Consider the following 52,476-nt stretch of genomic DNA (forward strand, 5'->3'; position numbering starts at 1 on the left):
GCCTTCGCAGTTCGGGACTTTCACCCTATAGATTGCACCCATGCCGAGCACACCAAAAAAAGGATGTCCAACGCCAGACATCCTTTTTTGCTTTAATCGTTTAAGTCATAATGTTTTCCTTTTACTAAGTAAAAGACGTTTTCCGCAATGTTTGTGGCATGGTCTGCAATGCGTTCAATGTAACGTGCCGTAAACGACAGTTGAGTAATTTGCGACATCGCATCTGGATGTGCTTTTGTGCGCTCAAGTAACTCCCGAATCGTTTCCCCGTACAGACGATCCACTTCATCATCCATATCAGCCACTTTTTTAGCTGCAACGACATCTTCTGCGTAATACGCTTTTAACGTTAACGAAAGCATATTCACAGCTATTTCATGCATTTTTTCTAACTTATTTAATGACATAACAAACGGCTGCTCCCCGATTCGAATCGCTGATTTTGCGATATTGACAGCAAAATCTGCCATACGCTCAACATCTGTGGCAATTTTAATGGCAACAATAATGCGGCGCAAATCAATGGCAACCGGCTGTTGTTTCGCAATTAATAAAATGGCAAAATCGTTAATTTCCTCATCAAGCAAATCAATTTTTGTGTCGTTTTCAAGCACTTGTAATGCTAAATCGTTATTTTTTGTTTTTAACGCTTCAAACGACTGAGTTAGTGCAATTTCTGCAAGACTTCCGAGCTGTAATAGTTGATCGCGCAACGTTTGTAAATCGTAATCAAATTTTTCACGTACAGCCATATTCACTCCCCCTTTTATTTTGAAAAAATCGTGCGAGCACGCCCGCACGATTTTTTATCCGATTATCCAAATCGACCTGTAATGTAATCTTCTGTTCGTTTATCGTCTGGATTCGAGAATAGTTTGTCTGTGTCGCTATACTCGATCACTTCACCGTTTAAGAAGAAGGCCGTTTTATCAGAAATACGCGCCGCTTGTTGCATGTTATGTGTAACGATAATAATGCTATAGTTTTTCTTTAACTCTTGCACAAGCTCTTCTACTTTTAATGTTGAAATAGGGTCAAGCGCCGATGTTGGCTCATCCATTAAGATGACATCTGGCTCAATCGCTAAACAGCGGGCGATACATAAACGTTGTTGTTGTCCACCTGATAATCCGTATGCATTCGTATGCAAGCGGTCTTTTACTTCATCCCAAATCGCTGCACCGCGCAAACTTTTTTCGACAATTTCATCTAAAATTTTCTTATCGCGAATACCGTGAATGCGCGGACCGTATGCGACATTATCATAAATCGATTTCGGGAACGGATTCGGCTTTTGGAATACCATACCAACTTGTGTGCGCAATTCTTCTACACGATATGATTTATCAAAAATATTGCGACCGCGATACGTAATTTCCCCAGATGTACGTACACTTGGGACAAGTTCAATCATTCGGTTTAATGTTTTAATATACGTTGATTTTCCACATCCTGACGGACCGATAATCGCTGTGACTTCATTTTCATAAATATCTAAGTCAATATTTTTTAGCGCGTGATGTTCGCCATACCATAAATTTAAGTTTTTCGTCCGATACACAACATTTTTTTCACTTCGTTCTCCAGCTTGTTTATTTTTACGTTCTTTCACAACTGTTAATTCCATTAATAAGTTCCCCTTTCAACGCGCAATTAATAACGTTTTTGAAACTTGTTGCGAATGAAAATGGCAATCGAGTTCATAAAGATTAACACAACGAGCAATACGACGATTCCTGCTGCGGCTACGTGTTGGAAATCCGCCTGTGGACGTGACGTCCAGTTATAAATTTGCATCGGCATAACTGTAAATGTATCAAGAATACCACGTGGTAAATACGCTAAAAACGTTGGAATACCTAAAACGACAAGCGGTGCTGTTTCACCGATCGCACGAGATAATGCTAAAATGCTACCTGTTAAAATACCAGGGATCGCTGCTGGAAGAACGATGCGATAAATCGTTTGCCATTTCGTTGCTCCCATACCATACGATGCTTCGCGCAATTGATTCGGCACGGCACGAAGCGCCTCTTGTGCCGCAACGACGATGACAGGAAGAACAAGCAAACTCATCGTTAAACCAGCCGCCAAAATGCTACGCCCTAAATTCAATTCACGAACGAAAAGTGTTAAACCGAGTAAACCGAATACGATCGACGGAACACCTGCTAAGTTGGAAATATTCGTTTGAATAAAATCTGTAAATCGATTTTTTTTCGCATATTCCTCTAAGTAAATGGCTGTTCCCACCCCAAGAATGAGCGAAACAGGAGCAACGATAACCATTAGCCATAATGAACCGACTAACCCTGCTTTTATCCCTGCATTTTCAGGACGGCGGGAAGGAAAGTTATTTAAAAAGTCAATGTTTAGCCAGCCAATTGCTTGAGTGAATATCCGATATAGAAGGACGACGAGAACAATAAGTCCAAATAACGTCGCTAAGAAAAATAAAAATTTTAACACGTTATTGCGCAATAGACGACCGTTCATATGTTGAACGACACGTTGTTTATCAATTAATTTTCCCATGATTAGTACTCCTCCCTAAATCGACGAGAAATGTATTGTGCGAGTAAGTTCATGGCTAATGTAAATACAAACAGCGTCATACCGACTGCATAAATGCTGTAATACACCGTTGTACCGTATCCGGCATCTCCTGTTGTCACTTGAACAATGTATGCTGTTAACGTTTGAATCGATTTTGTCACATCAAACGTAAAGACTGGAGATGAACCACCCGCTACTGCTACAATCATTGTCTCACCAACAGCACGAGAAATCGCAAGCATAAACGATGCCGCAATACCTGACGTCGCTGCAGGAAGGACGACTTTTAATGCTACTTCTAATTTCGTTGAACCGAGGCCAAGCGCTCCTTCACGAATGGAATTTGGCACGGAACTCATCGCATCTTCAGATAAAGAAGCAACCATCGGAATAATCATAATACCCATGACAATTCCTGGGCTTAACGCATTAAAAATCCCTAAACTTGGAATGAATTTTTGTAAAAGAGGTGTAACAAACGTTAATGCGAAAAATCCGTATACAATCGTCGGAATTCCCGCCAACACTTCTAATATCGGTTTCAACATTTTCCGTGCTTTTTCAGACGCATACTCACTCAAGTAAATCGCTGAAGCTAAACCGATTGGAATCGCAACAAGCATGGCAATCGCTGTCGTTAAAAGCGTCCCCGTCACAAGCGGAGCGACACCGAACGAACCTGTTTTTTCATCCCATGGAAGCCATTCTTTGCTCGTTAAAAATTCAACGATCGATACTCGCTCAAAGAAAATAAATGTTTCAAATAACAACGTGAATAAAATACCGATTGTCGTCAAAATTGAGATGGTCGCTGTCAACAATAACAACTTTGGCATTAGCCATTCCATAATCTGTTGTCCGCTTTGCTTTTTCTTATTTTCTTTAATCATATCACGGACGGAATATGAACGATTCCCATCTGTCATCGCCATAATATGAAAACCCCTTTCCAAATTCATGGCAAGATGAGAAGCGAAACATGGTCGCTTCTCATCTTTACGTTTCATTATTTTAATCCTTCAAGCTTTTTCAATTGCTCTTGATATTGTTCTTCTGGAAGAGCTACGTAACCAACTTCTTCAACAAACTCCGCACCGTTCTCTAATAAAAATTTCGCGAAATCGTATACTTGCGCTTTTTCCTTTAATGATTGTACGTTCACATACGTAAATAGTGGACGAGAAAGTGGCGCGTATTTACCGCTTTGAATCGTTTCGTGCGTTGGCTCAACTGGACCGTTTCCACCATCAATTGGCACAGCTTTCAACTTATCTTTATTTTCAATGTAGTAAGCAAATCCGAAGTAACCGAGCGCGTTTTTATCTCCTGCAATTCCTTGAACAAGCACGTTATCGTCTTCAGATAATTGCGCTGTTTTGTTTAATGGTTGTCCATCTAAAATCACTTCATCGAAGTAGTCGAACGTACCAGAGTCGTGTCCCGGTGAGAACAATTTAATTTCTTCATTTGGCCATTCTGGACGAATGTCTGACCATTTCACCTTGTCATCACCGTTTACTGCACCTGATGTGAAAATTTTCTTTAATTCATCAACTGTTAAATAATCAACCCAGTCGTTATCCTTATTTATTAAAACAGAAAGACCGTCAAATGCGACTTTAAACTCTTCAAATTGAATGCCGTTTTGCTCAGCGGCTTTCTTTTCTTCTTCTTTAATTGGACGAGAAGCGTTTGAAAAGTCTGTTTCACCTTTCGTAAACTTTTCAAATCCGCCACCTGTTCCCGACAAACCAACAGATACTTTTACATCTGGCTGTTCACCCGCATACGCTTCAGCGGCAGCTTCAACAATCGGATAAACAGTAGATGATCCATCTACAACAACGTTTCCACTTAATTGTTCTCCGCCATTTTCGCCACCTTGCTGAGCGCCACCACCACATGCTGTTGTAAATGCTAATACAGCGCTTGTTACACTTGCGAGTGCAAACCATTTGCTTTTCTTCATCGTTTGATTTCCCCCTACTTTTTCATTAGTTTTTGTCCCACGAGTTATAGAATAATGGAAAGGTATTAAATTCGTTTTAAACGAATGTTAAGCTTTTGTAAATTCGCTTTCTTTTATCTTTCCATTGTTTGTTCCTCATTATTCAACGGTTCAGTAGAGGGTTGCTCTCCGAATTGGCGCTTTGTTTTCAATTCAAAATATGCATCTAAAATTTTTCTTCCGATGTAGTTATTGATCGGATAATGGTTTCTCGGATTTTGATATACCCACGGCACAACGACCGCAAACGCCACCTCTGGATTGTTATATGGTGCAAAACCGACTAGCGTCAAATTGTATGTTGATGTCATTCTTCTTGATTTAATCGGTCCATCGTAAAACGCCTGTGCGGTTCCTGTTTTTCCTGCTGGGTCATACGGTGCATTCGCGAAAAAGGCGCGCGCGGTTCCATTTGAACCGTGCATAACACGATAAAACCCTTCACGAACACGTTCAATGTACTCTGTTTTCATATCAATTCGGTTTAACACTTTCGGTTCAAAGGAATAAATGACATTTCCCATTTGATTTTTTTCGCTAATTGGTTCACGAATTTCTTTCACAACGTGTGGTTGAATGCGATATCCACCGTTCGCAATCGTTGAAACGTATTGCGCCATTTGAATTGGCGTGTATACGTCAAACTGCCCGATGGCTAAGTCAAGCAAATGACCCGGAAGCGTACTTTGTCCAGGCCAGCCAATAATTTCTCCGGGCAAATCAATCCCTGTTTTCACTCCTAAACCGAACTGGTTAAAGTATCGCCGCATAATCGAAAACGCTTCTTTTTTAATCGGTAGCGCTTGATGCGGACGATACGTAGAACCTGCAATCGCAATCGCCGTTTTAAACATATAAACGTTCGATGACATTTCAAGCGCCTTTAAATCATTCATCGGTCCTGGACGAATACCGCTATGCGATTTTTTCGTTGGCGTCCCTTTAATATATAACGGTTCGTCCATCAACACTGTGCCCGGTTGGATGACACCTGTTTGAAATCCTGTTAATACGGTCGCTCCCTTTACCGCCGATCCCATGGCATAAGCAGATGTAATCGTTCCAAGGGCATAATCTTTTAACACAACTTTTCCGTTTTCATCACGTGTATATCGCTTCCCAGCTAACGATAAAATTTCTCCTGTATTCGGATCCATCATGACAACGAAAGCGCGATCAAGCAATTCCGTTCCACCGCGCCGTTTCATTGTCATTAATTCTTCTTCAATAATTTGCTCGACACGTTGTTGCAATTCCATGTCGATCGTTAATACAATGTCTTTGCCACGCTGTCCTTGCGACATTTCAATCGTTTCAATAATATTTCCTGCTTTATCCGTCACATTTTTAATTTTTGCCTTTTGCCCGCGTAACACATCTTCATATTGGGCTTCGATGTAACTTTTTCCTACACGGTCATTTCGGCTATAATCACGCGCCAAGTAATAATCAAGTTTCTCGCGCGGCAATCCTTCTTCTGATGATGTAATATTGCCGAGCACTGTACGAAATGTATCACCAAATGCATAATGACGATTCCAATCTGTTGTGACATCTACACCGGGCAGTTCTTCCAAATGCTCGCTAACCACCGCATATTCTTCGTCCGTTACCCCTTCATTTTTTATCATTTGTGGCGTTAAAGCGTATCCGCTATTCATTTCCCGAAAAATAGCAACAACTTCAAGTTCTTTTTCTTTAATCATTTTTACATCTTCTTCTGTAATACGCTCCAGTTGCAACCGATAAATATCTTTATCTTTTAATTTTTTTTCTCGAAACAGCTTCCATTCTTTTTGGGTAATTTTTTGCTTTGCCTTCTCTTCGTTTGTTAAAATCCAATAATCTTTTATATCTCGCTCGGTGACACGTTCGGTCGGCTTTTCAATGTATGTTGCTAACTTTTTCGCTACTTCAATCATTTCAGAAGGTTTTGTTGTTTGTGTACGCGTATACGTGATCGCATGAAGAGGTTCATTGTCGACAACGATTTGATGGTTGCGGTCATAAATTTTGCCACGCGGCGCTGGTGTATTAACCGTTACGTTTTCCGTACGCTCTACTTCTTTCCGATATTGTTCCCCATAAACAATTTGGATGACACCTAATCGTAAAATCAGCGCAGAAAATAGTAAAAAAACAGCAAAAAATAATACATTTAATCGAAACGGCAACTGCGTTCGTTTTTTCTTTTTCCTTGCCTTTTGAGCTTGCTTTATTTGCTTCAAAACGAGCGAGCACCTCCTTTACTTGCTCCTTCCTCATTGTAAAAGAAACGCTCGCAAATTTCTACATGGAAAGTTGAATACGTCGCACAAAAAAATAAATAATGAAGTGACCAGCTCCAACAATTAACATTAATGATGGAATTGCTTCTTTCGCGTCAAATAATGTAATGGCTAATAAAAACAATAACACAGACGTTGCACGTCCACCATTTAAAAACAGTTCCCGCATCACAATATATTCAATTCTCCATTCTTTCGCATGATTACTTTGACCAATGACGTCAAATGTAAGCGACAAATATGGAACAAGTAAAATCGGATAACCAATAGCAATAAGCGCTCCATATACCATTAGCTTTGTGTACGATAAATTAAAAACGAGTAAAAAGACAGAGGCGTATAGTAATAAACCGCCAAATAAAATAGCGCGCAATCGCCAGCGTTGCTTTATATATTTGGACGCAAACGAGTACGTCATAAACGACACGATGGCGTTAATCAAGCCAAATATGCCAAGCGCTTTTTCTGTTCCCGTTGTCATAAATAAAAAAATGGAAACGATAAACACAAACGTTCCTTCCCGAAATCCTTGAAAAAAGTGGGCGTTCGTGATCATTCTCCAGTTTTTATTTTTCTTTCGTTCATTATATACCGAGCGAAGCGCAAAGCGCCCTGACGAGCCTCGTCGATGCAAAAGAAAGCTAAGTATCACAGCAGCAAGAAATAAACATAAGGAAGCTAAAAAAGTCGCCATATACCCCGTAAACTTCTCACTTGAAGCGATAACCCATCCTGCTAGCGGTGGACCAATCATTCCCGCCACAGACGTCATCGCCCCAAGCAATCCATTAAATAAATCACGCGTACTCGGCTCAGTAATTTCAAATGTTAATACGTTAAATGCGAGCCAATAAAATCCGTAACCAACACCTAGCAACCCGCCAAGTAAAAATAAATGATTCATCGCCTTATTTCCGCTAAACAATACAACTAAAAAAAAGAGAGCTAAAAACGTAACGCCCATTCGTAAAACAATGACGCGATCAATCTTTTTCGCAATTTGCCCAGCAACAATAAACGCAAGTGGTTGCCATGTAACAATTGCTAAATTGTACACGCCAAGGGCATGAAAACTGTTCACTTTTTTCCAAACATATACGTTTACAAACGTATTCGACAAAGCGATGCTTAAAGAATACAATCCACCAATCGCCAATAAAAGAAACAATTGTCTATGCGCGCGGATGTGCGCGATGATTCGTTTCCATCTGTTCATAAGCAAACTCCCTTTCTTGACAAGTAGTTTGCCTACTCTTTTATAGCGATATACAAAAAGAGCCCGACAAAATTTGTCGAGCTCTTCATCATTATTTTGCAGCCGCGTAGCGTTTCGCCACTTCATTCCAGTTAACAACATTCCAAAATGCTGAAATATAATCTGGACGGCGGTTTTGATATTTTAAGTAATACGCATGCTCCCATACGTCTAATCCTAAAATTGGTGTTTTTCCTTCCATTAACGGTGTATCTTGGTTTGGCGTGCTTGTTACTTCAAGTTGACCGTTATGAACAACAAGCCAAGCCCATCCAGAACCGAAGCGCGTAGCTGCAGCTTTTGAAAATTCTTCTTTAAACTTTTCAAAGCTACCGAATGTGTTGTTAATCGCTTCAGCTAATTCGCCTGTTGGTTCACCGCCACCATTTGGTGAGAGAATAGTCCAAAAGAGCGAATGATTTGCATGTCCTCCTCCGTTGTTACGAACGGCTGTACGGATGTTTTCCGGTACTACATCTAAATTTGCCATTAATTCTTCAATTGTTTTGTTTTGCAATTCCGGATGACCTTCAAGTGCTGCATTTAAGTTTGTTACATATGCGTTGTGATGTTTTGTGTGATGAATGTTCATCGTTTCCTTGTCAATATGTGGTTCTAACGCGTCGTAAGCATAAGGCAATTGTGGTAATTCAAATGCCATACTTCATTCCTCCTCATGTATTATGTAATTGGTCACAAATGAAACCGATAAATGATATTTAGAAACAGAAAAGTTTCATAAGTGAACCTAATTTAAGAGTACCAAAATAAAACGAATGTTTCAAATTATTTGCAAAAAAACCTCGCTAATTTACTTAGCGAGGCAAATGGACCCTGCAGGACTCGAACCTGCGACCAGACGGTTATGAGCCGTCCGCTCTAACCAGCTGAGCTAAGGGTCCAAAATATCCGATGGTAATTTTATCAAAAAAGGTGCATATCGTCAATACATACTACACTTGAAACAAAATGGTTGTGTAACGAACATAAAAAGAAGTAGAATGAGAAATGATGATGGGTAAAGGATGTGAATGATGATGTGGAAACGATTATTACAAAGTCTTTATTCTCCTGTACATATTGCCCGCTTTCGCTTTCATCCGATCGGAAAAGCGATTAGTTACGTGTTCTTTTTATCGCTCATTGCGACGTTGCCGATTGCCGTTTACTTTACGATAAGTATAAACAAAATGATTGGCTCAACGCATCAACTATTGACCGAAGAACTTCCTCCGTTTGAAGTCGTTGATGGAATATTGATATCGAATGAAAAAGAACCCATTGAGCTTGCACGTCCTGACGTGACGATGTTATTCGATAGCACAGGTACACTAACAACAGATGATGTAGCACGTTACACAAATGCAGTGGCGTTTTTAAAAGAAGAGTTTGCGCTTGTGGCAAATGGACACGTTCAATCATATCCGTATCGTATCATGCAAGTGGATCGCTTTACAAGCAAAGACGTATATGAATTTACGCGCACGCTCCAATCGTTACTCCCTATCGTCATTTCGCTATCGTTTTTTGTTTTATACTTTTTCACATGCACAAGCAAATTTCTTTACGTTACCGTCCTAGCGTTTATCGGTCTCATTTTCCGTGGCACATTAAATAAACGTGGGACGTACCGTCACATGTGGAGCCTTTCCGCTTACTCCATTACGCTAGCGACGATCTTTTTTACCATTATGGAGTCATTACAAATTGTCGTTCCATACGCTGTCGCGTTAGATTGGTTCGTTTCTATCACCATTTTGTTTGTGTCTATTAAAGAACTTCCTTCCGTGAAAGAAGCAGGCTGATCGGCCTGCTTCTTACAATTTAAATGCTGCAGTTATTGTGGATAACGACTGAGACAATTCGTTTAACCGTTCACCGACACGGTACATATCATTCATTTGTTTCGTTTGGTCATACGAGACCGACATCATTTCTTCCGCGCTTGCTAGCGTTTGTTGGGCAACCGAAGCAAACGCTATCGTTACAGTCTCAATCATCGGTAATAATTGTTGAAACTGCTCTAGTTCATTTTCCATTTCCCCTACGTTGCGATTGACGCGCTGAATTTCTTTTAATAAATGATCAAACGAACGCTTCGCTTCATTTGCAGACGTGATCTGATGTTGTAAATGGGTGACCATCCCTTCAAACTGGTTTGTCGCATGAATGGATACTTCTTCCATCGAAAAAATGGATGATGTAATTTCTTCCGTTGCTTTTGAAGCATGTTCGGCCAGTTTCCTCACTTCTGTGGCGACAACCGCAAATCCTTTTCCTGCTTCACCAGCGCGCGCTGCTTCAATTGTTGCATTAAGCGCCAATAACTTCGTTTGCTCGGCAATTTGTCGAATGACATCTACCACCTTTGTAATTGACATAGAATGGTGTTTAACACTTTGAATCGTGTCATTTACTTTTTTAAATTGCTCGGCAAATGAATGAATATCCGCAATTAAATGCGATAGCCTCTCTTCTCCACCTTTCGAAGACTGATTCATATCGCTAGTGCTTGCTGAAATGTTTTGCACGCTCACTAACACATGTTGCATTCGCTTTTTCATCTCATCTACTCGATAAATACTTTCATCTGAAGCATTTGCTGTCTCTTCTGCCCCTCGCTTTACGGTTGCAATAGCTGCCATGAGCTGATCGTTCGACTCAAGGACATGTTCAGACACATGCTCTAAGTCGCCTCCTGTAATGGCTAACTGTCGTGTTGTTTCGTTCATTTCACGTATGACATTTTTCATGCTCATCAACATCCGTTGGAAACTGCGTGCAAGCGAATCGATTTCGGGCGTTGTTGAATAAATATGTTCGTCAACGGTTAAATCTCCCCGCGACAATCGGCTCATCGCATGGCGAAGTTGGGCAATCGGCTTCGTTAGTCCATTAACTAACCGCCTAATCATAAACGTCGCAACGATGACGCTGACCATAATGGCAATGAGGGTTATATTGGCAAGTTGTTGAATAGGTTGCATAAACTGTTCATCAGTTACGGCTACAACGTATGTTCCTTTTAATTCTTGAATCGTTTTATATGCAAATGTATATGTATGTCCGTTCCACTTCAAATGTGACACACCATTTTTTTGTTTTTTAATTGTTTCTTGGATCGATTTTGGTACATTTACATGTTCATTTCGCTCAAATGTTTTTACTTGTCCATCCCCAATTAAAAACATGTCTACGCTTAACCCGTCTTGCATTAGTTCCGCTTTTTGTTGTTTTACTGCCGAACGCAAACTTTTTTCAAACATTTGTTCATTTCCGGCATGAATATACATAAGATTGCGTGCCACTTCAAACATCATCGTCGCTTCTCTTTCAAGACGGTCTTCAATCGCTTTTACCGTCGTTTCTTTCGCTTGATGATAAGCAATCATCCCAACAGTGCTAAGCGAAGTAAATAGAACACTAAAAAATAAAATGAATAGACGGTTTTGTAAACTAATTTTTAATAACCACTGTTTTACTTTCGGCGATGGTTGAATACGAAATATTCTTATATACGGTTTTATATTTTTCAATTGCTGTTTGATTTGTGCACGCACGGCACGTCCCCCCTTCGACAAATACAGACAAAGAATACCAAAAAAATATAAATGCTATATGAAGTGAATGTTAAGGGATGTTAAGGGAGTGTAATTTTTACTCATATCTTATAAGGACAAGCCATATGAATAGAGAAAGAAGAAATATAGGTGGGAAATAGAATGAAAAACATGTTTATGTTTCTTATCTTCATCGCTATATGTGCCATTGCTTACCATGATCTAACAGACGGAACGATTCATACGGTTCGTTCGCAAACAACAGACAAACAAACGAACGAGTTAGCGTATCGCGAAGTAACCGTCCAACGTGGCGATACACTCCTGTCCATTATCGAGCGTGAAATGAATGGCAAATTGCCGGTGTCTATCGATCAACTCATTACCGACTTTCAAGCGCTCAATCCGCATGTGAACGCACATTCACTTCAAGCCGGAAAAACGTATCGCATCCCACACTATAAACAGAAATAGCAAAAACATTGTCAACAAATAAGAAACATTGCTACAATAAAAAATGACTTGATTAATACGTTAAAGGAGCGATTGACGCGTGAGTGAAATCATTCATCGTTCAAAAACCCGTCCTGTTCGTGTAGGAAATATTACAATTGGCGGGAACAATGAAGTCGTCATTCAAAGTATGACGACAACAAAAACACATGATGTGGATGCAACCGTTGCCCAAATCCACCGACTTGAAGAAGCTGGATGCCAAATCGTTCGCGTTGCTTGCCCAGATGAAAGAGCAGCAGATGCGATCGCTGAAATAAAAAAGCGTATTAATATTCCACTCGTTGTCGATATTCATTTCGACTATCGCCTTGCTTTAAAAGCGATTGAAAACGGGGCGGATAAAATTCGCATTAACCCTGGAAATATCGGAAAGCGTGAAAAAGTCGAAGCCGTCGTCAAAGCAGCAAAAGAGCGTGGCGTACCGATTCGCATCGGGGTGAACGCCGGCTCACTTGAAAAACGTATTTTAGAGAAATACGGCTATCCTACTGCAGACGGGATGGTCGAAAGCGCTTTGCATCATATCCGCATTTTAGAAGACCTTGATTTTCAAGACATTATCGTGTCATTGAAAGCTTCTGATGTTCGCTTAGCGATTGAAGCATACGAAAAAGCGGCTCGCGCATTCGATTACCCGCTACACCTCGGCATTACGGAATCAGGTACGTTATTTGCAGGAACAGTAAAAAGTGCGGCGGGACTCGGTGCCATTTTAAGTAAAGGAATTGGCAACACCGTGCGCGTATCCCTTAGCGCAGACCCTGTCGAAGAAGTAAAAGTGGCTCGCGAGTTGTTAAAAGCATTCGGTCTTGCGGCGAACGCTGCAACATTAATTTCTTGTCCAACATGCGGACGAATTGAAATTGATTTAATCAGCATCGCAAATGAAATTGAAGAGTATATCGCCCAAATTAAAGCACCGATTAAAGTAGCCGTTCTTGGTTGCGCAGTAAACGGACCTGGAGAAGCGCGTGAAGCTGACATCGGTATTGCGGGGGCTCGCGGAGAAGGATTATTGTTCCGCCATGGACAAATTGTGCGTAAAGTACCAGAAGAGACGATGGTTGAAGAATTAAAAAAAGAAATCGACAAGTTAGCCGAAGAATATGCATTGAAAGGAAATCAAAAATAAGAGGGGATACTCCCCTCTTATTTTTACAAAAATTGGATGAAAAAGCTTAAAATAATGGAAACAGCACCAATGCCAATCGCCCAAGCACCTAGTGTTTCTGCTCCTCGACGGCGGGCGATAAATCCGAAAATAATGCCAGCTGCCCCCATAATGACTGGCATAAGAAAAAGGGAAACAACCGATAAAGCAAGCGCAAGCCAGCCAACGCCACGACCGTTTTCTTCGCGCTTTACCTCTCGATCAGAAAATCGAATCGGCTCAGCAATTTCACCTGCTGTTTCTTCCATAAAATCTTGCTCAATATTTGGGACCGTATCTATTCGTGTATTGTCATACGCTTGACGTTCATTGTCCATGACAATTCCCTCGCTTTCGTAAAATGAGGAGCACTATTATTATGCAATAAGCGATACGTCATTATAGATGTTACTTTATGTCAATGTTATAATGGGCAAGAAACACCCATCATAGAAAGGATGAACAAACAATGATGAAACGCCGATTCGGCATCGATATTGATGGAACAGTCACATGTCCGAGCACATTTATTCCATACTTAAACGAGTCGTTTCAAAAAAATTTAACGCTCGATGATATTACTGATTACGATTTAGTTCCTTTTTTAGATACGACAGAAGAAAAATTGAATGAATGGATGGAACAATATGAACCGATCATTTACAGTAAAGCCCCTCTTGCGAACGGAGCATTAGAGGTCATTAATAGCTGGAAAGATGAGTATGAGCTATATTATATTAGTGCGCGAGGTCGCCACTTATATGAAATCACAGAAAAATGGTTTCAACAACACAGTGTTCATTATCATCATATTGAGCTTATTGGTTCGCACAATAAAATTGAAGCAGTAAAAAAATATGGAATCGACATTTTTTTTGAAGATAAATACGATAACGCATGCGACATTGCGGAACAATGCCTTATCCCTGTCATTTTATTTGATACTCCGTACAATCGTGGTCCGCTACCGAAAGAAGTCATTCGTGTGTACAATTGGCATGAGGCGAAACAACAAGTAGAAAAATTACTTACAACAACAAGCTGACATTACGCGTCAGCTTGTTGTTGGCACATCGGACACATTCCGTACACTTCAAATTTATGTCCCGAAATGGTGTATCCTTGTAAATCTTCCATCAATTCGTTCATTGGACAAGTCACAAGTTCTTTCGTTTTACCACACGACATACAAATAAAATGGTGATGATGATGGTGCATATTGCATGTAAACCGAAAGTGCTTTTCCCCGGATAGCTCAGTCATTTCTAAAATACCGAGTTCGACAAATAGTGCTAAGTTGCGATAAACCGTATCAAAACTAAGTCCGGGATACCGCTCTTTCATCACATCAAGCACATCTTTTGCTGTTAAATATTTATCTGTTTTTGCAAACAGCTCAAGCATTTCTTCGCGCTTTCCTGTATATTTAAATCCCTTTTCTTTCATTAGCCGTAGCGCTTCAGAAACGTTCACGCTTCGTCATCCTCTCTTCCATTTTTTCCACATAATCGCCCCAATTAATATACAAACAGCTAATAAAACAATTGTCCCACCAGGGGCTAAATTCAAATAATAAGAAAGAAACAACCCGACAATGACCGCAAACTCACCAAATATAACAGACAACCATAGCGCTTGTTTAAATCCTTTCGCCATTCGAATGCTTGCGGCAACAGGAAGCGTCATGAGTGACGAAACAAGCAAAATGCCGACAATTCGCATCGAGGCAGCAATGACGAGAGCGACTAACACAATAAAAACAAAATGGAGCGACTTTACTTTTACTCCCGATGCTTGCGCATATTCTTCGTCGAATGACAAGATAAACCATTCTTTATAAAACAGAAAAATGACAGTAAGCACAATAAAAAAAATGATGCTAATCGCCCATACGTCTGTTCGGCTTACTGCACTTACGCTTCCAAATAAATAGGAAAACAAGTCGGTATTAAAGCCATCCGCAAGTGAAATAAAAATGACGCTTAAACCAATGCCTCCTGATAAAATGATCGGAATCGCTAATTCTTGATAATGCTTATATACCGTACGCAACTTTTCAATAAATAACGAACCAACAACGGAAAATGCCATGCCAATATAAATAGGATTTAATGTCGAAAACGTTAAAAATTTTTTTTGTACAAGTAAGCTGGCTGCAATTCCCGCAAGTGTTACGTGGCTTAATGCATCGGCAATAAGCGATAACCTTCTGACAACAATAAATACACCTAAAAGAGGGGCGATAAATCCGATCAATATCCCGACAATAAACGCGTTTTGTAAAAACTCATATTGAAATAAAGCTTCTAACATACACACCCCCCTTTCTATGCATGATCGTGAGTAAGTAAGTGAAGATGATGCCCGTAAAATGCTGCTACATCTTCTGTTTTTAGCTGCGCAAACTGTTGCACACTTCCATGGAAATGTAAATGTTTGTTTAAACATGCGACATGCGTCACTTTTTCCGTAATCGTTCCGATATCGTGTGTTACGAGGAGTAACGTCATATGATGTTGCTTATTTAACCGTTCAAGCATATCATAAAAATTTTGCACATGATGCACGTCAACCCCGACAGTTGGTTCATCTAAAATTAAAAACTCTGGTTGGGACACGATGGCACGAGCGATGAATACACGTTGTTGCTGACCACCCGAAAGTTCCCCGATATTACGATGAATAAACGGGCTCATGCCAACCGCATCGATCGCTTCATATACCGCTTTTTCATCGCTTTTATTTAATCGTCGAAATAAACCTAGCTTTCCTGTTAAACCGCTCGCGACAACTTCGTACACGGTCGCAGGAAATCCGGTATTAAAACTGTTTGCTTTTTGAGATACAAAACCGATTTTATGCCAATCTTTAAACTGCTCAATCGGTGTGTTGAACAAAAAAATTTGCCCCGTCTGTGGTTTTAACAAACGTAAAATACATTTTAACAATGTCGATTTTCCTGATCCATTCGGACCAACTAAACCGACGAACGCACCTTTTGGAATGCGAAAATTAATATGTTGCAATACATCTTCATCATCATATCGAAACGATACGTTCTCAACACGTAAAATATCATCCATCGTTTGACCACCTTAATTCAAAATGATTCCGATTCATAGTATAGCGCATTTATTTTCATTAATGAATAGCAGACTTAAATTTCGCCCCACGTACTTCTTGTGTGTTCATAATGGTAATAAAAGCATTTTGATCAATTTCGTATACAATAGACTTCAGCTTCGTCACCTCTAAACGAGTAACGACGGCATAAATGACTTCTTTTTGCTCGTCCGTATATCCACCTTTCCCCATTAACTTCGTCGTCCCACGTCCGAGTCGATTTAAAATCGCATCTGACACTTCTTCATAGCGGTCTGATACGATCAAAACTGCTTTTGTTTCATCTAACCCTTGAATGACGGTATCAATCGTTTTAAAAGCGATATAATAAGTTAAAACAGAATACATCGCTTGCTTTGGTCCGAATACAAACGCCGCCCAAGTAAAAATAAAAACGTTTGTAAACATGACAAATTCTCCAACGGAAAACGGCAATTTTTTCGTCATTAAAATACCTAAAATTTCTGTGCCATCTAATGAACCACCATGGCGAATGACAAGTCCTACACCAGCACCGAGAATAGCTCCGCCAAACACTGTCGCCAAAATGGAATCTGTTGTGAATGGAGATACATGGTGAAATAACCGTTCCATAACAGCTAACACAACGATGGCATACAGGGAGGAAAGCATAAACGTCTTTCCGATTTGTTTATAACCGAAATACATAAATGGTGTATTTAACAAAATAACAAGTGTCGCAAAGTTCAACCATGCGTAATTTGGAAGAATGCGATCAAGAATAAGAGATATACCGATTATCCCACCATCAATAATTTCATTAGGCACTAAAAACAGCTCGATCGATAACGCTGCGAGCGTTGCCCCAATTGTCATCATCACAAGACGATACAGCAAATGGCTAAGCGTCTCTTTTTTATGTTGTCTTTTCACTCCAATCTCCCCTTTCATCTATATTCATTATATCATTGCACACCTTTCTTTTCCCGTTCATATCGTAAACAAGGAGGGATGCCATGTGAATGTATATCATAAAATTGTCCAACATAAAATGAAATCCATCACCGCAAACGAGTTAATGACATATGCAAAAGAATATAACGTTTCACTTTCGCCAAAAGATGCGGAAACGATTGTTCAAATGATGCGCGAAAAGACGATTGATGTGTTTAATGAACAAGAGAGAAAAAGCTGGATTCGTGAACTCGCTTATCGCACATCACCGCAGCTCGCTAAACAAGCCAATGACTTCATTCGCCAATTTATACAGTAAGAAGGCTGCCTACAGACAGCCTTCTACTCAACAATTTTTTCGCGAACGTTTGGGTCAAACTGTTGTGCACGCAACATGGCAATTTCGAATTTATATGGTGGCTTCGCAGACGCTTTTTCACCGACGTATGGCGTTTCTAAAATTTTCGGCACATGCATAAGCTGCGGGTGATGCACAATATAATTTAGCGCATCAAAACCGATATAACCAAAGCCGATATTTTCATGACGGTCTTTACGGCTTCCACAAGCATTTTTACTATCATTAATATGCAATACTTTGAGACGATCAAGCCCAATAATACGATCGAATTCATCTAATACTCCATCAAAATCATGAACAATATCGTACCCTGCATCATGCGTATGGCACGTATCAAAGCAAACAGACAATTTATCGTTATGTGTCACCCCGTCAATGATTTTCGCTAACTCTTCAAAACGACTTCCACACTCCGATCCTTTGCCTGCCATCGTTTCTAAAGCAATTTGTACTTGTTGATCAGTTGTAATTACTTCATTTAATCCTTCAATAATTTTTTCAATTCCTGCTTCAACGCCTGCGCCAACATGCGCCCCCGGGTGCAGGACAAGCTGCTTAGCACCAATCGCTTCCGTTCGTTCAATTTCCGAACGTAAAAAAGAAACACCTAGAGAAAATGTATCGGCATTCACTGTATTGCCGATATTAATGATGTACGGGGCATGTACAACAATTTCATCAATCCCATGTTCTTTCATATGGGCAAGTCCTTTATCAATGTTTAGTTCTTCAATTGGCTTCCGTCTCGTATTTTGTGGCGCTCCTGTATAAATCATAAACGTGTTCGCCCCATACGACACCGCTTCTTTACTCGCAGCTAGCAGCATCTCTTTTCCGCTCATCGATACGTGTGAACCAATTTTTAACACATTCTTCTCTCCCTTATTTCTTTTTCGCTCTTTGTTTTTGTAGCTGTTCTCGCAATTTTTTCTTATATCCCGGCTTCACTTTCTTTTGTTTTTTCGCTATTTTTTCAACGAGTTGCTCCACTTCATCCACTTTTTTCTCTTTTTTCCGTCCGTTCCATGCATCAAGCTCGATCCATTCACCGTGACGCAAATCACGATGGAGAAAATGAATTCCTTTCTTTTCTAACTTAACTAATGCATGTTGATCTGATGATTCATAAATCGTTGTAGCAATGCCGGCATAACCTGCACGTCCTGTTCGACCGGCGCGATGAACATAAAAGTCTAAGTCTGACGGCAATTCGTAGTTAATGACATGACTGACACCTTCAATATCAATTCCACGCGCTGCCAAATCTGTCGCGACAATGTATTGAAATTGCAAATCACGAATCGCTTTCATCATTTTTTTCCGTTCACGCGGTGATAAATCCCCGTGTAGCACACCTGCTTTTAATCCTTTGTTAATTAAGCCGTTGGCTACTTCGTCAGCTGTTTTTCTTGTATTGACAAACACAAGTGCTAAATATGGATTGTAGCTAACTAATATGTCATGTAAAAGCTGTAAACGGTCGCGATGACGAAGTGGGATTAAAATATGCTCAATTGTTGATGCTACGACTTGTTTTGGTGCGATATGAATATGAGTGGGATTCTCCATATACTTTTTCAAAAACGGCTTTAACTTTTCTGGAATTGTTGCAGAAAAAACAAGCATTTGTAAATCTTCAGGCATACGGCCTGCGACGCGATCAACATCTGCAATAAACCCCATATCAAGCATGACGTCTGCTTCATCGACGACAAGCATGTGGGCTGTATGGACAAATAACGCTTGTTCGCGAACGAGATCATCAATGCGCCCTGGTGTACCGATAACAAGATGAGGCTGTGTTTTTAGTTTTTCAATTGATCGTAACTTATCCGTCCCCCCAACAAAACACCGAGCTGTAATGCGGTGATCATTTGGACAAAATTTTGTGATTTTTAATACTTCATGATAAATTTGTGTTGCCAATTCACGTGTCGGTGCAGTAATGACCGCTTGTACTTCATCTACACGTGGATCGATTCGCTGAATGATCGGCAATAAATAAGCATGCGTCTTCCCTGTTCCTGTTTGCGACTGACCGATGACACTCTCACCACGCAAAACAGCAGGAATGACACGCTCTTGAATAGATGTCGGTTTATGAAACTTTAAATGTTGAATCGCCTCTATAATAAACGGATGAAACGGAAAACGTTCAAACATCGTTTCTCATCCCCTTTCTCGTTTCAATAAAAAATAGACTAGTTACATATTATATACGAACATAAACCGTTCATTCAACTATATGAGCTTTCTTGCATATCGTAATATAGATAAAATGAGCAAAAAGCTTTACTATGTAAAGAAAGGAGGAAATTCATTGCGACGCCCATTTATGTTTCCACCTTCACGTTCACCGATGCCACCCATGTGGCAACAGCCAATGATGCGACAAGCACAAGGAGGCATGTTTTCCCGATTGTTTGGCAATCAACTGCCTATGCAAACACTTGGTGCTCAAGGAGCATTACCGAGCATTGATTCGATGTTAACAAATGTACAAAAAATGTTAAACATGGTTCAAACGATTACACCAATGGTGCAACAATACGGTCCACTCATTAAAAGCGTACCATCAATGATGCGGATTTTCCGTGAATTGAAACAATCTGACAACACAAACGAAACAACGGAAACAGCAAATGCAACAAGTGCAGCGACAACTGAAAAACAAGTTGAACAGCAATCATCAAAAAAACAACGTCCCGTTCCAACAGTAAAGGAGAAAAAACAAGAAAAAACATATGAAAAAGGGAAATCCATTCCGAAACTATATATTTAACTTTTGTATGTTCGCTTCTTCTTTTATATAATGAATACGACAAACACGCCAAGAAGGAGCGATCCATTATGGAAGTCATTAAAATTACGCCACGCGGATATTGTTACGGAGTCGTTGATGCGATGGTTATCGCGCGCAACGCCGCGCTCAATCCGACATTACCAAGACCGATCTATATTTTAGGCATGATCGTTCATAATAAACATGTAACCGATGCGTTTGCAGAAGAAGGAATTATTACACTTGACGGTCCGAATCGACTTGAAATTTTAGAAAACATCGATCATGGCACGGTCATTTTCACCGCTCACGGCGTTTCACCTGAGGTGAAACAGCGCGCGAGAGAAAAAGGACTTGTCACCATTGATGCCACATGCCCAGATGTCACAAAAACACATGATTTAATTCGCGAAAAAGTAGCGAGCGGATACGAAGTCATATACATTGGAAAAAAGGGACACCCTGAACCTGAAGGGGCTGTCGGCGTTGCGCCACATGCTGTTCATTTAATTGAAAAAACTGAAGATGTAGAACAACTGGATATTCAATCGAAACACATTATTGTGACAAACCAAACGACAATGAGCCAATGGGACGTAGCACATATTATGGAAAAAGTGAAAGAAAAATATCCACATGTTGAAATGCATCGTGAAATTTGTTTAGCGACGCAAGTGCGGCAAGAAGCGGTCGCTGAACAAGCAAAAGAAGCGGATGTGACGATTGTTGTCGGTGATCCAAGAAGCAATAACTCCAATCGACTGGCACAAGTATCTGAAGAAATTGCTGGAACGAAAGCGTATCGTGTTGCAGACGTGACTGAAATTGACATTGAATGGATTAAAGACGCCAAAAAAGTCGCAGTGACTGCCGGCGCATCTACACCAACACCGATTACAAAAGAGGTTATCGACTTTTTAGAACAATTTGACCCGAACAATCCTGAAACATGGAAACGTGAACGAAAAGTACCACTTAATAAAATTTTACCAAAAGTGAAAAAAAGAGGCGAATAAGCCTCTTTTTTATATAAACGTAAACGGCTCTGTGTTCGTTTGTGACACGTATATATCGACATCAAATTTTTGTTGTGCACACATCGTTCTTAATACGTTTGCTACCCCTTCTTTCATCACTTTTTCGACATGATGTCCCGGATCAACGACATTCAAGCCGAGCATGAGTGCATCATGTGCGACATGGTAATATAAGTCACCTGTCACGTACACATCAGCACCGCTCATTTTTGCTTGGTGAATATATTTATTTCCGTCTCCACCAATGACAGCAACTTTACGAACGCGACTTGTTAACTCCCCAACGACACGAACAGCCGGTACATGCAATGATGTTTTCACATGTTCCGCAAATTGCTGCAATGTCATCTCCTCACTTAATGTTCCGATTCGTCCGAGCCCATATATCGCCCCTTTATTGTCAAGTGGATATACATCGTATGCTACTTCTTCATACGGATGTACTTGTAACATCGCTTGAATGACTTTTCGTTGCAAGCGTGCAGGAACAATCGTTTCGATGCGTACTTCTTCTACTGTTTCTAACTTTCCTTGTTGACCGACAAACGGATTTGTTCCTTCTTCTGGTAAAAATGTGCCCACTCCTTCACTATTGAATGTACAATGGCTATAATTTCCGATATGTCCAGCCCCCGCATCACCAATCGCTTTTCTCACCGCATCGGCATGTGTGCTCGGCACATATACAACAAGCTTTTTCAGCGGCTCTTCATACGTCGGAACAAGGACATCAACGTTTTGTAATTGAAGCGCTTCAGCGAGCCAATCATTTACCCCGCCTTTTGCGATATCTAAATTTGTATGTGCTGCATAAATCGCAATATCATGTTTTATACATTTTTCAATCATACGACCATACGTCTGATCGGTAACAATATGTTTGAGTGGACGAAAAATCGGTGGATGATGCGCGATAATTAAGTCAATGTCATGTGCGATTGCTTCATCGACAACATGTTCTAATACGTCTAACGTAATCATGACGCGACGAATCCGCTTGTTTAACGTACCGATTTGTAAACCGATTTTATCCCCTTCCATCGCTAAATGTTTTGGAGCAAACTGTTCAAATAGTTGAATGACTTCATATCCGTTTGGTGTCTTCATCGCTTCAACGCCTCCTCTACCATCTGCAATGTTTCGAGAAATTGTTGTTTCTTTTTGATCGCCTCTTCTGTTTTCGCATGTTTCAATTGTTCAATCACATTGTGCCAATGGTTCATTTCCATTGCCCATTTTTTTTCAAACACTTCATTTCTTTCTTTCAATAAAAACGGACCGAGCAACAATTCGACATTCAGCTGCGTATATGGCCGATGAGGATTACCGCGCTCGGCAACAAGCACTTCATACATTTGCCCATCTTCTTCTAAAATGCGCTCGTCAATAAGTTCCCATTGATTCTCTAATAACCATTTCCGCACAATGTGTGCACCGACATTTGGTTGTAAAATGAGCCGTTTAACAGCTGTTAATTTTTCCTTTCCTGCTTCTAAAATGTTTGAGATGAGTGTGCCTCCCATCCCGGCAATCGTGACACAATTCACCTCATTTGGCGCAACAACTTGTAGTCCATCCCCTTTACGAACGGAAATGACGTGAGAAAGTCCGCATTTCTCCACTTGTTGCTTTGCTGAGCGAAATGGCCCATCCGCCACTTCCCCCGCAATCGCTTTTGTTATGTATCCGTGCAAATACGCATAGCATGGCAAATAAGCATGATCTGAGCCGATGTCTGCTAGTACGCTTCCTTTTGGAATAAATGAAACAACTGTTTGTAACCGTTTAGATAGCTGTAATTCGTTCAATGATGACCACCACACTTTTTTCTTCAGTTTATCATGTTTTGCAAAAAACGAAAAATCCCTTCACCGAAGTAAAGGGATCTTTCTTCTCCGTTTATTTCAATTCAGCAAGCCATTTTGCCATTTCTTCTGCTTGATCCGCAGGAACTAATCCAGCTGGCATGCTTCCCCGACCGTTTGTGATGACCTCTTTAATTTGATCAACAGATAGACGGTCACCTACACCTTTTAACGCTGGGCCAACGCCACCTTCATAGTTCGCACCATGACATGCTACACAGCTTTTTTTGTAAATGTCTTCTGGACCCGCAGCAGCTGTTTCTTCTGTCTTCGCGCCGCCTTCTTTCTCTTTCGCAACTTCTTTCATATCCCCGAGGCCTTTTACAGACAGAAAGAAAATGAGGCCAATTCCCATTACCATAATGAGTGCAAATGGGATTAATGGATTACGATTCATACTTTACCCTCCCTTATGTAATAAAGCATGTTTTTCAAAATGAAAACGTTACAAACAATTTTATTGTACTTTAAATTCCCATAAAGGAAAAGCCCTGTATGTAAATTTTTTAAATGAAAAATGAAGAAAAAAGAAGAATGATGCCGACAACCCCTGAAATGATGAAATACATAAGCGAAAAACGCCAACCGATCAACAACCAAACGAAACAATTACACATAACTGTTATCGCCAATGCGCTCATATTTCCTGAAAAGTACACATCGCATGCACGAATGGAAAGAAGAAGAAGCGACAAAGCGCCGACAATTAGGGCGATATGGGTAAGCATTTTATGTTGTGCAAAAAAACGTACAGTCATAAAACAAACTATGACAAAAAGTGACAAAATGAGCGTTTGCAAAACGAACGACAATTCAGTAAAATAAATGACAAGAAGGGCAAAAGGTAAAAAAATGCCGATCATGATCATCGTAAAACGAACAGCCCATGTCGGAACTTGCTTCGTTGACTGATCGACATCGTTATGGTTCCCTTCTGTATACAACGCAAGCAAAAAATCGCAATATTGTTCCGGTAGCAATCGCGTTTGTTTCCAGTATTTAATTTCATTAATAATAATTTCTTTTCGTTTTTGTTCCATTGAATACGCATTCCTTCCTAAATAAAGAAATAGCTTACTTCCATTGTAAGAAGTAAACTATTTCTTGTAAACGGTTATTCTAAAAAGTCTTTTAGGCGCTTACTTCGACTTGGATGGCGAAGTTTGCGCAACGCTTTCGCTTCAATTTGACGAATGCGTTCGCGCGTGACACCGAACACTTTTCCGACTTCTTCAAGTGTTCGTGTACGTCCGTCGTCAAGACCGAAGCGAAGACGAAGGACATTTTCTTCGCGATCTGTTAACGTATCTAGCACGTCTTCAAGCTGTTCTTTCAACAGTTCATACGCTGCATGTTCGGCTGGAGATGTCGCATCTTGGTCTTCAATGAAGTCACCTAAATGCGAATCATCTTCTTCACCAATTGGCGTTTCAAGTGAAACAGGCTCTTGGGCAATTTTTAAAATTTCACGCACCTTTTCTGGCGTTAAATCCATCTCTTCTGCAATTTCTTCTGGAGATGGCTCGCGACCGAGGTCTTGTAAAAGTTGCCGTTGAACGCGAATGAGTTTGTTAATCGTTTCAACCATGTGAACAGGAATGCGAATCGTACGTGCTTGGTCAGCAATTGCACGCGTAATCGCTTGGCGAATCCACCATGTTGCATATGTGCTAAATTTATATCCTTTGCGGTAATCGAATTTTTCAACCGCTTTAATTAAGCCCATGTTTCCTTCTTGAATTAAGTCAAGAAAAAGCATACCACGACCAACGTAACGTTTTGCAATGCTCACAACAAGGCGAAGGTTTGCTTCAGCTAAACGACGCTTTGCTTCTTCGTCTCCTTGTTCGATTCGTTTGGCTAACTCAATTTCTTCTTCTGCAGACAATAACGGAACACGGCCAATTTCTTTTAAATACATACGAACAGGGTCGTTAATTTTTACACCTGGTGGAACGCTTAAATCGTTTAAATCGAACTCTTCGTCTTTTAAATCGTCGAAGTCTGGATCTTCTAAATCCGTATCATCTAAATCGGATTCCCCGACGACTTCGATACCTTGCTCAGTTAAATACTCATAATATTCGTCCATTTGATCGGAATCGAGATCAAACGAGGATAATCGCTCAGCGATTTCTTCATAGGTAAGAACACCACGTTTTTTACCTAGCTCGACTAATTGTTCTTTCACTTGTTCTAACGTTAAATCGGAATGTGTTGACTTTTCAGCCATTTATTCCCCTCCTTCCAAAATGCAAAGACTTTCGCATCGCGATGATTTCACTAGCAATGCGTTTGGCGCGCTCATAATCTTTTTGGCGTTCAGCTTCGCGCAACTGCGTTTCTTTTTGCTTAAGCAACTGTTCTTTCGGATAATTGAGCACGCATTGAATATAATCTTGTAACTCCGCTGATGAAATATCTTCGTTGATCGGCATCATCGACAGCTCTGTCACAATGCGTTTTAGTTGCGGATCATGAATGCGTTCAAGCAACGAGCTTACATCGGGTTCGTGTCCTTCTTCGTAAAATGCATATAAATAGGCGACAATAGCGCGATGTTCCTCGATATTAAATGCGCCTTCGATCGTCTCTTGCACGGTCAATGCGATCGCTTTATCGCGCAACATATGAGCAATTAACATCCGTTCTGCTGTTTGAAAAGCAGGTAACAATTTCGCCTTCGCAGGCACAATTACTGTTTCGCGGCGCTCATGTTTCCGTTCTGTTTGTTGCTTTTTCCCATGAAGCGTCATTTGTTCACGTAACGCATCCATAGAAATCGAAAACTCATCCGCTAGTTGTCGCAAGTAATAGTCAACTTCAATAGCATTAGATAAGCGACTAATTTCTTTAACTGCTTCTTCAATGTAACGAAGCCGTTCGCTTTCATTTTGTAAATGACGCCCACGCTTCAAATATTCTAGCTTAAATGCGGTGAGCGATAAGCTTGCATCAAGCACATGGTGACGAAAACGATCAGCACCATATTTTCGCACGTATTCGTCAGGATCGAGTCCATCTGGTATCATCGCCACTTTGACATAACAGCCAGCCTCCATAAGCGTCTCTGAAGCTCTGAGGGCAGCATCAATTCCAGCTCGATCGCCATCATAACAAACGATGACAGATGAAGCGTTTCGCCGTAGCATGCGCGCCTGTTCTTCTGATAAAGCCGTCCCCATCGTTGCTACCGCATGAGAAATGCCAGCTTGCACAGCAGCAATGACATCCGCAAACCCTTCAAACAACACCACTTGCTGTTTTTGGCGCATCGGCACACGCGCCTCATGGAAGTGATATAAAATGTTTCGTTTGTTGAAAATAGGTGTTTCAGGACTATTCAAGTACTTCGGATCTTCGTTTCCGAGCGCTCTCCCCGAGAATGCGACCGTTTCTCCATGATGGTTGTGGATCGGAAACATAATGCGGTGACGAAAACGATCAAAATATGAGTCCTCTCCTGATTTTTTTACGATTAACCCTGCACGCTCCATCAGAGGAAGCGAGAAACCTTTGTTTGTTAAAAATGTAACAGCCGCATTCCAAGATGGCAAAGCATAACCAATTTCAAACTGTTCAATGATTTCGCGCGTAAATCCACGATGAAGTAAGTAGCTTAACGCTTCCTCTCCTTCATTTGTATGCATCAGCAAATGATGATAAAACTTTTTTAGCAGCTCATGCGCAGCGATCATCGCTGCTGTTTCTGTCCGCTCAGCTGTTGGATGATCATCGACGATGTGCGACAAATCCACATTTGCTCGCGGTGCCAATCGCTTCACTGCCTCTATAAATGTGATTCCTTCGATGTCCATCAAAAACGAAAACACATTTCCGCCTGCCCCACAACCGAAACAGTGATAAATTTGCTTTTCTGGTGAAACAGAAAAAGAAGGTGTTTTCTCTCCGTGGAAAGGACATAAACCAAAATAATTGCGTCCTTGTTTTTTGAGCGAGACATACTGTTGGATGATGTCTACAATATCGACTGAGCGACGAATGTGCTCAACCGTTTCTTCAGGAATGCGTTGTCCCATATTTCAACAGCTCCAAACATATTTCGACAAAACGTGTGGCTTTGATCTAATTGTTTTGTATGTTTTTTATTCTCCATTGCGCGAAACAATCCTTCTTTTTGAGAAAAAAATATTGTCGAAAATCCCGATGCATTGTCACTTGACAATTAGCTATAAATAGTTTATTCGTCCTATGTTCAGTCTAAACCTGTTTTATCACAATTTTTTATTATAATATAAAAAATGTTAGTTGGCTATACAAATGTTTTTATGAAAAAGGAAAAGCACATATCACTTGTTGTGATTGTGCTTCGTCTGTTTATTTCCCTCTTTTGCGCATAATATTCATAATGACATTCGCTGTTTCTTCAACTGCTTTATTTGTCACATCAATGACTTCGCAACCAATTTTTTTCACAACTCCATCAAAATATTGCAATTCTTCTTTAATTCGGTCAATGTTTGCGTAAATGGCGCGGTCATCTAAACCGAGCGACTTTAACCGCTCCCGACGAATTTCATTTAACTTTTCCGGACTAATTTTTAAACCGAAACATTTTTCAGCCGGCACTTGAAACAATTCTTCTGGTGGATCGACTTCTGGAACAATCGGCACGTTAGCGACTTTAAAACGTTTATGGGCTAAATATTGCGATAGCGGGGTTTTTGACGTGCGCGACACCCCAATTAAAACGATATCAGCTCGCAAAATGCCACGCGGGTCACGTCCATCATCATATTTGACTGCAAATTCGATCGCTTCAATTTTTCGGAAATAGTCTTCATCTAACACGCGAATCGGTCCTGGTTCGCAACGTGGTGTCATTTGAAATAGTTGCTCCATCTGTTCAATGAGCGGCCCAATAATATCGTATACAGGAACTCCTTCACGTGCTGCTTCGGCTAATAAAAATTGGCGCATTTCCGGCACAACTAATGTAAAAACGATAATTCCTCGGTTCATTTTTGCTAACGCGACAACCTCTGATAATGTTTCAACATCTTCTACGTACGGAACACGCCGAAATTGAACGAGCGCCCCTTGGAACTGACTCGCTGCTGCTTTAACAACGAGTTCGGCCGTCTCTCCTGCTGAATCGGATACGACGTATACGATTTGACTCATGTTTTTCCCCCTTTAAAGCACGTCTTCTTTTGCTAACGCGACAAGCACCTTTGTCATATTCGTTTTCGTAATGCGCCCAATGACTTCATACCCTTTGTCCACTTTCTTGACGACTGGCATCGCATCAATTTGCTTTTCAATTAACTTTTGGGCGACGTCAATAAGTAAATCATCTTTTTCACAAAATGTAATATTCGGCATTCGCGTCATAATAATATTGACAGGGATCGATGTCAATTCTTGTTTTCCGATGCTGGCGCGCAGCAAATCTTTTCGGGATAGCACGCCGACAAGCAACGACTCCTCATCCACAACAAACAACGTGCCGACATCTTCTAAAAACATCGTAACAATCGCATCATAGACGCTCATGTTTTCATGAATGACAACCGGAATGGACTGATAGTCGCTCACTTTAATTTTTCTAATTTTATCAGCAAGCAGTTGCGTTCCTGTTTTTCCTGTATAAAAATAGCCAACACGAGGTCTCGCTTCTAAATACCCTGCCATCGTTAAAATCGCTAAATCCGGCCGTAACGTCGCCCGCGTTAAATTGAGCTTTTCCGCAATATGCTCACCTGTAATCGGCCCGTGGTCTTTGACGATTTGTAAAATTTGTTCTTGACGTTTATTGAGTTCGATTGTCGCTCACCACCTTACAATAGGCTACATTATAACATCATATTATAATTCATCTTCGTATTTTGCAAACAAAAGTGGGAAGCGGACAACGCTATATTTGTCCGCTTTTACCGTCTAACGTATGTAGTTGCTGTAAAAAACGTTTCGTCTTCAGCGAAAGACCCGAATATTCATCGTAATAAGCTGAAATAATCGTTTGTAGTTGTTGTTTCGTTTCCTGCTTGACAGCGATTTGACCGATGCGGGACAAATCTACGTAGTAAAAAAGGCGAAGTAATTTCAAAACCGATGAAGTCATCGGAATGCGGTGTGGATCGTGCTCAAAACAACGGTGACATAAAAATCCTCCTTGTGAAATCGAAAAAGCAAACGTTCCTTCTTTTTCTCCACAAACAGCACAGCCATCTAACTTCGGATATAATCCAAATGCCGGAAGCAATTTCATTTCATATATGTACGTTAATACTTCGGCGTCGAGTCCTTCGTTCATGTACGTCAATGTTTGTAAAAGGAGTTCAAATAAATATGGATTTGGTCGTCTTTCTTCTGTTGCTTTGTCTGTCAATTCAACGACATACGAGGCATATGCTGTTAAAAAAATGTCTTCACGTATATGGCGCATCGTTGAAAGCAATTCCCCTTGATGTAAACTTCCAACACCGCGACTTTTTTGAATCAAATAAATGCCGTATGTAAATATTTGCGTAACAGAAGAAAGGCGGCTGCTCGGCTTTTTCGCACCTCGTGCCATGGCAGCGACCTTTCCCCATTCGCGTGTAAATATTGTAACGATTTTATTCGTCTCTCCATAGTCAATCGTCCGAATGACAATTCCTTCACATTTTTCGAACATATAACATAACCTTCCAAAGTTACAGGACGTGATAATCTCGTTCAGCTAAATGATACGTTGAATCGCTCACTTGCTCTTGCGTTTCGCGTTCTAGCTCCTTAAATAACAGATACGTGTCAATATTCCCTGTTTGACTAAATAGCTTCCAGGTAAAATCGAGCATCGAACCACACCTTTCTCTCGTTAGTTGACGGTGATTGAGCAGCTCACTTGTAGTTTGCCCGTTTGTCGCTGTCACGATGTGTTTTAAAATTTTACAGTATTAATATTCATCTTCGCGATAGCCAAGGTCTCGCAACTGTGCCATTTTATTGCGCCAATCTTTTTGTACTTTGACCCACAACTCTAAAAACACTTTTGAACCGAGTAGCGCTTCAATATCGACGCGCGCGCGCTGGCCGATTTCCTTTAACATTTGACCACGCTTCCCGATAATAATTCCCTTTTGCGAATCGCGCTCAACGATAATGGTGGCTGCGACATATACGGTATCGCTATTTTCCCGACGTTCAATCGAGTCGATGACAACTGCAATGGAATGTGGCACTTCTTCGCGCGTTAAATGGAGCGCCTTTTCGCGAATAAACTCAGCAATAATAAATCGCTCTGGATGATCCGTTACTTGATGCGAAGGATAATATTGTGGTCCTTCAGGCAAGTAGTTTTTAATTTGTTGCAACAACGTTTCTACGTTGTTTCCTTGTAACGCTGAAATAGGAATCACTTCGGCAAACGAATGGAGTGAGCGATATTGCTCAATCAGCGGCAATAAATCGTCAGGATGCACTTCATCAATTTTATTAATGACTAAAAATACCGGCGTTTGTACTTGTTTTAAACGTTCGATAATAAACTCATCGCCGCGACCGAGCCCCTCTACAGCATTCACCATAAATAAAATTAAATCGACTTCTTGCAACGCGCTTTGCGCTACTTTCACCATAAAATCGCCAAGCTTATGTTTCGGCTTATGAATGCCTGGCGTATCAATAAAAATAATTTGTGCGTCATCAGCCGTGTATACACCTTGAATTTTATTGCGCGTCGTTTGTGGCTTATCGCTCATAATCGCAATTTTTTGCCCGATGACGCGATTTAAAAATGTAGATTTCCCTACATTTGGTCGTCCGATAATTGCTACGAATCCTGATTTATATCCTTCTTGAACCATAAAAACCTCCATCGCATAAAGTATGCTTACTTTTTATTTTACCAAAATATGAACACGATTTCACTACTATTTATGAAAATGTAAAGAATTTTTAAAAAATACATACAAATAAGGTGAGAAAATGGAAATACCAATAATCATAGACAGCAAAGCAAAAACGAGAACAGCTCCAGCTGCTAAATCTTTTGCTTCTTTCGCCAACGGTCGATATTTGTCCGTCACTAAATCAACCGTCCGTTCAATTGCGCTATTGACGATTTCTAAACTAATGACTGCTCCAATCGTCACAAGCAACACGAGCCATTCCATTTTTGAAATACGGAACATCACGGCAGCAGCGATAACAGCCATCGTTGCTGCTAAATGAATACGCATATTTCGCTCATGACAAATGGCAATTCGAATGCCATTTAAAGCATATAATACGCTAGCAACAAATCGCTTCCAACGCATAACCGATCATCTCGTTAAGCCGAACTGTTGTAATAATTGTTCTTGTTTCGCAAACATTACTTTCTCTTCTTCTTCCGTTTCATGATCATAACCGAGCAAATGTAAAAAACCGTGTACCGCTAAAAAACCAAGTTCACGCATAAACGAATGACCGTATTGCTCTGCCTGCTCACGCGCTTTTGGAACGGAAATGATAATATCTCCTAGTACAGGAGGCACATCGGCACCGACAATTTCAATTTCTTCTTCGCCCATTTCTTCAAGCGCAAACGAGATGACATCGGTCGGTTGATCTTTTCCACGATAATCGCGGTTGATTTCGCGAATTTTTTCATTATCCACAAATGTGACACTTACTTCTGCCCCATCTGGCACATGTTCTTCCTTTGCAGCATGTTGTAATAACTGTTCAATAAGCTCGATTTGTTGTTCTGTTATTTCATTCGTTTCATCCATAAAGTCAATAATTAACATATTCTTCCCTCTCTCTGTTAAAGTGCAAAAAGGACCCACGTGAGGGCGGGTCGCATTTACATTCCTGCATCTTCATATGCAGCGATAATTTTGCCGACAAGCGGATGACGTACAACATCAGCTTGCTCTAAAAAGACGAATGAAATTCCGCTTACATTCGTTAAAATGTCTTTTGCAATCGCAAGTCCAGAACGAACACCTTTTGGTAAATCCACTTGCGAAATATCACCGGTAATCACCATTTTCGAGCCGAAGCCAAGGCGCGTTAAAAACATTTTCATTTGCGAAGGGGTCGTATTTTGTGCCTCGTCTAAAATGACAAACGCATCATCTAATGTTCGCCCGCGCATATATGCAAGCGGGGCAATTTCAATTGCACCGCGTTCAATTAATCGTTGCGTATGTTCGTGACCAAGCACGTCATGAAGCGCATCGTAAAGTGGGCGTAAATACGGATCAACTTTTTCCTTTAAATCCCCCGGCAAAAAGCCTAAATTTTCGCCCGCTTCCACAGCAGGACGCGTTAAAATAATCCGCTTGACTTGTCCGTTTTTTAACGCTTGTACAGCCATCACAACGGCTAAGTACGTTTTTCCCGTTCCTGCTGGCCCGATGCCAAAAATTAAGTCGTGACGCTGGATGGCAGAAACGTATTGACGCTGGCCGAGCGTTTTGACGCGAATCGCTTTTCCTTTCGCATTTTTTCCAATTTCTTCGTTGTACAGTTCAACGAAATAAGAAATCGTTCCATTTTTCGCCATTCGTAGAGCATAAAGCACATCCCGCTCACCAATGACGATCCCTTTGCGAATGACAAGCAACAAATGACGAAGCAATTCATCAACGAGCTCAATATGCTGTTTGCTTCCTGACACGCTTATCGCCTCTCCACGCGTCACAATCGAAACTCCGAGTTCTTGCTCGATACGTTTTAAATGAACATCGTGCGTACCAAACAAAGCAAGCGCTTCATCTGCATTTTGTACGTTAGGATAAATCGTGACAAACTGTTCCGACATTCCTCAGTCTCCTTGAATAATTGGTTGTGGTGTCGCAATGTTTTCAATGACTTGGTAATGCATTTCTACTTTTACTTTACCATTCTCCTTCGTCTCATGCAAAACTTTTTCACCTTGAATGATTGCATCTGCAGGTAGCTGTCGCTGTAACTGTTCACGCGCGATTTGTTTTGCTACCGCTTTTGCTTGTTCGTACGAATACTCACGAACAGCTATTTCTTTTTCACGCCACACGACTTTTTCATAACGAATCGGTAACGTCCATGTCAAGAAACGAAACGTTTTTTCATCGACTTGTTTTTCAAATGTTGAAAACTGTTCTTTATGATTCCAAAAAAACGGAACTTTCCACGACCAAAAACGAACATAATGCGTTTCGCGCTTTTTCCCTGTCAACATATAAAACGTTGTTTTCATCGGAACAACAACCGTAGACTTGTACCACGTCTCCCCTAAAATTTGACCGCGCGCTGGCACGATCTCTGTTTGTCCTTCTTTGCCAATAAAACCGGAAACGAGCAACTGTCCTGGAACGACATGATCATTCACTTCTACAACCGCTTGACCTTGCTCAACAAACATATACGTAATGACCGCTTTTTTCTTCGCAACAAGATGTTGTGGCGTATTCGATTTCGTTTGTGTCGGTTGCTTTTTTTCAACGACTTGACAATATAACGTTGTTCCACGCCATTCAACACCAATCCACGTCACTGTGTCCATATTATTTATTAACGTTCGCTGGATCGTTTCGGGACTCGGAATAACAAACTGTAACGCACCACGTTCAACCCCTATTTTTTTTAATTGTTGCCTCACAGTATGTTCCACCGCTGGATTCGCTCCTACTATTTCAATGCGCCAAATCATATTGGACAATAAAAAAACGATGCACATAAAGGCAACTAATCCGACAACGATACCGCTATTTTTCCATGACGCTTTTAACCAAAATGGTGCCCCTCGCCGTTCGAGAACATATAGCTTACATCCACTTTTTCGCATCGTTGCTCGCACATGGCGAATATCACGAAGAAGCATATAACACGTGAGCGAATGTTCCCCTTCTCGCCTCACGTTCCATACGTATATTCCTCGGCGTGTAAATTCGTTTAATAACCGTTCTAATCCTTTTCCAACAATACGTATGCGCAAATTGCCTGACATTCGATACACCCATTCGTTTTTCACACTCGCCCCCCCTTATTCTTCCAAATATAGCACTTGGCTAATTTTCCCTTCGAGCAAAATTTCTTCCGGCAAAATCGTTTTAATACTAAACGATTCCCCTTTAACAAGTAGTTGCCCGTTTTTTAACAACAAGCGTAATTCGCGATCTGTAAACAGAAGCAAACCGCGATGGTTTTCTATGTAGATATGAATATGTCCAATCACCGTAATGCGGGGGAGGTCAGCGACAACATCCGCAGGCAGTTCCATTTGATTTGTTAACCATTGTCGCATTTTGTTTTTCCATTTTCCGATCATAAACAAAACCCCCTTTCATCTCATATGTATGAGTGAAATGGGGGTTATAGCACTTATTTTCTACCGTACGGACGCTTTGCCCGCGGTGGACCGAGCACCTCTGAAAAAATCACACCTTGCACGAGCGGATGTGTCGGCAATTGTTTCGTCTTTTTATGCTGCTCTTCTGCTGGCTGTGATACAGTCATTCGTTCTTGCGCCTTCTTAATAGGATGTGTCATTTTTGGCTCCATTTCTGTCGCAATGACTGTTGTTTTTTGTTCTTGCTGTTGTTTTCTTTCAACTGTTTCCTCCACAGTTTTGATACGTTTTCCAATCCAAGAAATAAACGCTCCTAAAATAAAAACGACAAATATGTTGTCAAGAAGCCACTCGATGAGCACCATCATTTATTCCTCACTTTTTTTCTTCATCTGGGTTTTGCGTGAGTTTTCCAATCGAATCACGCATATTCGTATCTGCCATAATGTTTTTTAAGTTCATGTAATCCATGACACCGAGCTTTCCAGAGCGGAGCGCTTCTGCCATCGCCAGCGGCACTTGTGCTTCCGCTTCAATAACTTTTGCCTGCATTTCTTGGACCCGTGCTTTCATTTCTTGTTCAAGCGCAACAGCCATTGCACGACGTTCTTCTGCTTTCGCTTGCGCAATTTTCTTATCTGCTTCAGCTTGGTCAGTTTGCAATTCTGCACCAATATTTTTCCCAATATCGATATCTGCAATATCGATCGATAAAATTTCAAATGCAGTTCCTGAGTCTAACCCTTTTGCTAATACTGTTTGTGAAATCATATCTGGATTTTCAAGCACTTTTTTATGATCGTCCTGAGACCCGATGGTAGAAACAATGCCTTCTCCTACACGTGCAATAATCGTTTCTTCTCCCGCACCACCAACTAATCGATCAATATTTGCTCGTACAGTAATGCGCGCTTTCGCTTTCACCTCAATACCATCCATCGCTACACCAGAAATAAATGGCGTTTCAATGACTTTTGGATTAACGCTCATTTGGACAGCTTCTAGTACGTTTCGTCCTGCTAAATCAATAGCGGCACAACGTTCAAACGTTAAATTAATATTCGCTCGTTGTGCAGCGATTAAAGCATTAACGACGCGGTCAACATTTCCACCTGCTAAATAATGGCTTTCTAATTGATTGATCGTTACATCTAACCCTGCTTTTTTTGCCTTAATTAACGGATTAATGACACGCGATGGAATGACGCGACGCAATCGCATGCCGATAAGCGTAAAAATACTAATTGGAACACCCGAAGCAATGGCAGAAATCCAAAGCATAACTGGAACGAATGAAAAAAATACAGCTAACAATACAAGTCCTAACGCAATTGCAATAATAAATAAAAGTTGATCTGGTGTCATATGATCTCCTCCTCTTTTTTACATTCTCGAACAACGATTTTTAACCCATCGACATAAACGACTTCAATTGGACGATTTCGCTCTATATATTCCCCTTCTGTGACGACATCTACACGTTCGCCATCAATGAGCGCCATTCCTGCTGGCCGCAATACGGTAAGTGACACTCCGCGCTTTCCAATTAAATCTATGCGCGCTTCATGGGAGACATATCCTTTTTCATTTCGCTGCTCATCCGTTAGCACAATTTTTTCGAAAAGGGCCATTTTCTTTTTACTAACCCGACTAAGCCATAATCCCATCATGAGCGCACTAACGACGGCTATCGATAAAGAAATCGTAATGAAAGGGGAATGCTTAGCTGCTAAAAATAAGCTCCACACGAGCGTACCCACTCCAGCAACACCGATTACCCCACCTGGCACAAACAACTCAATGACTAACAAAATAAGGCCAATACCAAATAATATAATCGCACCGACACTTGTTAAACCAGCTGCTAAATGCGATGAGAAAAAAAGCAAAAAGCAAACGAGGCTTCCTGTTCCTTTCCATCCCCAGCGCGCATCGTATAGTTGCCAAACAAACAACACGCTGCCGACGATGAGTAAAAGCGCAGCAAGAAACGGATGCGTGAAAGCAATAATGAAACTGGCCATCGTTTTTCCTCCTTTCACCTCTCTCATATGTACGGATGAAAAGAAAAAAAGTTTCAAAAACAGAAAAACACCTTACGATATCGTAAGGTGTTTTAACTTAAATGTTGTTGAACAAGTTTGTTTACGAGCGAACCGTCCGCTTTTCCTTTCACTTTCGGCATGATCGCTCCCATCACTTTACCCATATCCGCTTTTGAGGAAGCGCCCACTTCGGCAATCGTTTCTTTTACGATTTGCACAAGCTCTTCTTCGCTCAACTGCTTCGGCATGTAAAGTTCAAGAACCGTAATTTCTTCCTTGACTTTATCAACAAGGTCTGTGCGACCAGCTTTTTCAAATTCTTGGAGGGAGTCTTTACGCTGTTTTAATTCGCGAGAAAGTACGGTTAATTCTTCATCTTCGGTCAACGTTTTGCCAAGTTTAATCGCTTCATTTTGTAAAGCGGATTTCACCATGCGAATGACCGATAATTTGTCTTTCTCTTTGTTTTTCATCGCTTGCTTCATATCATTGTTCAAACGTTCGAGAAGACTCATAAATACACCCTCTTTTAATATTTGCGCTTTCTAGCCGCTTCAGACTTTTTCTTACGTCTTACGCTTGGCTTTTCATAGAATTCGCGCTTTCTTGCTTCTTGTAACGTACCTGTTTTTGAAACCGCACGTTTGAAGCGACGAAGAGCATCTTCAAGCGACTCGTTTTTACGAACGATCGTTTTCGACATCCTACTTCCCTCCCTCCGAACAAAACCGCTAATCCTTGGCACATGTTAAGACATGTACTTTCAAAGTATAATATAACCAAGTTCATAAGTCAACTTCTTTTTATTTATGAGCTTAACCGAATGGTGTCATGAGCATCATCGATGACGCGAACAAATTCTCCTTCGTTATATGGATAGCCTGCTTTTGTAATTTTCACTTTCACAAGTTGACCGACCATTTCTTCTGTTGCTGGGAACTTCACTTTTAAATAGTTATCTGTATAACCGACGTATAATCCGCTCGTTGGATCTTCTTTATAAAGCTCTTCTGGAATGACTTCAAGCACCTGTCCTTCAAACTTTGATGCGTACTCTTTCGCTAATTGATCGGAAAGTGCAATTAAACGATGTACGCGCTCGTTTTTGATTTCTTCATCAACTTGATCTGGCATTCTTGCTGCTGGTGTGCCCGTCCGTTTTGAATATGGAAAGACGTGCAGTTCGGAGAAGCGTTGCTCGCGAATAAATTCGTATGTCTCCATAAATTCTTCTTCGGTCTCGCCAGGGAAACCGACAATGACATCTGATGTAACAGCTAAATCTGGAAATACTTCACGTAAACGCGCCAGTCTCTCCGCGAAAAATTCGGTTGTATATTTGCGACGCATCCGTTTTAACACCTTATTTGAACCAGATTGTAAAGGAATGTGTAGATGACGGACGATTTTATCGGACTGTTTTAATACTGCGATGACTTCATCTGTAATTTGGCTCGCTTCAATCGATGAAATACGCAATCGTTTTAATCCTTTTACTTGTTCGTCGATATCGCGCAACAACATGGCGAAGTTGTAATCTTTCATATCTTCACCATATCCGCCTGTATGAATGCCCGTCAACACAATTTCTTTATAGCCTGCGTCAACGAGTTGTTGCGCCTGACGAATCACTTCCTTTGGATCGCGTGAGCGCATTAAGCCGCGCGCCCATGGAATAATACAAAACGTACAAAAGTTATTGCACCCTTCTTGAATTTTCAGCGATGCTCGCGTTCGATCGGTAAATGCAGGCACATCAAGCTCTTCGTATACGCGCGTTTTCATAATGTTGCGCACACCGTTAATAGGCTGACGTTGTTGTTTGAACTGCTCAATGTACTCTAAAATTTTGCCGCGATCTTGTGTACCGATGACAATATCAACACCTGGAATCGCCATGACTTCCGCAGGGGACGTTTGCGCATAACATCCTGTTACACATACGACCGCATCAGGATTGCGACGCACCGCGCGACGAATCACTTGACGGCTTTTTTTATCGCCTGTATTTGTTACTGTACACGTATTAATAACATATACATCGGCATGGTTTTCAAAATCTTTTCGTTCATATCCTGCTTGTTTAAATAACTGCCAAATCGCTTCTGTTTCGTAATGATTCACTTTGCATCCTAACGTATGAAATGCAACCGTTGGCATGTATATCACCTCACTTAAGTTCCCATTCATAAGATACCGCGGATAATGCGTATAACGGTGCCGTCTCTGCCCGTAAAATACGTGGACCAAGACTACATGCGACAAACCCATGTTCTTTTAATAATGCCACTTCTTGTTGAGAGAGGCCGCCTTCTGGTCCAAAGACGATAAGGAGAGAGTCCTCTTCGTTCATCGTTTGAAGAAGATGAGCAAACAAACGGTGGTTTCCTTCTTTCGCCTCTTCTTCATACGCAATACATTTATAATTGATGTCGCGCGCCCATGCAATGAGTTCACGAATCGTCATCGGAGCATAAACAGATGGCATATAAGCCCTGTGGGACTGTTCAGCCGCTTCTTTGACGATTTTTTGCCAACGTTCCACTTTTTTATCGCCTTTTTTCTCGTCCCATTTGACGATTGAACGAGAGGTGATGAGCGGAAGGAAGCCTTTTGCTCCAAGCTCTGTTCCTTTTTGTAAAACGAGTTCGTATTTATCTCCTTTTAACAATCCGCCTGCGACATATACGTGTACAGGAAGTTCAACGTTTGCCTCTATCCATTGTATAATACGGCAACGAACAAAATCATTGGAAATTTGTTCGATCTCACAAAGCATCGTCTCACTACGTTCATTACAACAAAGAAGGCGATCCCCTTCATTCATGCGCATCACCCGTCCGATATGATGGACGTCATCGCCAGAAATCATGACGTGATCGCCAACGATTTGCTCGTTACGTACAAAATATCGTTGCAACACGAACACCCTTTTTATTGTTTTTTCGCAATAAACGCAACCCAGTCTTCCATCGTTAACGTTTCTTCAATTATAAAACCAGCGCGGAGAAGCCCTTCCTTTACTTCTTGTTTTTTTGTTTGAATGATACCTGATGTAATAAATACGCCGCCTGAGCATAACAGGCGATACGCATCGTCGACAAAACGAAGAATAATTTCAGCTAAAATGTTTGCGACGATGACATCTGCTTGTTCATCGACTCGATCAAGTAAATTGTTTTGCGAAACGGTGACGACATCTTGTACTTTATTTAACTTCACGTTCAATTTTGCACTTTCTACCGCAACCGGATCTAAATCGAGCGCATGGACACGTTTTGCCCCTAACATCGCAGCAGCAATACTTAAAATGCCTGATCCTGTACCGACATCAACGACTATATCTCCTTCTTTAACCGTTTTTTCAAGCGCTTGAATACACATCACTGTTGTCGGATGCGTCCCTGTGCCAAACGCCATGCCCGGATCTAATTCAATAATTAATTCATCGCTTGAAACCGGTTCATACGTTTCCCATGTCGGAACGATCGTGAAGCGTTCAGAAATTTTAACCGGATTGTAATATTTTTTCCATGCCGTCGCCCATTCTTCTTCGTTCACTTCACTAATTGTAATTTTATTTCGTCCAATATCGATGTTATATAACATTAAGTTGTTAATCGCTTGTTTAATTTCTTCGACCGTTTCACCTAAAAAACTATTTACCGGTAAATATGCTTTAATAATGACGCCTTCTTCGGGGTAATCGTCAGGATTGAGTTGGTAGATTTCCCCGTAAGTCGTTTCGCGCTCTTTCGTTAGCTCAAACGGATCTTCAATGACGACGCCACCTGCACCTGCTTCATGTAAAATATTCGAAATTGCCTCGACCGCCTCGTGTGTTGTATGAATGCTTATTTCAGACCATTTCATAAACCTACCAACTCCTCCTTCACGTTACTCCCCTTTAAATGCTCGCTTCACTTTTGCAAAAAAGCTGTCTTCTTGGCCATTCCCTTGACTGAGCTGTTCAAATTCACGCAATAATTGTTTTTGACGTTCAGTTAATTTTGTTGGCGTAACAACGCGAACGCGAATATGTTGGTCTCCTTTTCCGTATCCATGCACATTCGGTACTCCTTTTCCTTTTAAACGGAATTTTGTACCTGTTTGCGTACCAGCAGGAATTTTCAATTTCACCTTTCCATACAACGTCGGCACTTCGATATCTGCACCGAGCGCGGCTTGCGTAAACGTAATTGGCATTTCACAATAAATGTCATCACCATCGCGCTCGAAAAATTCATGTGGTTCAACGTGAAAAACAATGTACAAGTCTCCAGATGGTCCACCGTTTATTCCTGGCTCTCCTTGACCTGCTAGACGCAATTGTTGACCGTCATCGACACCAGCAGGAATTTTGACGTGAATTTTTTTCCGTTTTTTCACGCGGCCAGTACCGTGACACGTCGAACATTTTTCTTTAATAAACTGCCCTGTGCCGCCACAGTGATGACAAGGGCGACGATTGACGATGCGACCAAACGGCGTCGCTTGCTCGATCGTCAACTGACCTGTACCGTGACAATGCGCGCACGTTTCTTTTTTCGTTCCTGGTTTCGCACCAGAACCGTGGCACGTATCGCACGTTTCTTCACGTGGAATTTCAATATTTGTTTCTTTCCCGAATACCGCTTCTTCAAACGTCAAACGCATCGTATATTGCAAGTCTGCCCCTGCACGTGGCGCGTTCGGATCGCGTCGGCGCCCACCGCCAAAAAAGCTACTAAAAATATCTTCAAAACCACCGAATCCACCAAAATCAAAATCAGCGCCGCCGAATCCACCAAACTGTTGATTCGGATCTGTATGACCGAACTGATCGTAGTGCGCACGCTTTTGGTCATCACTTAACACTTCGTATGCTTCTTTAATTTCTTTAAACTTTTCTGCTGCATCGGGCGCTTTGTTAATGTCTGGATGATACTGTTTCGATAACTTTCGATATGCTTTTTTAATTTCTTCTTTTGTCGCGTTTTTACTCACACCGAGCACTTCATAATAGCCTCGTTTACTCATGATCACCCACTCCCGACTCGTTCACATGAACGTAATTTTATCATTGTCTGAACTTGTTGTGCAATACATTTGATGTTTCCATAGCAAAAAAGTCAAAGCCAAGGCAGGCCTGACTTTGACTTTTTGTTTGTTTACTTATCTTCTTTCACTTCTTCAAATTCCGCATCGACGACGTTGTCGTCTTTTTTGCCTTCGCTTTGTTGTGCTTGCGCTTGTTGAGCCGCTTGTTCATATAGCTTAACAGAAAGCTGTTGCACAACTTCTTGCAACGCGTTTTTCTTCGCGCGAATGTCTTCGATATCTTTGCCCTCAAGCGCTGCTTTTAATGCATCTTTTGCTTCTTGCGCTTTTTTCACATCCGCTTCATCTACTTTTCCTTCTAATTCTTTTAACGTTTTTTCTGTTGTGAAAATGAGATGATCGGCTTCGTTGCGAAGTTCCACTTCTTCCTTCCGCTTCCGGTCCGCTTCTGCATTTTCTTCTGCTTCTTTAATCATGCGTTGAATTTCTTCTTCAGATAAGCCAGAAGAGGATTTAATTGTAATCGATTGTTCTTTATTTGTACCTAAATCTTTCGCACGTACGTGTACAATACCGTTTGCGTCGATGTCAAACGTTACTTCAATTTGTGGCACACCGCGCGGCGCTGGTGGAATGTCTGTTAATTGGAAGCGACCGAGCGTTTTGTTGTCAGCAGCCATTGGGCGTTCACCTTGTAAAACGTGAATGTCTACCGCTGTTTGGTTGTCTGCTGCGGTCGTGAAAATTTGTGATTTGCTTGTTGGAATCGTCGTGTTACGTTCAATTAATTTTGTAAAGACGCCACCCATCGTTTCAATACCGAGTGAAAGTGGTGTCACGTCTAACAATACGACGTCTTTGACGTCACCAGCGATAACCCCACCTTGGATTGCTGCACCAATTGCAACAACTTCATCTGGGTTTACACCTTTATGCGGTTCTTTTCCAATTTCTTTTTTAATCGCTTCTTGAACAGCAGGAATGCGCGTCGAACCACCGACAAGAATAACTTTATCGATATCTGCAGGCGTTAATCCAGCGTCTTTTAACGCTTGACGAACAGGTCCCATCGTACGCTCAACTAAGTGGGCGGACAATTCTTCAAATTTTGCGCGCGTTAACGTCATTTCCAAATGAAGCGGGCCGTTTTCGTTCGCGCTAATAAATGGCAATGAAATTTGCGTTTGCATGACGCCAGAAAGTTCTTTCTTCGCTTTTTCTGCCGCGTCTTTTAAACGCTGCAACGCCATTTTGTCTTTCGATAAATCGATGCCATGTTCTTTTTTGAATTCTTCGACTAAGTAATCGATAATGACTTGGTCAAAGTCGTCACCACCAAGATGGTTGTCCCCAGCAGTTGCTTTTACTTCGAATACACCATCGCCTAATTCAAGAATCGATACGTCAAACGTACCGCCACCAAGGTCGTATACGAGAATCGTTTGATCTTCATCCATTTTATCTAATCCGTATGCTAAAGCAGCGGCTGTCGGCTCGTTAATGATACGCTCTACTTCTAAGCCAGCGATGCGGCCTGCATCTTTTGTCGCTTGACGTTGTGCATCGTTAAAATATGCAGGAACAGTAATGACCGCACGTGTAACAGGTTCACCTAAATATGCTTCTGCGTATGATTTTAAGTATTGTAAAATCATCGCAGAAATTTGTTGTGGTGTGTATTCTTTTCCTTCGATTTGCACTTTATAATCTGTACCCATATGGCGTTTAATTGAAATGATTGTATTTGGGTTTGTGATCGCTTGACGTTTTGCGACTTCACCAACTAAACGCTCACCGTTTTTAAACGCAACGACAGATGGCGTCGTGCGACCTCCTTCTGGGTTTGGAATAACTTTTGGTTCACCGCCTTCTAATACAGCGACGCAAGAGTTTGTTGTACCTAAGTCAATACCGATAATTTTGCTCATACATAATCCCTCCCTATTGATTTACTTTGACCATTGCCGGACGAATGACACGATCTTTTAGTTTGTAACCTTTTTGAAACTCTTCAACGACTGTGTTTGGTTCATAGTTTTGATCGTCGACTTGCATCACCGCTTGATGCACATGCGGATCAAACGGTTTTCCAACCGATTCAATCGCTTCAACACCTTCTTTTTTCAGCGCTTCGATTAGTGAACGATAAACCATTTCCATTCCTTGTAAGAGCGATTTTGCTTTTTCATCTTCTACTTGCACTTGTAATGCGCGTTCAAAGTTATCTAAAATCGGCAACAAATCAGAAACTAGGCTTTGCGCGCGATATTTTTCAGCAGCTTCCATATCTAAACGCACACGGCGACGATAATTGTCAAAATCAGCATGCAAACGAAGGAAACGATTTTCTGTTTCTGCTAACTTCGCTTCCAATTGAGCAATTTTTTCGTAAGCGAGCGCCAACTCGTCTTTTTCTTCTTGTTGTACTTCTTCACTTTGCATTTGCTCTTCTTGCGCTTGATCACTTTGTGCGTCTTCATTTTGTTGCTGAACCGTTTCATCATATGTACGCTGTTCTTTCTCCATTTTCTCACCTCCCTCAAACACTCGAAAAGCGGATGGGGAAATTCCCCATCCATAATATTGACATCGCTAATCTTTTTGATACCACATCGTTAATACGTTCGATAGGTCGGTCGCAACAAGGTTCAACAACGAAATCACGCGCGAATATTCCATACGAGTTGGACCAAGAACCGCAATTGTGCCTAGTTTCTCTCCACCAACAGAATATGTCGCTGTAATTAAACTACAATTTTCCATTCCTTCGACGTCGTTTTCTGTGCCAATTTTCACTTGCACACCTTGTTGCTTATGCTTTCTTAATAAACGATAAAACTCTTTTTCTTGTTCAATGACATTAAATAAAGCACGAAGTTTATCAATGTCGTTAAATTCCGGTTGACGAAGCATATTCATTTTTCCGCTTAAAAACATTTGCGCAGGCGCGTTTAAATCTAAAGAAGCAGAAATCATACGCAACATGTGGTCGTAGCTTTGGATATGTTCACGCAAAACGTGCGTAACTTCCGTTTGAATTTTATCTGTTAAATCTTCTAATGGCACACCCGTCAACCGATCGTTTAAAATGTTTACCATCTTTTCGACATCAGATGTCGGAATAGAAGGTGGGAGCGTGACGACATGTTTTTCGACATATCCTGTATCCGTCACAATGATCGCAACAGCTGTTTCCGCATTTAGCGGGACAATTTGAATCGTTTTTAATTTATGTTCTTTTACTGAAGGGCCGAGCACAACCGTTGTATAGTTTGTTAAATCTGATAAAATTTGTGCTGATTTTTGAATAAGCTTCTCTAATTCGTATATTTGCTCATGAAAAATCGATCGAATCGTTTGGATGTCTTTTTGTGTTAATCGAAAAGGTGGCAATAAATGATCAACGTAATACCGATACCCTTTTTGAGACGGAACACGACCGGAGGAAATATGTGTTTTTTCGATAAAACCGAGCTCCTCTAAATCAGCCATCTCATTGCGAATGGTAGCCGAACTAAACGTAATTTGTTCCTTCTTTGATAACGTCCGTGAACCAACCGGTTGCCCTGAACGAATAAAATCATCGACAATAATTTTTAAAATTAACAATTGGCGATCTGTTAGCAACGCTCATCACCTCTGTTAGCACTCTAATAAAGCGAGTGCTAAATCTACTATTAAGGTATCAAATTGCACTTGTCGTGTCAAGATGAAACACCGAGAAACGATTGAAATACTTCGTTTCCGAGCAATTTGCCACGATGGGTAAGGAAAATCGCTTCCTCCGTCTCTTCAAGCAATCCGTTTTGTTTTTGTAAAGCGATTGCTTCATCAAAGACGTCATGCACCGTTTTTCCATATCGTATAAAAAATTCATTTTTATTTACCCCTTCGATTTTTCGTAAACCAAGAAACATATGCTCTTCCATTTGCTCTTCTTTTGATACAACATGCTCGCCTACATGTGGCAACTGCCCTTGCTCAATGAGCTGTATATATTTTTTAATCGGACCCGCGTTTACATATCTTACGCCGTTCATATAACTATGCGCTCCTGCACCAAATCCGTAGTAGTACTCATTATTCCAATATGTCATATTATGGCGGCTATCAAACCCTTTTTGAGCATAGTTGCTTAATTCATATTGTTCATATCCATTTTGCTCCATTTGATCCATAATGATCTCGTACATATATGCTTCTTCTTCTTGACTTGGCAACGGCAACGTCTGTTTTTTCATCAAGTTGTAAAATACTGTTTTAGGCTCAATAATGAGCGAGTAGGCAGACACATGTTGAATCGGGAGCGAAAACGTTATACGTAACGTTTCTTTCAGTTGATCGATCGTTTGCGTCGGTAATCCGTACATTAAATCGATATTTATATTATGAAAGCCGAGCTTGTGCGCGCGCTCAATCGTCTCGGTTGCCGCTTCTTTCGTATGTGTACGTCCAATGCGCTGCAACAATCCATTATCAAATGTTTGTACCCCAAAGCTTAGGCGGTTAACCCCCCATTGCTTGAGCACATGCAACTGTTCGTCACTTACCCCATCTGGATTCGCTTCAACAGTAAACTCAACATTCGAAGCGAGTGGGACAATGCGATAAATAGCACGCAACAATCGCTCAAGCTGCTTAGCAGTAAGCGATGTCGGCGTTCCCCCACCGATAAATACGGTCTGTAATTTTGGCGTCGGAACACGTTCAAACGTCCGCTCCATTTCGATGATTAACGCGTCAATATAAGCATCAACCGGTTGTTGATGTAAAAATACTTTATTGAAATCACAATAATGACAAATGTGCGTACAAAACGGAATATGAATATATGCTGCTTGAATCATTTGCTTCACCCTTTTCTATGCAAAAAACCGCAGAAACATTCTGCGGTTTATTTTTGATCGTCCATCTTTAACACAGCCATGAACGCTTCTTGCGGCACTTCAACGGAGCCGACTTGTTTCATGCGCTTTTTCCCTTCTTTTTGCTTCTCAAGCAACTTCCGCTTACGCGAAATGTCCCCACCGTAACATTTCGCTAATACGTTTTTGCGCAACGCTTTAATTGTTGAGCGCGCAATAATTTTATTGCCGATGGCAGCTTGCACAGGTACTTCGAATTGTTGGCGCGGGATTAAGTCTTTTAATTTTTCAACGATCACTTTTCCACGGTCGTATGCAGAATCGCGATGAACAATAAACGATAACGCATCAACTTTTTCACCGTTTAATAAAATGTCCATTTTCACAAGCTTAGACGGCTTATAGCCGATTAATTCATAGTCAAACGATGCGTACCCTTTTGTACTCGATTTTAAAATATCAAAGAAATCATATACGATTTCAGCAAGCGGCAGTTCGTACGTCAACGTAACGCGACGCTCATCTAAATATTGCATATCACCGAAAATACCGCGTTTCTTTTGACATAGTTCCATAACAGGGCCAACGTAATCGTTTGGCACCATAATTGTCGCACGTACATACGGTTCTTCCACACGTTCAATTTTTTGTGGATCTGGCATGTTTGATGGATTATCGACAGCTAGTTCTGTTCCGTCGGTTAAATATACTTTATAGACAACGCTTGGCGCTGTTGCAATAATGTCAATGTTAAATTCACGTTCTAAACGTTCTTGGATAATTTCCATATGCAAAAGTCCTAAGAAACCGCAACGGAAACCGAAGCCGAGCGCTTGTGACGTTTCCGGTTCAAACTGCAACGCTGCATCATTTAATTGTAGCTTTTCTAATGCCTCGCGCAAATCGTTGTAGCGCGCTGTATCGATTGGATACAATCCGCAAAACACCATCGGGTTTAAACGACGATACCCTGGAAGCGGCTCGCTTGCTGGGTTGTCGGCATGTGTAATCGTATCCCCAACACGCGTATCGCTAACGTTTTTAATGGACGCTGTTAAGTATCCAACATCCCCGACGGTCAATTCGTCGACGACTTTCGCTTTTGGCGTAAATACACCAACTTCAACGACTTCAAACTCTTTTCCTGTCGCCATCATTTTAATTTTTTGACCTGCTTTCACCGTTCCTTCTACGACGCGAATGTATGCGACAACGCCTCGATACGGGTCATAAAGCGAGTCGAAAATAAGCGCTTTAAGCGGTGCATCTGGATCGCCAGATGGGGCAGGAATTTTTTGAACAATTTGCTCTAAAATCTCGTCGATCCCGATGCCGACTTTGGCTGATGCCAACACAGCTTCGGATGCGTCAAGACCGATCACATCTTCAATTTCTTGACGAACACGTTCAGGGTCGGCACTTGGTAAATCAATTTTATTAATAACAGGTAAAATTTCCAAGTTGTTATCGATCGCCAAATATACGTTCGCAAGCGTTTGCGCCTCAATGCCTTGCGCTGCGTCAACGACTAAAATTGCCCCTTCACACGCCGCTAAGCTACGTGACACTTCGTACGTAAAGTCGACGTGCCCAGGTGTATCAATGAGATGTAAAATGTAGTCTTGTCCATCTTTCGCTTTGTAATGAAGCTGGACGGCATTTAATTTAATCGTAATGCCGCGCTCGCGCTCTAACTCCATCGAATCGAGCGCTTGCTCTTTCATCTCGCGCTCAGATAGCGCACCCGTCTTTTCAAGAATGCGATCAGCAAGCGTAGATTTGCCGTGGTCGATATGTGCAATAATGGAAAAGTTGCGAATGCGATCCCTTCTTTTTAGTCTCTCTTCACGATTCATCTATGTTCCACTCCTATAATTTCCGAAATACGCTAGCTTTGATTATAACAACAACGTTTGCAATATTCAACGCAAAAAAAAGAAAAGGCGGAGCGTTATCCTGCCTTTTGTATCAATGAGAGCATTTGTTCAACGAGCGAATGAACGAATGTCGCAAGTTTTTGTCCCGCTTTTGAAAACATGTTAAACGTCTCCATTTGTTGCAGTTTTTCTTTTTTTTCTTCAATCGATTGCCCAAGCACGATCGTTTCGTCTTTTGATACGTGTACAACTCGCTCAAGCGATGGATCGTTATACCCTTTCATTTTGCGCATCCCTTCGTTCGCTTGCTCCATGCCGAGCAATACACCTACTAAAAAAATGACGGCGATGAGTAAACTTTGAATCGTAAATCTTACCATCTCACTCACCTACTTTTTTTCTGCCGATTGTGTCGCATTTACTTTTTCTGCTTGCCAATAATATTCGCTAAATACGTCAGCAACGGCTGATACTGTTCGATACAACTCTTGAAACGTGTTATCCACACCACCAAATTCAATTAAAATCGCGTTTTCTGATAAATCTTGGTTGAATTTCCCGTTTGTGCCGACCCCTTTTTTCTCAAACGTTCCGCGACTCAACCCTGGATATTTTTTTTCTAGTAACTCATGCAATTTCGTCACAAGCTGTAAATTTTTTTCATACTTCGCATTTTCCCCACCAATAATAAACGATACTCGTGCATAGTTCACTCCATTAATCGTCACCGTCGTATCATTGCGACGACGGGAATCGCGGTGAATATCGATTAAATATTGCACGTCACGATTGTTTGCCATCGCTTCAACGATCGTTTTACGCGACATATCATACGCTTGATAATATTCCATATTATTTTTTAACAATTTCCCGATAAAATCGGTCGTATCAACAACAACACCGATGCCGCGCTTTTCTAGTTCTTCGCCTAATTTTTTTCCGACTTTCGTTACATTCACAGTCGGATGATGGGCGAAGTTTGGATTCGTCACTCCTTTTAATGCAGGCAAATACGATTCTTGCGTATGTGTATGATAAATATAAACAACTTTCTTTCCTCCTGTCGTTTGTGAAGGGGCAGGAGCAGGAGGCGTTTCTTCCTCCTGAAGCAGTTCTTGCGCAGCTTCACGCTCAGCAAGCAACACTTCTAAAGGAGGAGGCGATTCATATGGGATGTTTGTAAAATCCGTTCCTTCCCCAGCTACAATAATTTCGCTATCATACAAAGAAAAACCAGGAAGCTCTCGTCCGAGCAAACTGCGTGGATCGTTCAAATTCACACTTGTCGTCATTTGAAGAAAATACTGGGAATATGATAATTGTTGTTTATTTTCCGGCAACATTTGACGAAAGTACACATTTTCAAAAGAGAGCAAATGTACAAGTGATTCGGTTGAAAACCGATTTGTCACTTCATGAACAGAAGAAGAAGAAAAGCGATATGTTGATGTCGCTGTCATCGTGGCAACAACTGTCAACGTCCCCATAAATGTAAACAAGATAAATACAAGCCACTTTTTTATATTTGCTCCGTGAACGGTTACCATCATTTTCATCACTTCACCCTTTCAAAGCTTGTCTACTCTATCAGTATGACAACGCTTTGAAAGATAGAACGAAAAAACTAATGTGTGTATGCTCCGACGTTTTCTTGATCAATCCGATGATGCAAAGCAGCATTCAACCCGCTCGCCAATATGTTTGCCATTTCTTCGATAAATACATCTACTTCTTTTGGCGTAACCATTAAATTATGGCCGATCGGGGCAAGCACTTCATAAATTAACTGTCGCTTTTCTTCGTCATCCAATAAACCGACCATCCCTAAAAAAGCTGAACGATCTGATTCGTTCGGTAAATCTTCTTCCGTTAACTTTTTTTTCCTTCCAAATACGAGGCTCGCTGGAGCAAGCGCACGAGCAGCCCGATCGCCTTCCTTCATTTCGCGACCGAGATGCTTTAATAACAAATCAATCGTGTCGCTTGCAATCGATACAGCGTCAACAACAGTTGGCACACCGATAGCAATGACCGGAATACCTAACGTTTGTTCGCTTAACTCTTTCCTTTTATTTCCAACACCCGATCCTGGATGAATGCCTGTATCGGAAATTTGAATGGTAGCATTTACTCGTTCAATCGAACGCGCGGCTAACGCATCAATCGCAACAATAAAATCTGGTTGAATTTTTTCGACAATACCTGCAATGACATCGCTCGTTTCAATGCCGGTCATCCCCATCACTCCTGGAGCGAGCGCGCTCACCGAGCGAAATCCGTCTTGGACGCTTTCGGGCTGCAACTGAAATAAATGGCGCGTCACCAATAAGTTGGACACAGCCAGTGGACCGAGCGCATCAGGTGTCACTTGCGCATTCCCTAATCCAACAACAAGGCAACTGGCTTGTTTTGAAATGCCAAGTTGCTGCAAAAAAGCATGAAAATGTTTGGCAAATAGTTTTTCTACTTTCTGTTGTAAATCTGTATCTTGTGTGCGAATGCCTTGTGCTTCAATGGTTAAATACTTCCCTGCTTTTTTTCCTAACGTTTTTTCCCCTTCTTCCGTCACTTCTACAAATGAAAAATGAACACCGTCTTCTTCCCAGTCACGAATCAATACCCCCTCAAGCGAAGTTTCCTGGTTGCTTTGTAATCGTTCTTCAATCGCTATTTCATGCGCTTCAATGGCTAAATCCGTTCGTACACTATACGGCCGTAAATCGATCATACAGTCTCCTCCATCATTTTTTATCATTTGTTTTATCCATTTTCCTCCTTTTTCATACAATCGCACTTTTCCGGCTTTGCCCTATTGCATAATTAAGAGCAGTTTGGTAGAATATCACTTGTTCTTATTGTTCATCGAACTGTCGCGTATTGAACGTATATATTTGCGATCGGTTAACGGAGGTGAAAAAAATGGCAAACATTAAATCTGCAATTAAACGTGCAAAAACAAGCGAAAAGCGTCGCGCTCATAACGCATCTATGAAATCAGCAATGCGTACTGCAATCAAAAAATTTGAAGCGCTTGTTGAGTTAAAAGACGTGGAAAAAGCAAAAGAAGCTTTCGCATTTGCAACGAAAAAAATCGACAAAGCGGCTAGCAAAGGCTTAATCCACAAAAACGCTGCAAATCGCTATAAATCACGTTTAGCGAAAAAATTAAACAGCATTACAGCATAATGAAAAAACAGCTTGTCATACGAGACAAGCTGTTTTTTTCCATTTCGGGAGGGGATATATATGCATTGGGTAAAAGAACAGTTAAAAATGATTTCGCTATTTTCCCAACTATCCGATGAAGAACTAGATGCCATTGTACATATTGCAACCGTCCGCACATACAAACCGAAAACGCTGGCCTTTATGCAAGGTGATCCGCTTGATCGCGTCTTCTTTATCGCTCGTGGTACGGTGAAAATTTACAAAACAGATGTCAGCGGAAAAGAGCAAATTATATCTATTTTACAAGAGGGGGATATGTTTCCACACACCGGCTTTTTCCGACGTGGCACATACCCGGCACACGCTGAAATGATGGGTGAAACGATGCTCATCATCATCCCCATCGAACAATTTGAACAAACACTCATTTGTTATCCACAATTATGCATAAAGCTGTTTCGCATCATGGGTGAAAAAATTATTGAATTACAAACACGTTTAGAAGAACTTGTTTTTCACAATACAGCTGAACAATTAGCCCGACTTTTCATCCGATTAGCAAAAACAAATGGTGTATATGTCAATGGCCGTTATCGGCTGAAAGCGATGCTTACAACTCGCGAATTAGCCAACATGATCGGCACTGCGCGCGAAACAGTCAGTCGTGTACTTAGCCAAATGAAACAACAAGGCGTCGTAACAACAGATGACGACGGCTACTATATCATTGATGTCGATGCGCTAATCGAGTAGGAGGAGGTGATTAACCTCCGTCCTCTCACACCACCGTACGTACGGT

58 protein-coding genes and 1 tRNA gene are annotated in these 52,476 nt (G+C 41.1%); 9 read left to right on the forward strand and 50 right to left on the reverse strand.

All coding sequences use genetic code 11. The features are described from left to right. Positions 1-92: 92 nt before the first annotated feature. From phoU to CS060_RS09135, 9 genes are all read right to left on the reverse strand, one after another. Positions 93-752 (reverse strand): phosphate signaling complex protein PhoU, encoded by a 660-nt coding sequence (phoU, locus tag CS060_RS09095; protein ID WP_035050741.1) that lies wholly within the window; start codon positions 750-752, stop codon positions 93-95. Between the two features lie 62 nt (positions 753-814). Further along, positions 815-1,627, reverse strand: coding sequence for a phosphate ABC transporter ATP-binding protein PstB (pstB, locus tag CS060_RS09100; RefSeq protein ID WP_035050742.1), 813 nt, complete (start codon positions 1,625-1,627; stop codon positions 815-817). 26 nt (positions 1,628-1,653) lie between these two features. Further along, on the reverse strand, positions 1,654-2,535 hold the full coding sequence (gene pstA, locus CS060_RS09105) for a phosphate ABC transporter permease PstA (RefSeq protein ID WP_035050743.1): 882 nt from the start codon (positions 2,533-2,535) through the stop codon (positions 1,654-1,656). A 2-nt stretch (positions 2,536-2,537) separates the two neighbouring features. After that, positions 2,538-3,488 carry a phosphate ABC transporter permease subunit PstC gene (gene pstC / locus CS060_RS09110; protein WP_035050746.1) on the reverse strand — a complete coding sequence of 317 codons (951 nt, stop codon included), beginning with the start codon at positions 3,486-3,488 and terminating at the stop codon, positions 2,538-2,540. Positions 3,489-3,562: 74 nt separating this feature from the next. Further along, complete coding sequence (locus tag CS060_RS09115; protein ID WP_035050744.1) at positions 3,563-4,525, reverse strand: PstS family phosphate ABC transporter substrate-binding protein; 963 nt, start codon at positions 4,523-4,525, stop codon at positions 3,563-3,565. A gap of 113 nt (positions 4,526-4,638) precedes the next feature. Then, complete coding sequence (locus CS060_RS09120) at positions 4,639-6,792, reverse strand: peptidoglycan D,D-transpeptidase FtsI family protein (protein ID WP_035050745.1); 2,154 nt, start codon at positions 6,790-6,792, stop codon at positions 4,639-4,641. Positions 6,793-6,853: 61 nt separating this feature from the next. Beyond that, entirely contained in the window at positions 6,854-8,068 is a 1,215-nt protein-coding gene (locus CS060_RS09125) for an MFS transporter (protein WP_099668895.1), read from the reverse strand. A 91-nt stretch (positions 8,069-8,159) separates the two neighbouring features. Next, on the reverse strand, positions 8,160-8,768 hold the full coding sequence (gene sodA / locus CS060_RS09130) for a superoxide dismutase SodA (protein ID WP_035050022.1): 609 nt from the start codon (positions 8,766-8,768) through the stop codon (positions 8,160-8,162). A 167-nt stretch (positions 8,769-8,935) separates the two neighbouring features. Continuing rightward, positions 8,936-9,009, reverse strand: a tRNA-Ile gene (locus tag CS060_RS09135). Positions 9,010-9,138: 129 nt separating this feature from the next. Between CS060_RS09135 and CS060_RS09140 the strand changes: the two genes are divergently transcribed. Then, a complete protein-coding gene (locus CS060_RS09140; protein WP_035050024.1) occupies positions 9,139-9,912 on the forward strand; it encodes a DUF1189 domain-containing protein in 774 nt (257 codons plus the stop codon). A gap of 12 nt (positions 9,913-9,924) precedes the next feature. Here CS060_RS09140 and CS060_RS09145 read toward each other — a convergent pair whose 3' ends face one another. Beyond that, positions 9,925-11,667 (reverse strand): methyl-accepting chemotaxis protein, encoded by a 1,743-nt coding sequence (locus CS060_RS09145; RefSeq protein WP_099668896.1) that lies wholly within the window; start codon positions 11,665-11,667, stop codon positions 9,925-9,927. A gap of 162 nt (positions 11,668-11,829) precedes the next feature. On the opposite strand from CS060_RS09145, the gene yqfZ reads away from it, so the two are divergent. Both yqfZ and ispG read left to right on the forward strand, forming a co-directional pair. Continuing rightward, entirely contained in the window at positions 11,830-12,141 is a 312-nt protein-coding gene (gene yqfZ, locus CS060_RS09150) for a protein YqfZ (RefSeq protein WP_035050026.1), read from the forward strand. Positions 12,142-12,220: 79 nt separating this feature from the next. Next, positions 12,221-13,315, forward strand: coding sequence for a flavodoxin-dependent (E)-4-hydroxy-3-methylbut-2-enyl-diphosphate synthase (gene ispG / locus CS060_RS09155; RefSeq protein WP_035050028.1), 1,095 nt, complete (start codon positions 12,221-12,223; stop codon positions 13,313-13,315). 23 nt (positions 13,316-13,338) lie between these two features. Here the strand turns inward: ispG and CS060_RS09160 are convergent, their stop codons facing one another. Continuing rightward, a complete protein-coding gene (locus tag CS060_RS09160; RefSeq protein WP_035050030.1) occupies positions 13,339-13,671 on the reverse strand; it encodes a hypothetical protein in 333 nt (110 codons plus the stop codon). A gap of 131 nt (positions 13,672-13,802) precedes the next feature. Here CS060_RS09160 and CS060_RS09165 point away from each other — a divergent pair, with 131 nt between their 5' ends. Then, positions 13,803-14,378 (forward strand): hypothetical protein, encoded by a 576-nt coding sequence (locus CS060_RS09165; RefSeq protein WP_099668897.1) that lies wholly within the window; start codon positions 13,803-13,805, stop codon positions 14,376-14,378. 2 nt (positions 14,379-14,380) lie between these two features. Here the strand turns inward: CS060_RS09165 and CS060_RS09170 are convergent, their stop codons facing one another. Genes CS060_RS09170 through CS060_RS09185 form a run of 4 tightly spaced genes read right to left on the reverse strand, consistent with a single transcriptional unit; the run spans position 14,381 to position 17,368 of the window. Continuing rightward, complete coding sequence (locus CS060_RS09170) at positions 14,381-14,806, reverse strand: Fur family transcriptional regulator (RefSeq protein WP_035050032.1); 426 nt, start codon at positions 14,804-14,806, stop codon at positions 14,381-14,383. Between the two features lie 6 nt (positions 14,807-14,812). Continuing rightward, positions 14,813-15,646 carry a metal ABC transporter permease gene (locus CS060_RS09175; RefSeq protein WP_099668898.1) on the reverse strand — a complete coding sequence of 278 codons (834 nt, stop codon included), beginning with the start codon at positions 15,644-15,646 and terminating at the stop codon, positions 14,813-14,815. Positions 15,647-15,660: 14 nt separating this feature from the next. Further along, a complete protein-coding gene (locus CS060_RS09180; protein ID WP_035050035.1) occupies positions 15,661-16,416 on the reverse strand; it encodes a metal ABC transporter ATP-binding protein in 756 nt (251 codons plus the stop codon). A 58-nt stretch (positions 16,417-16,474) separates the two neighbouring features. Next, the gene (locus tag CS060_RS09185) at positions 16,475-17,368 is read right to left on the reverse strand and encodes a YitT family protein (RefSeq protein WP_035050036.1); all 894 of its coding nucleotides are present in this window, start codon (positions 17,366-17,368) and stop codon (positions 16,475-16,477) included. Positions 17,369-17,435: 67 nt separating this feature from the next. Here CS060_RS09185 and CS060_RS09190 point away from each other — a divergent pair, with 67 nt between their 5' ends. After that, complete coding sequence (locus tag CS060_RS09190) at positions 17,436-17,690, forward strand: DUF2624 domain-containing protein (RefSeq protein WP_035050038.1); 255 nt, start codon at positions 17,436-17,438, stop codon at positions 17,688-17,690. A gap of 23 nt (positions 17,691-17,713) precedes the next feature. Here CS060_RS09190 and CS060_RS09195 read toward each other — a convergent pair whose 3' ends face one another. Further along, positions 17,714-18,601, reverse strand: a complete 888-nt coding sequence (locus CS060_RS09195; RefSeq protein WP_035050040.1) for a deoxyribonuclease IV — start codon at positions 18,599-18,601, stop codon at positions 17,714-17,716. A gap of 13 nt (positions 18,602-18,614) precedes the next feature. Next, positions 18,615-19,895, reverse strand: coding sequence for a DEAD/DEAH box helicase (locus tag CS060_RS09200; protein ID WP_035050041.1), 1,281 nt, complete (start codon positions 19,893-19,895; stop codon positions 18,615-18,617). A 157-nt stretch (positions 19,896-20,052) separates the two neighbouring features. On the opposite strand from CS060_RS09200, the gene vrrA reads away from it, so the two are divergent. Beyond that, positions 20,053-20,514 (forward strand): VrrA/YqfQ family protein, encoded by a 462-nt coding sequence (vrrA, locus tag CS060_RS09205; protein ID WP_035050043.1) that lies wholly within the window; start codon positions 20,053-20,055, stop codon positions 20,512-20,514. Positions 20,515-20,582: 68 nt separating this feature from the next. Further along, on the forward strand, positions 20,583-21,530 hold the full coding sequence (locus tag CS060_RS09210; RefSeq protein WP_035050045.1) for a 4-hydroxy-3-methylbut-2-enyl diphosphate reductase: 948 nt from the start codon (positions 20,583-20,585) through the stop codon (positions 21,528-21,530). Positions 21,531-21,539: 9 nt separating this feature from the next. Here the strand turns inward: CS060_RS09210 and CS060_RS09215 are convergent, their stop codons facing one another. The 33 genes from CS060_RS09215 to gpr form a co-directional block, all read right to left on the reverse strand. Continuing rightward, a complete protein-coding gene (locus CS060_RS09215; RefSeq protein WP_035050046.1) occupies positions 21,540-22,658 on the reverse strand; it encodes a Nif3-like dinuclear metal center hexameric protein in 1,119 nt (372 codons plus the stop codon). After that, positions 22,655-23,359, reverse strand: a complete 705-nt coding sequence (locus tag CS060_RS09220; protein WP_035050048.1) for a tRNA (adenine(22)-N(1))-methyltransferase — start codon at positions 23,357-23,359, stop codon at positions 22,655-22,657. Before CS060_RS09220 ends, CS060_RS09215 begins: the two co-directional genes overlap by 4 nt. Positions 23,360-23,450: 91 nt before the next feature. Further along, the gene (gene cccA, locus CS060_RS09225) at positions 23,451-23,813 is read right to left on the reverse strand and encodes a cytochrome c550 (RefSeq protein WP_035019468.1); all 363 of its coding nucleotides are present in this window, start codon (positions 23,811-23,813) and stop codon (positions 23,451-23,453) included. A gap of 109 nt (positions 23,814-23,922) precedes the next feature. Continuing rightward, complete coding sequence (locus CS060_RS09230) at positions 23,923-24,456, reverse strand: hypothetical protein (RefSeq protein ID WP_099668899.1); 534 nt, start codon at positions 24,454-24,456, stop codon at positions 23,923-23,925. Between the two features lie 74 nt (positions 24,457-24,530). Then, positions 24,531-25,649 carry an RNA polymerase sigma factor RpoD gene (gene rpoD, locus CS060_RS09235; RefSeq protein WP_035050050.1) on the reverse strand — a complete coding sequence of 373 codons (1,119 nt, stop codon included), beginning with the start codon at positions 25,647-25,649 and terminating at the stop codon, positions 24,531-24,533. Then, the gene (dnaG, locus tag CS060_RS09240; RefSeq protein ID WP_035050051.1) at positions 25,642-27,456 is read right to left on the reverse strand and encodes a DNA primase; all 1,815 of its coding nucleotides are present in this window, start codon (positions 27,454-27,456) and stop codon (positions 25,642-25,644) included. The genes rpoD and dnaG overlap by 8 nt, the downstream gene beginning before the upstream one ends. 298 nt (positions 27,457-27,754) lie before the next feature. Further along, on the reverse strand, positions 27,755-28,561 hold the full coding sequence (locus CS060_RS09245; protein ID WP_035050053.1) for a pyruvate, water dikinase regulatory protein: 807 nt from the start codon (positions 28,559-28,561) through the stop codon (positions 27,755-27,757). 12 nt (positions 28,562-28,573) lie between these two features. Continuing rightward, positions 28,574-29,203: a transcriptional regulator CcpN gene (gene ccpN / locus CS060_RS09250; RefSeq protein ID WP_082180317.1), complete on the reverse strand. Its 630-nt coding sequence runs from the start codon at positions 29,201-29,203 to the stop codon at positions 28,574-28,576. A gap of 91 nt (positions 29,204-29,294) precedes the next feature. Further along, the gene (gene recO / locus CS060_RS09255) at positions 29,295-30,056 is read right to left on the reverse strand and encodes a DNA repair protein RecO (RefSeq protein WP_035050056.1); all 762 of its coding nucleotides are present in this window, start codon (positions 30,054-30,056) and stop codon (positions 29,295-29,297) included. Between the two features lie 19 nt (positions 30,057-30,075). Next, positions 30,076-30,219, reverse strand: coding sequence for a YqzL family protein (locus CS060_RS09260; protein WP_082180318.1), 144 nt, complete (start codon positions 30,217-30,219; stop codon positions 30,076-30,078). 99 nt (positions 30,220-30,318) lie between these two features. Continuing rightward, entirely contained in the window at positions 30,319-31,227 is a 909-nt protein-coding gene (era, locus tag CS060_RS09265; RefSeq protein ID WP_035050057.1) for a GTPase Era, read from the reverse strand. A gap of 66 nt (positions 31,228-31,293) precedes the next feature. Next, positions 31,294-31,680: a diacylglycerol kinase family protein gene (locus CS060_RS09270; RefSeq protein WP_035050059.1), complete on the reverse strand. Its 387-nt coding sequence runs from the start codon at positions 31,678-31,680 to the stop codon at positions 31,294-31,296. A 6-nt stretch (positions 31,681-31,686) separates the two neighbouring features. Beyond that, a complete protein-coding gene (gene ybeY, locus CS060_RS09275) occupies positions 31,687-32,154 on the reverse strand; it encodes an rRNA maturation RNase YbeY (RefSeq protein ID WP_006317850.1) in 468 nt (155 codons plus the stop codon). Between the two features lie 56 nt (positions 32,155-32,210). Next, entirely contained in the window at positions 32,211-33,173 is a 963-nt protein-coding gene (locus CS060_RS09280) for a PhoH family protein (RefSeq protein WP_006317848.1), read from the reverse strand. Between the two features lie 3 nt (positions 33,174-33,176). Beyond that, a complete protein-coding gene (gene yqfD, locus CS060_RS09285) occupies positions 33,177-34,364 on the reverse strand; it encodes a sporulation protein YqfD (RefSeq protein ID WP_099668900.1) in 1,188 nt (395 codons plus the stop codon). A gap of 12 nt (positions 34,365-34,376) precedes the next feature. After that, positions 34,377-34,661, reverse strand: a complete 285-nt coding sequence (yqfC, locus tag CS060_RS09290) for a sporulation protein YqfC (RefSeq protein WP_035050061.1) — start codon at positions 34,659-34,661, stop codon at positions 34,377-34,379. Positions 34,662-34,714: 53 nt separating this feature from the next. Then, positions 34,715-35,050: a YqfB family membrane protein gene (locus CS060_RS09295; protein ID WP_035050062.1), complete on the reverse strand. Its 336-nt coding sequence runs from the start codon at positions 35,048-35,050 to the stop codon at positions 34,715-34,717. A 7-nt stretch (positions 35,051-35,057) separates the two neighbouring features. Next, positions 35,058-36,047 carry a flotillin-like protein FloA gene (gene floA, locus CS060_RS09300; RefSeq protein WP_035050064.1) on the reverse strand — a complete coding sequence of 330 codons (990 nt, stop codon included), beginning with the start codon at positions 36,045-36,047 and terminating at the stop codon, positions 35,058-35,060. Beyond that, on the reverse strand, positions 36,044-36,706 hold the full coding sequence (locus CS060_RS09305) for an NfeD family protein (protein WP_035050065.1): 663 nt from the start codon (positions 36,704-36,706) through the stop codon (positions 36,044-36,046). Before CS060_RS09305 ends, floA begins: the two co-directional genes overlap by 4 nt. Before the next feature lie 92 nt (positions 36,707-36,798). Then, the gene (locus tag CS060_RS09310) at positions 36,799-37,242 is read right to left on the reverse strand and encodes a GatB/YqeY domain-containing protein (RefSeq protein ID WP_003393899.1); all 444 of its coding nucleotides are present in this window, start codon (positions 37,240-37,242) and stop codon (positions 36,799-36,801) included. A gap of 14 nt (positions 37,243-37,256) precedes the next feature. After that, positions 37,257-37,430, reverse strand: coding sequence for a 30S ribosomal protein S21 (gene rpsU / locus CS060_RS09315; protein ID WP_003393897.1), 174 nt, complete (start codon positions 37,428-37,430; stop codon positions 37,257-37,259). Between the two features lie 104 nt (positions 37,431-37,534). After that, positions 37,535-38,887 carry a tRNA (N(6)-L-threonylcarbamoyladenosine(37)-C(2))-methylthiotransferase MtaB gene (gene mtaB / locus CS060_RS09320; RefSeq protein WP_035050585.1) on the reverse strand — a complete coding sequence of 451 codons (1,353 nt, stop codon included), beginning with the start codon at positions 38,885-38,887 and terminating at the stop codon, positions 37,535-37,537. Between the two features lie 10 nt (positions 38,888-38,897). Then, the gene (locus tag CS060_RS09325) at positions 38,898-39,647 is read right to left on the reverse strand and encodes a 16S rRNA (uracil(1498)-N(3))-methyltransferase (RefSeq protein ID WP_035050590.1); all 750 of its coding nucleotides are present in this window, start codon (positions 39,645-39,647) and stop codon (positions 38,898-38,900) included. A gap of 14 nt (positions 39,648-39,661) precedes the next feature. Continuing rightward, on the reverse strand, positions 39,662-40,600 hold the full coding sequence (gene prmA / locus CS060_RS09330; protein ID WP_099668901.1) for a 50S ribosomal protein L11 methyltransferase: 939 nt from the start codon (positions 40,598-40,600) through the stop codon (positions 39,662-39,664). 24 nt (positions 40,601-40,624) lie between these two features. Next, positions 40,625-41,746, reverse strand: a complete 1,122-nt coding sequence (gene dnaJ / locus CS060_RS09335) for a molecular chaperone DnaJ (RefSeq protein WP_035050582.1) — start codon at positions 41,744-41,746, stop codon at positions 40,625-40,627. 131 nt (positions 41,747-41,877) lie between these two features. Continuing rightward, positions 41,878-43,695 carry a molecular chaperone DnaK gene (gene dnaK, locus CS060_RS09340; protein WP_035050579.1) on the reverse strand — a complete coding sequence of 606 codons (1,818 nt, stop codon included), beginning with the start codon at positions 43,693-43,695 and terminating at the stop codon, positions 41,878-41,880. Positions 43,696-43,708: 13 nt separating this feature from the next. Continuing rightward, positions 43,709-44,293: a nucleotide exchange factor GrpE gene (grpE, locus tag CS060_RS09345; protein WP_035050578.1), complete on the reverse strand. Its 585-nt coding sequence runs from the start codon at positions 44,291-44,293 to the stop codon at positions 43,709-43,711. A gap of 66 nt (positions 44,294-44,359) precedes the next feature. Then, positions 44,360-45,394: a heat-inducible transcriptional repressor HrcA gene (gene hrcA / locus CS060_RS09350; protein WP_035050576.1), complete on the reverse strand. Its 1,035-nt coding sequence runs from the start codon at positions 45,392-45,394 to the stop codon at positions 44,360-44,362. A 77-nt stretch (positions 45,395-45,471) separates the two neighbouring features. After that, positions 45,472-46,614, reverse strand: a complete 1,143-nt coding sequence (gene hemW, locus CS060_RS09355) for a radical SAM family heme chaperone HemW (RefSeq protein WP_180271073.1) — start codon at positions 46,612-46,614, stop codon at positions 45,472-45,474. 47 nt (positions 46,615-46,661) lie between these two features. After that, positions 46,662-48,488 carry a translation elongation factor 4 gene (lepA, locus tag CS060_RS09360; protein ID WP_035050574.1) on the reverse strand — a complete coding sequence of 609 codons (1,827 nt, stop codon included), beginning with the start codon at positions 48,486-48,488 and terminating at the stop codon, positions 46,662-46,664. A 95-nt stretch (positions 48,489-48,583) separates the two neighbouring features. Further along, positions 48,584-48,889, reverse strand: a complete 306-nt coding sequence (locus tag CS060_RS09365; protein WP_035050573.1) for a YqxA family protein — start codon at positions 48,887-48,889, stop codon at positions 48,584-48,586. A 9-nt stretch (positions 48,890-48,898) separates the two neighbouring features. After that, positions 48,899-50,068: a stage II sporulation protein P gene (gene spoIIP / locus CS060_RS09370; RefSeq protein ID WP_082180331.1), complete on the reverse strand. Its 1,170-nt coding sequence runs from the start codon at positions 50,066-50,068 to the stop codon at positions 48,899-48,901. Between the two features lie 65 nt (positions 50,069-50,133). Then, positions 50,134-51,237, reverse strand: a complete 1,104-nt coding sequence (gene gpr, locus CS060_RS09375; RefSeq protein ID WP_035050570.1) for a GPR endopeptidase — start codon at positions 51,235-51,237, stop codon at positions 50,134-50,136. 191 nt (positions 51,238-51,428) lie between these two features. On the opposite strand from gpr, the gene rpsT reads away from it, so the two are divergent. Then, positions 51,429-51,695 (forward strand): 30S ribosomal protein S20, encoded by a 267-nt coding sequence (rpsT, locus tag CS060_RS09380; protein ID WP_004889444.1) that lies wholly within the window; start codon positions 51,429-51,431, stop codon positions 51,693-51,695. 60 nt (positions 51,696-51,755) lie between these two features. Then, positions 51,756-52,430, forward strand: coding sequence for a Crp/Fnr family transcriptional regulator (locus CS060_RS09385; RefSeq protein ID WP_035050568.1), 675 nt, complete (start codon positions 51,756-51,758; stop codon positions 52,428-52,430). Positions 52,431-52,476 lie beyond the last annotated feature (46 nt).

The organism is Anoxybacillus flavithermus (assembly GCF_002742685.1).
Taxonomy (GTDB): domain Bacteria; phylum Bacillota; class Bacilli; order Bacillales; family Anoxybacillaceae; genus Anoxybacillus; species Anoxybacillus flavithermus_E.

Bases quoted from the DNA above. Each gene is read 5' to 3' on its own strand.
- phoU (WP_035050741.1), bottom strand. From the start codon at position 752: ATGGCTGTACGTGAAAAATTTGATTACGATTTACAAACGTTGCGCGAT.
- pstB (WP_035050742.1), bottom strand. From the start codon at position 1,627: ATGGAATTAACAGTTGTGAAAGAACGTAAAAATAAACAAGCTGGAGAA.
- pstA (WP_035050743.1), bottom strand. From the start codon at position 2,535: ATGGGAAAATTAATTGATAAACAACGTGTCGTTCAACATATGAACGGT.
- pstC (WP_035050746.1), bottom strand. From the start codon at position 3,488: ATGGCGATGACAGATGGGAATCGTTCATATTCCGTCCGTGATATGATT.
- CS060_RS09115 (WP_035050744.1), bottom strand. From the start codon at position 4,525: ATGAAGAAAAGCAAATGGTTTGCACTCGCAAGTGTAACAAGCGCTGTA.
- CS060_RS09125 (WP_099668895.1), bottom strand. From the start codon at position 8,068: ATGAACAGATGGAAACGAATCATCGCGCACATCCGCGCGCATAGACAA.
- sodA (WP_035050022.1), bottom strand. From the start codon at position 8,768: ATGGCATTTGAATTACCACAATTGCCTTATGCTTACGACGCGTTAGAA.
- CS060_RS09140 (WP_035050024.1), top strand. From the start codon at position 9,139: ATGATGATGTGGAAACGATTATTACAAAGTCTTTATTCTCCTGTACAT.
- yqfZ (WP_035050026.1), top strand. From the start codon at position 11,830: ATGAAAAACATGTTTATGTTTCTTATCTTCATCGCTATATGTGCCATT.
- CS060_RS09160 (WP_035050030.1), bottom strand. From the start codon at position 13,671: ATGGACAATGAACGTCAAGCGTATGACAATACACGAATAGATACGGTC.
- CS060_RS09165 (WP_099668897.1), top strand. From the start codon at position 13,803: ATGATGAAACGCCGATTCGGCATCGATATTGATGGAACAGTCACATGT.
- CS060_RS09175 (WP_099668898.1), bottom strand. From the start codon at position 15,646: ATGTTAGAAGCTTTATTTCAATATGAGTTTTTACAAAACGCGTTTATT.
- CS060_RS09180 (WP_035050035.1), bottom strand. From the start codon at position 16,416: ATGGATGATATTTTACGTGTTGAGAACGTATCGTTTCGATATGATGAT.
- CS060_RS09185 (WP_035050036.1), bottom strand. From the start codon at position 17,368: ATGAAAGGGGAGATTGGAGTGAAAAGACAACATAAAAAAGAGACGCTT.
- CS060_RS09200 (WP_035050041.1), bottom strand. From the start codon at position 19,895: ATGTTTGAACGTTTTCCGTTTCATCCGTTTATTATAGAGGCGATTCAA.
- CS060_RS09210 (WP_035050045.1), top strand. From the start codon at position 20,583: ATGGAAGTCATTAAAATTACGCCACGCGGATATTGTTACGGAGTCGTT.
- CS060_RS09215 (WP_035050046.1), bottom strand. From the start codon at position 22,658: ATGAAGACACCAAACGGATATGAAGTCATTCAACTATTTGAACAGTTT.
- cccA (WP_035019468.1), bottom strand. From the start codon at position 23,813: ATGAATCGTAATCCATTAATCCCATTTGCACTCATTATGGTAATGGGA.
- CS060_RS09230 (WP_099668899.1), bottom strand. From the start codon at position 24,456: ATGGAACAAAAACGAAAAGAAATTATTATTAATGAAATTAAATACTGG.
- rpoD (WP_035050050.1), bottom strand. From the start codon at position 25,649: ATGGCTGAAAAGTCAACACATTCCGATTTAACGTTAGAACAAGTGAAA.
- dnaG (WP_035050051.1), bottom strand. From the start codon at position 27,456: ATGGGACAACGCATTCCTGAAGAAACGGTTGAGCACATTCGTCGCTCA.
- CS060_RS09245 (WP_035050053.1), bottom strand. From the start codon at position 28,561: ATGAGTCAAATCGTATACGTCGTATCCGATTCAGCAGGAGAGACGGCC.
- recO (WP_035050056.1), bottom strand. From the start codon at position 30,056: ATGTTCGAAAAATGTGAAGGAATTGTCATTCGGACGATTGACTATGGA.
- CS060_RS09260 (WP_082180318.1), bottom strand. From the start codon at position 30,219: ATGCTCGATTTTACCTGGAAGCTATTTAGTCAAACAGGGAATATTGAC.
- era (WP_035050057.1), bottom strand. From the start codon at position 31,227: ATGGTTCAAGAAGGATATAAATCAGGATTCGTAGCAATTATCGGACGA.
- CS060_RS09270 (WP_035050059.1), bottom strand. From the start codon at position 31,680: ATGCGTTGGAAGCGATTTGTTGCTAGCGTATTATATGCTTTAAATGGC.
- ybeY (WP_006317850.1), bottom strand. From the start codon at position 32,154: ATGTTAATTATTGACTTTATGGATGAAACGAATGAAATAACAGAACAA.
- CS060_RS09280 (WP_006317848.1), bottom strand. From the start codon at position 33,173: ATGTCGGAACAGTTTGTCACGATTTATCCTAACGTACAAAATGCAGAT.
- yqfC (WP_035050061.1), bottom strand. From the start codon at position 34,661: ATGATCGGAAAATGGAAAAACAAAATGCGACAATGGTTAACAAATCAA.
- CS060_RS09295 (WP_035050062.1), bottom strand. From the start codon at position 35,050: ATGATGGTGCTCATCGAGTGGCTTCTTGACAACATATTTGTCGTTTTT.
- floA (WP_035050064.1), bottom strand. From the start codon at position 36,047: ATGACACCAGATCAACTTTTATTTATTATTGCAATTGCGTTAGGACTT.
- CS060_RS09305 (WP_035050065.1), bottom strand. From the start codon at position 36,706: ATGGCCAGTTTCATTATTGCTTTCACGCATCCGTTTCTTGCTGCGCTT.
- CS060_RS09310 (WP_003393899.1), bottom strand. From the start codon at position 37,242: ATGAGTCTTCTCGAACGTTTGAACAATGATATGAAGCAAGCGATGAAA.
- rpsU (WP_003393897.1), bottom strand. From the start codon at position 37,430: ATGTCGAAAACGATCGTTCGTAAAAACGAGTCGCTTGAAGATGCTCTT.
- mtaB (WP_035050585.1), bottom strand. From the start codon at position 38,887: ATGCCAACGGTTGCATTTCATACGTTAGGATGCAAAGTGAATCATTAC.
- prmA (WP_099668901.1), bottom strand. From the start codon at position 40,600: ATGAAATGGTCTGAAATAAGCATTCATACAACACACGAGGCGGTCGAG.
- dnaJ (WP_035050582.1), bottom strand. From the start codon at position 41,746: ATGAGTAAACGAGGCTATTATGAAGTGCTCGGTGTGAGTAAAAACGCG.
- dnaK (WP_035050579.1), bottom strand. From the start codon at position 43,695: ATGAGCAAAATTATCGGTATTGACTTAGGTACAACAAACTCTTGCGTC.
- grpE (WP_035050578.1), bottom strand. From the start codon at position 44,293: ATGGAGAAAGAACAGCGTACATATGATGAAACGGTTCAGCAACAAAAT.
- hemW (WP_180271073.1), bottom strand. From the start codon at position 46,614: ATGATTCAAGCAGCATATATTCATATTCCGTTTTGTACGCACATTTGT.
- lepA (WP_035050574.1), bottom strand. From the start codon at position 48,488: ATGAATCGTGAAGAGAGACTAAAAAGAAGGGATCGCATTCGCAACTTT.
- CS060_RS09365 (WP_035050573.1), bottom strand. From the start codon at position 48,889: ATGGTAAGATTTACGATTCAAAGTTTACTCATCGCCGTCATTTTTTTA.
- gpr (WP_035050570.1), bottom strand. From the start codon at position 51,237: ATGATCGATTTACGGCCGTATAGTGTACGAACGGATTTAGCCATTGAA.
- rpsT (WP_004889444.1), top strand. From the start codon at position 51,429: ATGGCAAACATTAAATCTGCAATTAAACGTGCAAAAACAAGCGAAAAG.
- CS060_RS09385 (WP_035050568.1), top strand. From the start codon at position 51,756: ATGCATTGGGTAAAAGAACAGTTAAAAATGATTTCGCTATTTTCCCAA.